Genomic DNA, 56,232 nt, shown 5'->3' with positions numbered 1-56,232 from the left:
GAGCCGATGTTCTGCATGATTTGCGAAGAATCGCGTTCGGAAGGGATTCATATTTGCGATCAATTCATATGTTTGGACTGCGAGATGGAGATGGTTCGTACCGACGTGCAGGACGAAAGATATCCTTTTTTTATCTCGCAGATGAAACGAGTTTGGTATAAGAAAGACGCGTAATCTCGGCCATGCGCCGAGCGTAGGAAGGCGAGAGAAGGGCATCCGGCGCGCCGCGGGCGAAGGTCGGGTGCCCTTTTCTTCCTGCGAGCGGCAGAGTATGATGAGGATAAGACGATCGACACCGGGGGGGAACGGTTCATGGAACGGAGCGACCGGCGGCCGCACGGGGCGGAGGCGCCGCTCGTAGAGGCTTTGTGGGAATATACAAGACGTAGACGAGCCGGTTTCCACGTTCCGGGGCATAAAGCGGGCGCGGCATACGCGAACGGCGATGCGCCGGATTGGCTTTCGGCCGTAGGCGTGGTCGACGCGACCGAGCTCCCGGGCTTGGACGACCTCCATGCCCCGATGGGCGCGATCGAAGCCGCGCAGACGCTCGCGGCGGCTTGCTTCGGGGCGGATCGGACCTTCTTCCTCGTAGGTGGCAGTACGGCTGGCAATTTAGCGGCGATCCAAGCGGCGGTCGCGCCGGGCGAGCTGGTCGTCATGCAGCGCGACGTCCACAAATCCGCGATCCATGCGCTGATGCTCCGAGGCGCCGGCGCCGTATTCGTCGCTCCGCGGACGGATGCCGCCACCGGGCTTCCGGGCGCCGTCGAGGCGGCGGCGATCGCCCGCGCGTTGGACGAGCATCCCGAAGCGCGCGCCGTGTTCGTTACCCGTCCGAACTATTACGGGATCGCCGGCGAGCTGCGGGAGATCGCGGACGTCGCGCACGCGCGTAACGTGCCGCTGATCGTGGACGAAGCCCACGGCGCCCACTTCGGGCGGCATCCGCGCTTCCCGGCGTCCGCGCTGGCCTGCGGAGCCGACGTCGTCGTGCAGTCGACGCATAAGATGCTTCCGGCGCTTACGATGGGCGCTATGCTGCATGTGCGCGGAAATCGTCTTCCCGCGGACCGGATCGGCGCGTTCCTGCATATGCTCCAAAGCTCCAGTCCGTCGTACCCGATCCTCGCCTCGCTCGATTGGGCGCGTCGCGAGCTGCAAGCGCGCGGTTCCGAGCTGTTCGACCCGGCGCTCCAGGCGATCGACCGCTGGAGAGCGGAGGGGCGGGAGGGGGCGTTCGCCCGCTTCGAAACGTCGGTCGCCGAAGACCCGCTGAAGCTGCTGCTGCGGGACCGCGAAGGGACGCTCAGCGGGTACGAGCTGCTGGCGCAGCTGGCCGAGAGGGGCGTGTACACCGAGATGGCGAACGAACGATACGCCCTGTTGGCTTGCTCCGCCGCTACGTCGTACGAGGAGCTGGAGCGGCTTCGCGCCGCCTTGTATGAAATTGCCTTACGATTTCCGGCGAAAAAGAAGGAAAATCCGCAAAATTTCGCGAATAGTATTGCATTAGGGACGAACTCCGTATCCAAACCCGTCTTTTTCTCCGCGTACGGCGCAAATGCGAACGCGGAATCGGAAGTGACGGCCGTTCCGCTGGAGCGGGCGGAGGGGGAGATCAGCGCGGAAATGATCGTGCCGTATCCCCCCGGAATTCCGGCGTTATACCCTGGCGAACGCGTGGAAGGGGAGACCGTCGCGGCGCTGCTGCAGCTTCGGGCGTACGGGGCGGCGGTGCAGGGCGCCAAAGATCGCGAGCTGCGCACGGTGCTCGTGCGGCGACGGAACCCTTCAAGCGGTTAGGCAATATATTATGTTAGGAGCCTATAGGTTGAGAGGCTTATTTATTACCTTCGAAGGGCCGGACGGTTCCGGCAAAACGACGCAGATGCGCCGGCTGTGCGAACGGCTTGCGGCGCAGGGCGCCGATATCGTGCGGACCCGCGAGCCCGGCGGCACGCCGATCGGCGATCGCGTTCGCGAGATCGTGTTGTCCCCGGAACATCCGGAGATGAAGGACGAGACGGAAATTTTGCTGTATGCGGCTTCGCGGGCGCAGCATGTGCGCGAAGTGATCGTACCCGCGGTCGCCGCGGGGAAAGTCGTCGTCTGCGATCGCTTCGTGGACGCCAGTATCGCGTACCAAGGCTACGGACTCGGCCGGCGTCCCGAAGAGGTGGCGGCCGTCAACCGATTTGCGACCGGCGGCTTGCTGCCGGACCGCACGTACTTGTTGGACGTACCCGTCGCCGTCAGCCGAGAGCGGCTGCTGGAACGGGCGAGAGAAACCGGCGGAGCCGGATTGGATCGGATCGAACAGAAAGCAAGCGAGTATCACGAACGGGTGAGAGAAGGATTCCTGCTGATTGCGAAAGCCGAGCCGCAACGCGTCGTGGTCATCGACGCGAACCGAGCCGTCGACGACATCGCCGCCGACATCGAAGCGGATTTCGACCGTATGTTTCGAAATAACATTCGCTCAGAGGAGGATTTCGAATGAAACTTGTGATCGCGGTAGTACAGGATAAGGACAGCAACCGCCTCTCCAACGCCTTGATTAAGGAAGGCATTCGCGCGACGAAGATGGCCAGCACGGGGGGCTTCCTTCGAGCCGGCAACACGACGTTCATGATCGGGATCGAGGATGATCGCGTCCAGGACGTGCTGGAAGTCATTAAGGCGAATTGTAAGGTGCGGGATCAACTCGTCACGCCGGTCACCCCGATGGGCGGCACGACGGATTCCTACATTCCGTTCCCGGTGGAAGTGCAGGTCGGCGGCGCCGCCGTCTTCATTATGCCGGTCGAGCGCTTCGAACACTTCTAAATAAATACATGAGGCAGGACGGAGGCGGAGCGTCATGAAAATCAATCCCGGCATCCGTTCGTTCGGGAAAGAGCCCCTTCGCAACGAAGGGGCCGCCGGCGCCTCCGCGTCTCAGCGGCCGTTCTCCGGCTTCTTAAAGCAAGAGCGGGAGGCGGTCACGCAGGACGAGCTGGCGCGGCGAATGGAACGCATCGCGCAACAAGGAGAGCGTCTCGCGAAATCGATGACGGTGCGCGAGTTAAGAGAATATAAACTGTTGGTCCAGCGGTTCCTCGAAGATACGGTGCGCAAAGGCGTCGGCCTCAAGGATACGCGCGGCTGGGATCGCCGAGGACGCACGAAGCGGTATCAATTGCTCGACGAGATCGACGCCACGCTGCTTTCGATGGCGGACGAGCTGCTCGCGACCGAAGTCGGGCGCATCGAGCTGCTGAACAAAGTCGGCGAAATTCGAGGAATGCTGATTAATTTGTTTTTTTAGGAGCGAGCGAGAGTATGCCTTTCCGGGACATCCCCGGCCAAGACCGGGTGAAAGCCCAGCTGCAGACGGCGCTCCGCACCGACGCGTTGTCGCACGCTTATATATTCGAAGGATTGCGCGGCACGGGACGCAGGGCGATGGCGCATGCGCTCGCGCAAGCGCTGCATTGCGTCGAGGGCGGGGAAGAGGCGTGCGGCCAATGCGCGGAATGCCGGAAGATCGACAACGGGAATCACCCCGACGTCATCCGCGTGGACCCGGACGGAGCGACCGTGAAAATCGACCAAGTGCGCGAATTGCAAAAGCAATTTTCTTATAAGGCTTCCGGGGCGAAGCCGAGAATTTATACGATCGATAGCGCCGAGCGGCTCACCCCGCAAGCTTCCAACGCGCTGCTTAAATTTCTTGAGGAGCCGGGCGCAGGGACGTTGGCGGTGCTCATTACGGAGAACGCGCAAGCGTTGCTGCCTACGATTCGATCGCGGGCCCAGCTCCTGAAGTTTCCGCCGCTCCCTCCGGACGCGATGGAAGCGACGCTGCTTGGGGAAGGACACCCGCCGGCATTGGTTCGATGCGCGGTGAGGCTTGCTCCCGGGCTTGATTCGGCGCGCGAGCTTATCCAATTAAATTGGTTTGCGGAAATCCGAAACGCAATGTTACAATTGGCTAAGGAGTCCGCCCGCGGCTTCGCCGCATCCATGCTGGCCGCGCAGGCGGTTGCGGGCAAGGGCGAGACGTCCGAGCATCTGGACATGCTGTTCGATCTTTTCGCGCTCTGGTGCAAAGATATGATCGCGCTGCAACGAAAACAGACCGATACGGTCGTGTGCATAGATCAATTGGAGTTTTATGCGAAGCAGGCGATGTCGAAGCCAACGCGGCATTGGGTGTCCGTGATGGACGAGGCGCTTCGGGCGAAGCGGCGGCTTCGCGGGCACGCGAACCCCCAGCTTGTCCTTGAACGGTTTTTATTCGCGTTGCAAGGAGGGACATGATTGCAAACGTATCAAGTCGTTGGCGTCCGCTTCAAGAAAGCGGGGAAAGTATATTATTTCGACCCGAGCGATTTGCCGGTCGACGATCACGAGAACGTCATCGTCGAGACGGCAAGGGGCGTCGAATACGGCAAAGTCGTTATCGGCCGCAAGACGGTGCGCGAGAACGACGTCGTGCTGCCGCTGAAGCGAGTTATCCGCATCGCGGACCAGAACGACGCGAAGGTCGTTGACGACAACAAGTCCGCGGCGCGGAACGCTTTCGATATTTGCGTGGAGAAAATCAAGGAACACGGCTTGAAAATGAAGCTGGTCGACGTGGAATACACGTTCGATCGCAATAAGGTCATCTTCTATTTCACCGCGGAAGGGCGCGTCGATTTCCGCGAGCTCGTGAAGGATTTGGCCGGCGTGTTCCGCACGCGGATCGAGCTTCGGCAAATCGGCGTTCGCGACGAGGCGAAGCTGCTCGGAGGCTTGGGGCCGTGCGGCAGAATTCTATGTTGCTCGTCGTGGCTCGGCGACTTCGAGCCGGTCTCGATCAAGATGGCCAAGGATCAGAATCTGTCGCTGAATCCGACGAAAATTTCGGGGCTTTGCGGCAGGTTAATGTGTTGCTTAAAGTTCGAGCACGACAATTACGAGAGCGTGAAGCAAGACCTGCCCTCGGTCGGCGCGAGAGTCGTCACGTCGCTGGGATCCGGCATTGTCGTCAGCATCAATCCGTCGACGCGCATGGTCAGCGTGCGGGTGACCGACAACGGCAACAAGGTGAGCGAATTTCCGCTCGACGACGTCGCCGAACAAGAGTAAAGGGTCGCTCTTTCCAGAGGTGGAATGGTGGAAGACAGAAAAGAGCTGTACAACCAAGTGATGCACATGGAGGAATCGTTTTCGAAGCTCGGCGCCGAGTTGACGGGCTTACGCAAGCAAATCGTGCTGCTTCTGGAAGAAAACAAGCGGCTGAGTATAGAAAACCAGCAACTGCGCAACATATTGCGCAAGGAGCATGGGACGGCGGAGACGCCGCCTGCCGCGGCGAAACGAACGTCGTCCGAGCGCGGGGAAGGCCCCGCCGAGCAGCGGGAGTCGGCCGAGACGCCGGGCATCGTCGGGGAAGGGTACGACAACTTGGCCCGCTTGTACCACGAAGGCTTTCATATATGTAACGTCTATTACGGTCATCTTCGTACCGAGGGCGATTGTCTGTTTTGTTTATCATTTTTCAATAAGTAACGACGGAAGAACCGTAGGACGCTTTTTCGGCCCTGCGGTTTTTTGCGATTTCGCCGGGCGTCTCCGGCGCTGCGGGAGTCGGGAGGAACGGATCGATGACGGGGCAAGAGGTGCGGTTGCAGCCGGGAGAACGAGTGGACGATTTATTGACGCAACAGTTGAAAATCATACAAAGCGACGAGGTGTTCAGCTTCTCGCTCGATGCCGTGCTGCTCGCCCGGTTCTGCTCGGTGCCGACGCGGGGCGCGATCGTCGATTTGTGCAGCGGGAACGGCGTCATCCCGTTGCTGCTGACGACGAGGACGAGCGCGAAGATTACCGGCGTGGAAATTCAGCCGCGCCTTGCGGATATGGCGCAGCGGAACGTTTCGCTTAACGGGCTCGAGGACCGGGTACGGATCGAGCTGGCGGATCTGAAGTCGTACCACGAGACGGCCGGCTACGGGGCGTTCGATCTGGTGACCGTCAATCCGCCGTATTTGCCGGCAGCTTCCGGGGACATCAAGGGCAACCCTTATATCGCGGCGGCGCGGCACGAGCTGTTCGCGACGTTGTCCGACGTGGCGGGCGCTTGCGCCAAGCTCGTTAAGTCGGGCGGGAAGGTTGCGATGGTGCACCGGCCGTCGCGGCTCGCCGAGATTATCTCCGAGCTCCGCGCCGTGAAGCTCGAGCCCAAGCGCATCCGCTTCGTGCACCCCAGGCTCGATCAAGAGGCGAATATCGTGCTGGTGGAAGCGATGAAGGACGGAAAGCCGGAGCTGCGCCTGCTGCCGCCGATCGTCGTACATGAGAAGGACGGCGCGTACACGGAGGAGCTTAAGGATATTTTCTATGGAAGGAGGTCGGAGCTGCAGGCATGACGGAACATGCGAAGGAAGAAGCCCGCGTACAGCGCAGCTTTCGGGAGACCGGGCGCATGCCGGCGGGTACGTTATATTTGGTCGGGACGCCGATCGGAAATTTAGAAGATATGACCTACAGAGCAATACATATTTTAAAGGAAGCAACGTGGATCGCGGCGGAGGATACGCGGCAAACCCGGAAGCTGCTGACGCATTTCGACATCCCCGGGAAGCTTGTATCCTATCATGAGCATAATAAACAAAAAAGCGGGGAAGCGTTACTGGACAAGCTGCTGGCGGGCGATTCGGTCGCGTTGGTGAGCGACGCCGGGCTGCCGGCGATCTCCGATCCCGGCGCGGATTTGGCCGCGGCCGCGATCGAACGGGGCGTGCCGGTCGTGCCGGTGCCGGGACCGAACGCGGCGCTCGCTGCATTGATCGCGTCGGGCCTTCCGACGGACGCGTTTACGTTCGTCGGCTTCTTGCCGCGGGAGAAGAAGAAGGCGATGGCGGAGCTGGACAAATGGCGCAGACAGACGTCTACGCTGCTGTTTTACGAAGCGCCGCACCGCGTCGAAGCGACGTTGCGGCTAATGGCGGAAGCGTGGGGCGATCGGCGCTGCACGCTGGCACGCGAGCTGACGAAGCGGTACGAAGAGTTTACGAGGGGCACGTTGTCGAGCTGTCTCGCTCACGTGCAGGCCCACGGTACGATGGGGGAATACGTCCTCGTGGTCGAGGGAGCGTCCGAGGGCGAAATCGCGGCGGACGAGGGAACGCCTTGGTGGACCGAGCTGTCACCCGCCGAGCACGTAGCCGGTTACGAGATGAGGGAAGGGCTCTCTCGCAAGGAAGCATTGAAGCGCGCCGCCGCGGACCGGCAAGTCCCGAAGCGTGAGCTGTACAATGCCATTCATCAGGAACACGGCGAATAAGGCAAAAAAAATTGCCTATGACTCCGGCAGCTTTCGCTGACGGCGTCATAGGCCAATAAGGAGATATAAAAAGGTTAGAATTAACAAGGTCGATAATGCTATTATATACTATCTTTCTTATTTTGTCACAGGGGTTGGCATTTCTTTTAAGCATTCGTTGCAAACAATTTTTCCCTTAAAGTAAGTAACATTGTCGGCGTTGCCGCAGAAGATGCAGGCAGGCTCGTACTTTTTCAACATAATTCTTTCGCCGTCGACATAAATTTCCAAAGCGTCCTTCTCGCCGATCCCAAGCGTACGGCGGAGCTCGATCGGAATCACGACGCGGCCCAGCTCGTCGACCTTGCGTACGATACCTGTTGATTTCATCATATGAATGATTCCTCCTAAGACGTTAATAATATAGTACATTAATAATCGCCATAATTCGACATTATTTTTACTAGTTTCTATGATACCAAGCATTCCCATAATAGTCAACGTAGAATGACGCGTTTATAAATTCCTTTTACATACAGGGTTTTTGGCTATAAAACGTCTTTAATGAACAGTCGGCAGCGAATTACGGAATTCGACAAAACGACATCACATTTGTCGAAGGATGTCGAAATAGTGTCGAAGGGCGGCTGCCCAACACGGAGGTCGAGCGCATATGGCGGTATGGCCGGAGGAGAAGGTATTTAAAGATCCGGTGCACAAGTACATTTATGTGCAGGAGCCGGCGATTTGGGACTTAATCAATACGAAGGAATTTCAGCGGCTGCGGCGCATTCGGCAGTTGGGCGCTTCCTTCTTCACGTTCCATGGCGCGGAGCATAGCCGGTTCTCGCACTCGCTGGGGGTTTATGAAATCGCTCGGAAAATCATTCATCAGTTCGAGCGCAACGGCTTCTCGGATTGGCCTCGAGAGGAGGGGCTGCTCTGCATGTGCGCGGCGCTGCTCCACGATATCGGCCACGGCCCGTTCTCCCACTCGATCGAGACCGTGTTCGGGGAGCACCATGAAGCATGGTCCTGCCGCATCGTGCAAGGCGATACGGAGGTCAACCGGGTGCTGCGGCGCATCGATCCGTCGTTCCCGGACCGCGTCGCGGCCGTCATTTGCAAGACGTATCCGCAGGAGATCGTGGTATCCCTCGTCTCGAGCCAGCTCGATGCCGACCGGATGGATTACTTGCTGCGGGATGCGTATTGCACCGGGGTCAATTACGGAATGTACGATCTCGAGCGCATCTTGAGGGTCATCCGGCCCCATCGGGGCGACATCGTCGTAAAGGAGAGCGGCATGCACGCCGTAGAGGATTACTTGACCTCCCGCTACCAAATGTACTGGCAAGTGTATTTTCACCCGGTCACGCGAAGCTCGGAGATCGTGCTCCGCAACATCTTCGCGAGGGCGAAGGCGATATATGACGCCGGAGACGGGGAGACGCTCCCGTTTCTCCCGGAGCCGCTGCGCCGGCTGTTCGAGGGCCGTCTTGACGTGGAGCATTACTTGGCGCTCGACGAGGCGCTCGTGCAAGCGGCGTTCTCGCTGTGGGCGAACGGCAAAGACGAAATTTTGTCCGACCTATGCAAGCGGTTTTTGCATCGCAAGCTGTTCCAATACGCGACGCCGACCCGGATGGACGAAGCGCTGCTGGAACGGCTGCGCGAGTCGATCCGCCGCGAAGGGTATGATCCGGATTACTACTTGCAGGTCGATTTTCCGAAGGATCTGTCGTACGATGTCTATCGGTCGGGGGCCGCATCCCGCAAAAAACCGATTTATTTGTTGAAGCATGACGGCGGCTTGACGGAAATCAGCGAAGTATCGGATATCGTCCGATCGATCAGCGGCACGCAGTACGGGAGACATCGCATTTACGTGCCCGAACGTATTTTGGAGCCGGGCAATCCGTATATTACTGCGGAAACGGCGGAATGGCTGAAGGGAGAATAAGCGGCATGTTTATTACGGATACGCATACGCATTTGGACCATAAATCGTTCGACGGGGAGCGGGACGACATCGTACGCCGGGCGAGAGAAGCGGGCGTCGAGCGCATCATCAATATCGGCTGCAATCGGGAATCGATACCGACGACGTTGGCGCTCGCGGACGCATACGATTGCGTCGAGGCGGTCGTCGGCTGGCATCCGCAGGACGCCATCGATTTTCGAGCGGAGGACCTCGATTATATCGAGGAGCTGGCGCGAACCCATCCCAAGGTGGTGGCCATCGGGGAGATGGGTCTGGACTATTACTGGGACACGTCCCCGAAAGACGTCCAGCATCGCGTGTTTCGCGAGCAAATTCGGCTGGCGCGCAAGCTCGGCATGCCGATCGTCATCCACAACCGGGACGCCCATGCCGACGTCGTCGCCATATTGCGCGAGGAGAAGGCATATGATGTAGGGGGCGTCATGCATTGTTTTTCCGGCAGCTGGGAAACCGCGAGGCTGTGTCTCGACATGAATTTCTATTTGTCGTTCGGAGGCCCGATCACATTCAAAAACGCGAAACAGCCGAAGGAGGTGTTGGCCAACGCGCCGATCGACCGCGTGCTCGTAGAAACCGACGCGCCTTATTTGACCCCGCATCCCTACCGGGGAAAGCGGAATGAAACCGGCTACGTCCGGTTGGTCGCGGAGGCCGCTGCCGAGATCAAGGGTATGTCTTTAGAGGATTTTGCGGCGCAAACGTCGGCGAACGCGGCGGCGTTATTTCGTTCGAAACAAGAAAGTCGGAGATAAAACGAAACAATGGGGGAAATTGCCGGTTGCGCGAAGGGTTCCTTCGGGTTCTCGGTTGATTTCCCTCCGATTTCGCCGATTTCCTCCGATTTCGGGGGTTCGATCCCTCTTTACAACGATGGCTTGCTCCCATTATGATACTTATCAGACACCGAATGAAATAAGATTTGCAACATATTTCCAGTATCGCTGAGTTTCCTGATACGCGCTCCTCTTGCTGCGCGTATCGCTCGGGGAAACGGGGGAACCGCAACGGACGCTTCCGCCAGGAATCGTCTAGGGGTGAATTTTCGGCAAGGGCGTCCATTGTACGTGCGCCTGCGACGAGATAGGGCCACTCTCCGGTCCGAATCCGACAGCTAACCTCGTAAGCGTTACGAGAGAGGTAATCGTCCGTGCTGCTGCCAGCACCTTTTCGACATTCGAGAAGCCGCGAACGAGCCCTCTTCGTCCGGCTTTTTTGCGTTTCGAAGACGGTTACCTCACACTACGAATATAGTCGCGTCGAACCTTTGCACCTGAGAAACAACTCACGTACAAGGCGGGACTATGTAAGGAGGACTATAGGCAATGGGACAAATTCCTGTTCAGGAAGCCCATGAGGAAAGTCTGTCCGACAAGTCTTACGCATGGCGATGGGCCCGTGCTCATAAGAAGTTACTATTGTCGGTCGTCGCAGCTACGGTTGCGGCGGTGGGTCTGTTTTCCACGATGGTGTACGGCACGCAGATGAAGCGCGTCGCCATTATCGCGGACGGGGCGACGATCGAGGTCGTTACGACGGCGTCGACCGTTGCGGATGTTTTGAAAGAACAAAGGGTTCAGGTCGGAACGCATGACGAGTTATCTCTGTCGCCGACGGCGGAGTTGAAGCACGGGGCCGCGATACAAATCGAAAGAGCGTTCCCGGTGCGCATTACGTCGGACGGTAAGACAGCAGAAGTATACACGACCGCCGCAGGCGTCGAAGACGTACTGAAGAAGGCGGGCATTCAGCTTGGACCGCTCGATAAGATCGAGCCTGCGCTCACCCAGCGCCTTACGGCGTCCGCGGACGTCAAGATCGTTCGCGTACAGCGCGTCGTCGAAGAGACGGAGCACGCCTTGCCGTTCGAAACGGTAAAGCAGGCGGATAAGACGTTGCCGAAGGGGAAAGAGAAAGTCGTTCAAGAAGGTCAAGAGGGCGTTTTGGTCAAGCAAATCGAGAAAATATACGAAGACGGCGTGCTCGTTTCCGAGCAGGTGCTGGCGCGTACGGTCGAGCAGGAGAGCTTGGCGAAGATCGTAGCGGTCGGCACGAAGGTCGAGCCGAAGCCGGTCTCGAACGCCGTCGCCGTCCTAGCGGCGGAGACGCAGCAAATCACGCTCGACGGGATGACGTTCGGCGTGAAGGGCGTGCTGAAGAACGTTACGTTAACCGCATATTCCGCAGATTTCGCGTCGACCGGCAAAAATAAGGGAGACAAGGGATATGGCATTACCGCTTCCGGCACGACCGTACAGGAAGGCCGTACGATCGCGGTCGATACGAGCGTCATCCCGATGGGATGGTGGGTTTATATCGACGGCATCGGCTTCCGTCGCGCGGAGGATAAGGGAAGCGCCGTGAAGGGCAAGAAGATCGACGTCTATTTCGACAGCGAGTCGTACGCCCAGAAGTTCGGCACGAAGAAAGGATACACAGTTTACGTGATCGGTCCGAAGAAGCCGGTCACGAACTGACGGAGAGCAACGAAATACGGCAGTCATTCGGTTATGGGTCGCTTCGGCGGCCCTTTTTCTTTTGCGCGAAGAAGGGTACAATACCAGTACATCGTACAAGGGGCGGGAGCATGATCAAAGAAGTGATCGTTGTAGAAGGGAAACACGATACGACGGCCGTGAAGCGCGCCGTGGAGGCCGACACGATCGAAACCGGGGGCTCGGCCGTCGGGAAGGACGTGCTGGCTCGCATCGAGCTGGCGCAGCGCAAGCGTGGCGTCATTATTTTAACGGATCCGGATCATGCGGGGGAACGCATTCGCGCGCTCGTATCGAGCCGGGTGCCGGGCTGCAAGCACGCGTTCCTGTCCCAGGAGGAGGCGACGCTCGCGGACGATATCGGGATCGAGAACGCAAAGCCGGAAGCGATTCGGCAAGCGCTCGCGTCCGTCCGGACGGAGGCGGCCGTCATGGGCACCGACTTCGGTTGGCCGGAGCTGTACGCCGCAGGGTTGGCCGGCACGGACGGATCCGCCCGTCGGCGGCTCCGGGTCGGACGCAAGCTGCGAATCGGGTATGCGAACGCCAAGACGTTCCTCAAGCGCTGCGCGATGTTCGGCATTACGCGCAGAGAGGTAGAGGCGGCGCTGGCGGCTTGCGATACGGCGGACGCCGCCGAAGGACGGCTCGGGCCGCGAGCGGGGGAGGTGCAGGGCGCATGACGGAGCGAACGTTGCCGCACGGACGGGAGCAGGCCGAGGGCATCGGCACGCCGCGGAAGACGAAGGAGCTGCTGCAAAAGCACGGATTCTCGTTCAAGAAGAGCTTGGGGCAAAACTTCCTGATCGACGCGAACATCTTGCGGAACATCGCGGAAGCGGCGGAGCTCGGTCCGAAGAAAGGCGCGCTCGAAATCGGGCCCGGCATCGGCGCGCTCACCGAGAAGCTGGCCGAACGAAGCGGCCGCGTCGTCGCGATCGAAATCGACCAACGGCTGCTGCCGATGCTGGAGGAGTCGCTGGCCGACTATCCGAATGTGTCGATCGTCCATGGAGACGTGCTGAAGGTAGATTTGCGGGCGTTGTTTCGGGAGCGCTTCGCGGGCCTCGAGGGCGTCTCCGTCGTGGCGAACCTGCCGTATTACATTACGACCCCGATCGTCATGCGGCTGCTGGAGGAGCGGCTGCCGGTCGAGTCGATCGTCGTGATGATCCAGAAGGAGGTCGCCGATCGGTTTTCCGCTGCGCCGGGCTCGAAGGATTACGGCAGCCTCTCGGTCGCCGTGCAATATTACGCCGTGCCCGATATCGTCGCGAAGGTGCCCCGCACGGTGTTCATTCCGCAGCCGAACGTCGATTCGTCCGTCGTGCGCCTCAAGATGCGGGAGAAGCCGCCCGTACAGGTCTACGACGAGGCGCGCTTCTTCGAGGTCGTGCAGGCGGCGTTCGTACAGCGCCGCAAGACGCTGCTCAACAACCTGCAGCAGCGGTTTTTTCCGACCGCGGGCGGCAAGGAAGAGTGCCGCGCGTTCCTCGAGGGGTGCGGCATCGCGCCGGAGCGGCGCGGGGAGACGCTGACGCTCGCGGAATTCGCGATAATCGCCAACGCGCTCGGCGCGCGGCCTCTTCCAAGCGCCTAAGCGCCTAAGATGACGAAGGCCCATGATCCCGCACACCATTCGCCTACGCGCGCCATAGGATAGCGTAGGAGGGATGGAACATGAAAATTGGCGACTACGTCGTCCGCAAATCGTACGGCGGGGACGTCTTGTTTTGCATCCAAGAGATTCGGGAGCGACAAGCGATCCTGAAGGGCGTGTGGTATCGGCTGTTGGCCGACGCGCCGCTGGACGATCTGGAAGCGGCGGCGGAGCCGATGGAGGAAGACACCAGGGGGGGATCCCTCTTCAAGCCGCATCGGCTGCGGATTGCCGGCATGAAACGGGCGGCCGAGCCGTACTTCGACGTGCCGGGCAAAATTTTGCACTTGGACGGAGACCGGGCGTATTTGAAAAAGAGCATCGCCGTATATAACGATCTGCATATTCCGGCGGAAGGATACCATATGCGCGAGGCGGACATGGCCGACGCGCTGCGGCAGCTGCTGCCGATGAGCCAGCCGGATATCGTCGTCATCACGGGACACGACGCGATTCTTAAGCACCGGTTCGACGGCGACAAACAAAATATTCGGAATTACAAAAACTCCATGCATTTCGTGCAGGCGGTGCGGGTCGCTCGCGCCTACGAGCGGAATCGGGACAGCTTGACGGTCGTGGCGGGCGCGTGCCAATCGCATTTCGAAGCGCTGCTGCAAGCGGGCGCGAATTTCGCGAGCTCGCCGTCCCGCATTTTGATTCACGCGCTGGACCCGGTGTACATCGCGGCGAAAGCGGCATACACGCCCGTCGCGGAAACCGTGAACATCTACGACGTCATTACCCATACCGTCAGCGGCCTCAAAGGGCTTGGCGGCATCGAGACGAAGGGCAATTTCCGGATGGGGTTGCCGCGCATCGGGACGGAAAATTAAATTTTTTTGCTTCTTTTCGTTGACAATTCGTAAATTCGATTGATATAATATTCGTCCATTTGACACGAGCCCCCTCTTTCGGTTATAATACCTAAGGAAAGAGGTGGTAGTTGACAATGGCCAAGAATGCGCTGTTGGAAATCAAGAAGAGCTTGGAAGCTCACGTCGGCCAACAAATCACGCTCCGCGCGAACGGCGGCCGCCGCAAAACGATCGAACGCACCGGTGTTTTGGACGAAACCTACCCTTCCGTGTTCATTGTCAAGCTAGACCAGGAGCAGCACGCTTTCAAACGAGTTTCGTACAGTTACGCCGATATATTGACGGAAACCGTCGAAGTCACCGTGCGAGGCGACAACGACGGACAAGTTCGAATCGCTCACATCCAAGCTTAACTTACCGCCTAGAATAGCGATAGTTCATATGGAACGGCAAGCCCGGATATCCGGCGCTTGCCGTTTTTTCGTTCCCGGAAATTGTCCCCACGCCGCGGGCCGCATGCGGCGTACCCCCCCGATACATACTATCCGTAACGCAGGCTCGGAAGGGTCAAATCATTCAAGGAGGTGTACAGGATGGCGCGCAAACGCAAAGGAGTCATGTCGGAAGAGCTGAAATACGAGCTGGCGAAAGACCTCGGGTTCTACGACACCGTACAGAAAGAAGGCTGGGGCGGCATTCGGGCGAAGGACGCCGGAAATATGGTCAAGCGGGCGCTTCAGATCGCAGAGAAGACATTGGCGGAGCAGGCGGGGCAAGCGCAGCCGACGCGGCCGGCCGGCGCGGCGGCGCCTGCGTCCGGTTACCGCGGGGCGCCGGTAAGCGCGGCGGCGGTCCCGGTCGGCGCGACGGCGGTCGCTGCGCCGGCGAGAGGCGCGGCGTTCGTCGGGGCGAGCGCCGTCCCGACGCAGGGACGTTATCGTTCGTAACCGCACAAGTTTGCAGAGGCGTCGGCAGAAGGAGCCGCGGCGAAAGCCGCGGCTCCTTTTTCGCATCCCTCGCAATGTGGTACACTATGGCAATGGATGCAGACGCGAAAGGCGGTGACGGTGCGAACGTGAAGGTATACGAGAAGGCGCCCGCCAAAATCAATTTATCTCTCGACGTGCTTCGTAAGCGCGAGGACGGCTACCACGAGGTCGAGATGATCATGACGATGGTCGACTTGGCCGATCGTTTGGAGATGGAGGAGCTGCCGCGGGATACGATCATCATTTCGAGCCAGGCGGGGTATATTCCGCTCGACGAGAAAAATTTGGCGTTCCAAGCCGCGAAGCTGATTAAAGAGCGATACGGCGTGAGGAAGGGCGTATATATCCACTTGGATAAGCGAATTCCGGTGTCGGCGGGACTCGCCGGGGGAAGCACCGACGCGGCCGCGACGCTGCGCGGGCTGAACCGGCTTTGGAAGCTGAACATCCCCGCGGAGGAGCTGAGAAAGCTAGGGGAAGAGCTCGGATCGGACGTGCCCTTCTGCGTCACGGGAGGCACGGCGATCGCCCGCGGTCGGGGCGAACGGTTGACGCCGATCGGATCCCCGCCGCCGTGCTGGGTCGTATTGGTCAAGCCGCCGATCAACGTGTCGACGGCAGACGTCTACGGGCGATTCCGGGTCGACCGGATTCGGCATCGGCCGCAGACGGACGCCATGCTGCGGGCGATCGAAGAGGGGGACTTCCCCAGGCTCTGCGGGGCGCTCGGGAACGTGCTGGAGGAAGTGACGATCCCGATGCATCCCGAAGTGCGGAACATCAAGGAGTCGATGCTTCGCTTGGGCGCGGACGGCGCGCTCATGTCGGGCAGCGGGCCGACCGTGTTCGCCCTCGTGCAGCGCGAATCGAAGCTGGCCCGCATTTACAACGGGCTGCGAGGCTTCTGTCGGGAAGTTCACGTGGTGCGTCTTCTCTCGACACCTCTTGTACAAACACGGACATAAGTGGTATATTTTCAGTATAATGTTCGGAAATGGAACGTTTTCTGGAAATGAAGAGGGGGCAATGGGGTGAAAAAGTTGAAAAGAAGCGCTCGTCTCGTCGAGATGACGCAGTATTTGCTGGCGAAGCCTCATGTCATCGTACCCCTGACCATGTTTGCGGATCGCTACGCGTCGGCCAAGTCGTCGATCAGCGAGGATCTCACGATCATTAAAGAGGTGTTCGAGTCGGAAGGCATCGGCGAGCTCCATACGCTCGCAGGCGCCGCCGGCGGGGTGAAATTCGTTCCGAAGATGTCGCGCGCCGGGGCGCTTCAGCTCGTCAACGGCGTTTGCCGTCTGTTAGAGCAACCGGAACGACTGTTGCCCGGCGGGTATTTGTATATGTCCGACATTTTGGGACAGCCCGCCATTATGAACGAGATCGGACGCACGTTCGCGTCCGTCTTCGCGGACAAGCCCATCGACGTCGTCATGACGGTCGAGACGAAGGGCATCCCGCTCGCGTACGCCACGGCGGCTCATCTGAATTTGCCCGTCGTCATCGTGCGGCGGGACCCGAAGGTGACGGAGGGCTCCTCCGTCAGCATCAACTACGTCTCGGGCTCCAATAAGCGCATTCATACGATGACGCTCGCGCGGCGCGCGCTCAAGTCGAAGGCGAACGTGCTGATCGTGGACGATTTCATGCGCGCGGGCGGCACGGCGAGAGGCATGATGGATTTGCTTCAAGAATTCGAAGCGACCGTGCAGGGGGTCGGCGTCTTGGTCGAAGCGGGCGGCGTCGACGAGGAAGAGCTGCTGGTGGAGGATTACGTTTCCTTGGCGCGGCTCGCGTACGTCGATCCGAAGACGCGCGAAATTCGCATGGCGCCAGGCAATTATTTCGAGGAGGATACGACACGATGAATCCAACCGTAATTTCGACGGACGGGGCGCCGGCGGCGATCGGCCCTTACGTGCAGGCGATGCGCGTCGGCGGTTTCGTCTTTACTTCCGGTCAAATTCCGCTGAAGCCCGACGGCACGATGGTCGAGGGCGGCGTAGCGGAACAGACGCGGCAGGTGATGGAAAACTTGAAGGCCGTCGCGGCCGCGGCCGGCGTCACGCTGGCGCAAACCGTCAAGGCGACCGTCTTTCTGAAGGACATGAACTCCTTCGCGGAATTCAACGCCGTCTTCGAAGAGATGTTCGAAGGTCATAAGCCGGCGCGGTCGACCGTGGAGGTGGCGCGGCTCCCGAAGGACGCGCAAGTCGAGATCGAGCTCATCCTCGCGGTCGATGCATAAGCTTTCTGAATATTTATAAAAAAAAGTGTGCGAGTCTCAAGAAATAGGAAGGAATTTGGAATTGTTTGTGGAATATTACACCAAGTCCTTGTTTTCGATACTGATAAGGTGGTGACCAAGCAGTGCAAATTACCGATGTGAGACTCCGCCGCGTGAATTCGGAAGGCCGTATGAAAGCGATCGCATCCATTACAATCGACAACGAATTCGTCGTTCACGACATCCGGGTCATTGACGGAAACAACGGCATGTTCGTAGCAATGCCGAGCAAGCGGACGCCCGACGGCGAGTTCCGCGACATCGCTCACCCGATCTCGTCGACCACTCGGGAGAAGATCCAAGCAGCCGTTCTGGCGGAATACGACCGCGCGGCGTCCGACGAAGAAGACGTAATCGAAGAAGGAGCGTAAATAATGGATGCGACGAGAGAGCCTGCGGGCTCTCTCTTTTCTTTTCGTCGAAAGTGAGATATGATTTCATGTGGGAAAAAGCGACCCTCGGCCAAGCGGAACGGCCGATTCGGAAGGGGGCTTCTGCATGAACGCGAACACGAACGTCATGGGAATCGTATTGGCGGCTGGTCTTGGCAAACGAATGAAGTCTAAATTACATAAAGTGCTGCACCCGGTCTGCGGCAAGCCGATGCTCGAGCACGTCCTCGACGCGCTCGACGCGGCGGGCGTCGGCCGCAAAGTCGTCGTCGTCGGCCACGGCGCCGACGCGGTGCGCGGCGCGCTCGGCGGCCGCGTCGAGTACGCGCTGCAAGCGGAGCAGCTCGGCACCGGGCATGCGGTGCGCGTCGCGGAGCCGCTGCTCGGCGCCGAAGACGGCGTGACGATCGTCGTCTACGGCGATACGCCGCTGCTGACGGCGCAGTCGCTCGAGGGCATGCTTCGCCTGCAGCGCGAGTCCGGCGCGGCGGCGACGCTGCTCACGGCCGCGTTCGACGATCCGACCGGCCTCGGCCGCATCGTGCGCGGCGCGGACGGCGGCATCGAGCGCATCGTCGAGGAGAAGGATTGCGACGCGAACGAGCGCGCCATTCGCGAGATCAACGCAGGCGCCTATTGCTTCGATAACAAGAAGCTGTTCGAGGCGCTCGCGCAGGTGAAGAACGACAACAAGCAGGGCGAATACTATTTAACGGACGTCATCGGCATCTTTCGCGCCGCAGGTCTCGCCGTACAAGGCTACTGCACCGCGGATGCGGACGAAGCGTTCGGCGTCAACGACCGCGTCGCGCTGGCGGAGGCGGAGCGGCTCATGCGCGCGCGCATCAACCGCGCGCATCTGCTGGGCGGCGTGACGATCGTCGATCCGGCCGCGACGTACATCGACGCGGGCGTAACGATCGGCGCCGATACGGTCGTCTATCCCGGCACGACGCTGCGGGGGGCGACGCATATCGGGGAAGGCTGCGCGATCGGGCCGAACACCGACATTTTGAACTCGACCGTCGCGGACGAGGCGGTCGTGAAGCACTCGGTGCTCGACAAGGCGGTCGTCGGCCCGCGCACGACGGTCGGGCCGTTCGCGAATCTGCGCCCGGGCACGCGCCTCGGCAGCGACGTGAAGATCGGCGATTTCGTCGAGATTAAGAGCGCTACGATCGACGACCGCTCCAAGGTGTCGCATCTCGCGTACGTCGGCGACGCCCGCGTCGGCAAAGACGTGAACATCGGCTGCGGCGTCATTACGGTCAACTACGACGGCTTCTCCAAATTCGAGACGGTCATCGAGGACGAGGCGTTCGTCGGCAGCAACGTGAATTTGGTCGCGCCGGTGAAGATCGGCAAGGGCGCGTTCGTCGTCGCCGGCTCCACGATCACGCAGGACGTCGGAGAAGACGACTTCGCCATCGCCCGCGAGCGGCAGACGACCAAGAAGGGCTACGCAAAGACGCTGAAGGCGCGCCTGAAGGCGCAAAAAAATAGATAGGTCGGTACGCGCCGCGCAGGCGGCGGGGAGGAACCATTTTCTGGAGGAGAATGTTTGCATGTCTTACCGGGATCCGAAGCTGAAGGTGTTCACGTGCAATTCGAACCCGCGGCTGGCGCAGGAAATCGCAGAATATATCGGCATACCGCTCGGCGTCTCGCAGACGATCCGCTTCAGCGACGGGGAGATCCAAACCCGGATCGACGAGAGCGTGCGCGGCAGCGACGTCTACGTCATTCAATCGACCTGCGCGCCGGTCAACGAGCATCTGATGGAGCTGCTCGTCATGGTGGACGCGCTGAAGCGGGCGTCCGCGAAGAGCATCAACGTCGTCATTCCGTATTACGGGTACGCTCGGCAGGACCGTAAAGCCCGCTCCCGCGATCCGATCACCGCGAAGCTCGTCGCGAATTTGATCGAGACGGCCGGCGCGCACCGCGTCATCTCGATGGATTTGCACGCGACGCAAATTCAAGGCTTCTTCGACATCCCGGTCGATCACCTGCTGGGGGTTCCGATCCTTGGCGCTTACTTCAAGGAGAAGAACCTGCAGGACATCGTCGTCGTCTCGCCCGACCACGGCGGCGTCGTGCGCGCCCGCAAGCTGGCGGATTACCTGAACGTGCCGCTCGCGATTATCGACAAGCGCCGTCCGGAGCCGAACGTCGCGGAGGTCATGAACATCATCGGCGAGGTGAAGGGCAAGACCGCGATCGTCATCGACGACATTATCGATACGGCGGGCACGATCATGCTCGGCGCGAACGCGCTCATTAAGGAAGGCGTCAAGGAAGTGTACGCCTGCTGCACGCACGCGGTGTTGTCGGGCCCGGCGATGGAGCGGCTCGAGCAATCGGCGATCCGGGAAGTCGTCATTACGAATACGATTCCGGTGACGCATCCGAAGCCGTGCACGAAGCTGAAGACGTTGTCCGTCGCGCCGCTGATGGGCGAGGCGATCATCCGCGTGCACGAGGAGCTGTCCATCAGCAAGCTGTTCGAAGACTAAGATTGAGCCGTTCGCGGTTAATTCCGGCCTCCGGCGGGAACATTAGGTACTAGGTATTCTAGTATCTAAGCGTCCACAGGAGGTTTTTTTCATGTTGAACGACACGTTGGTCTCCGTGCTGGCCCGCGCCGCCGAGACGAAGTCGGATCGCCGCACGAACCGCGAAAGCGGGAAAATTCCCGGGGTCGTCTACGGGAAGAAGGTGGCGCCGGAGTCGATTTATATCGAAGAGAAGTTGCTGCATACGTTGATTCGCTCCGGCGCGGCCGCGGGCGCGATCGTACGGCTGCAGGTGCCGAATCATGGCGAGCAGCCGGTCATGATCGGCGAAATTCAGCGGGATAAGGTGCTGGGCCGCATTCTGCACGTCGACTTCCACCAGATCGACATGAACGAGCCGGTGAAGGCGACGGTGCGCGTCGAGCTGACGGGCGACGCGCAGGGCGTGCGCGAGGGCGGCATTCTGCAGGTGATGAACGCGACGGTCGACGTCCGCTGCATCGCGAGCGCGATCCCGGCCGCGATCGAAGCGGACGTGAGCGGCTTGCAGGTCGGCGAGCACCTGTACGTGCGCGATTTACGCGTGCCGGCCGGCGTCGAAATTCGAAGCGACGAGAACGACATCGTCGCGACGGTGCTCGCGCCGCAGAAGGAGCTGCCGGAGGCGAGCGACGCCATTCGCGACGAGACGGTCGCCGAGCATACGGAGGAACGCGTCGAGGAAGCGCAGGCGGAACAGGCGCAACGATAGAGCTATTGGGCAACGACAGGCTGCCGTCCGAGGTCGAATTTCGACCGCGGGCGGCTTTTTCCTTTTCCCTAGAACGGGTATAATAGGCAACGGAAGCTGCAAGGCATACGGGAAGGCGGTGCGATACGGGCATGAAATGGTTTGTCGGGCTCGGCAATCCGGGCAGGGAATACGAAGATACGCGGCATAATATCGGTTGGATGGCGCTGGACGAGGTCGCCCGCCGGTGGGGCGTCGCGACGGCGAAGGCGCAATGCAAGGGCCTCGTCGCCGAAGCGCGGGTCGGCGGGGACAAGGCGTACCTCGTCAAGCCGATGACGTACATGAATTTATCCGGGGAATGCGTCCGGGCGTTCCTCGATTTTTATAAACCCGACCCGGCCGACTTGATCGTCGTCTACGACGATATGGACACGGAGCTCGGCGCGGTCCGGCTGCGCATGAAGGGCAGTCCGGGCGGGCACAACGGCATCAAGTCGATCATCGCGCACCTCGGCACCGATCAGTTCCATCGCATTCGAATGGGCATCTCCCGGCCGGCGCCGGGAACGAACATCTCCAATTACGTGCTGTCGACGTTCCGCAAGGAAGAGCGCGAGGCGCTCGCGGCGACGGTTCGGAAGGCCGCCGACGCGATGGAATATTGCTTGACCGAGCCGTTCGAGAAGGCGATGGCGAAATTTAACGGCGCCTAACGAATGGAACCGGTCCTCCCGTGGCGATACTAGGAAAGCAGGAACAGCCTGGGAGGTGGAGTAACGTGTCGATTCGATACGTCTGCAAACATTGCCGCATGCCGCTCGGAGAAATTTCCGGGGAGGGCGTCACGGAGGCTCGGCTCGGGTTCCATTTCTTGACCCCCGAGGAGCGCAACGATATAATTACGTATGATTCGAACGGCGGCGTGACCGTCAAATTGGTATGCGATTATTGCCGCGAGGCGCTCGAGTCTCATCCCGAGCTCTCGTTGGTATCCAGCCCGCTGCAATGACCGAAGCCGGTCGAGCGCGACGCGGAGCGGGAGGAACGGCCTTGGCTTGTCAGCCTAGGCTTCTTTTGGTTTGCGGAAACGAGGTGGCCTAATCTCGATATGAGACGATTATTAGAAACCCTAGCGACGGATCCGGACATCGTCTCGGTGACGGGCGGGATCCGCTCGGGGATGAAAGAACAATTGGTGTCCGGCCTTGCCGGATCGGCTAGAAGCGTATTTATCGCGGCGTTGCATGCGGAGCTGCAGCGCCCGATCGTCGTTATGACGCACAATATGTTTTCGGCCCAAAAGTTGATAGAGGATTTGGAAGAATGCTTGCCCCGCGGCGAGCTGTTATCGTACCCCGCCAACGAATCGATCGCGACGGAGGCGGCCGTCTCCAGCCCCGAGCTCGTTTCGCAGCGCATCGACGCGTTATCGCGCCTGGCGAACGGCTTCCGGGGCGTCTTAGTCGTGCCGTTCGCCGGCGTGCGGCGGCTTGTGCCGCCGAAGGAGACGTTCCGCGGGGCCGCGGTGACGGTCGCCGTCGGCGAGACGCTGCCGATGGACGGCTTCCTCGCCCGGCTCGCCGAGCTCGGGTACGAGCGGGTCGAGCGGGCGGAAAGCCGCGGCGACATGAGCGCGCGGGGCGGCATCGTCGACGTCTACCCGCCGAAGAACGTGCCGGAGGCGGCGGCGCTCGGCATCGAAGGCGATCTCGCCGTGCGGATCGAATGGTTCGACGACGAGATCGACTCGATTCGGCTGTTCGACCCGGTCGATCAACGGTCGAAGGAGAAGCTGGAGCGCGCGACGCTGCCGCCGAGCCGCGAGCTGTTCGCCGACGGGCGGCGGTTCGCGAACGCGGCGCAAACCGCGTCCGAGCTGCTCGAGAAGCAGCTGGAGCGGACGCAGGACCGCGCCGTCAAGGAGAAGCTGCGCGAGGAAATCGGCGGCGATCTCGTCAAGCTGCGGGAAGGCGCGTACTTTACGGGCATTTATAAATACGTAGCGCTGTTGTACCCCGAGCGGGAGACGCTGCTCGACTACTTGCCGAAGGACGCGGTGTTGTTCGTCGACGAGCCGAATCGGCTGCTCGAGACGGCGAAGCAGCTCGAACGCGACGAGGCGGAATGGACGACGCACCTGCTGCAGGAGGGAAAGACGATTCCGGCCTTCGCGCTGTCGAAGAGCTACGAGTCGCTGTTCTTCCACAAGCCGTTCCAAACCGTCTATTTGTCGTTGTTTCTGCGGCAAATTCCGAATACGCAGCCGCAAAACATCGTGAACGTCATCTGCCGCGCGATGCAGCAATTCCACGGCCAGATGAACGTGCTGAAGACGGAGGTCGAGCGGTGGACCAAGGCGAAATCGACCGTCATGATGCTGGCCGGCAGCAAGGAGCGGCTCGAGCGGATGCGGCGGGTGCTGGCGGACTACGGCATTCCGGAGCAGACGATGATCGAGGGCAACCTGCAGAGCGGCTTCGAGCTGCCGTCGATCCATCTCGTCGTCGTGACCGAAGGCGAGATGTTCAGCGCGAAGCAGCGGAAGGCGCGCAAGGTCGAACGCAAGCTCGAAAACGCGGAGCGGATCAAGAGCTATACGGAGCTCAAGGTCGGCGATTACGTCGTGCACGTCAACCACGGCATCGGCCAATACGTCGGCATCGGCACGATCGAGATCGACGGCGTCCACAAGGACTACCTGCACATCATGTACGCGGGCGGCGACAAGCTGTCCGTGCCGATCGAGCAGATCGACATGGTGCAGAAGTATATCGGCGCGGATGAAGGCAAGGAGCCGAAAATTTACAAACTGGGCGGCACCGATTGGACGAAGGCGAAGACGAAGGCGCGCTCCGCGGTCAAGGATATCGCCGACGAGCTGATCAAGCTGTACGCGGCGAGGCAGGCGGCGCCCGGGCATGCCTTCAACCCGGATACGCCGTACCAGCAAGAGTTCGAAGCGATGTTCCCGTACGACGAGACGACGGACCAGCTGCGGGCGATCCAAGAAATCAAAAGCGACATGGAGCGCCCGCAGCCGATGGACCGGCTGCTGTGCGGCGACGTCGGCTACGGGAAAACCGAGGTCGCGATTCGCGCGGCGTTCAAGGCGGCGATGGACGGCAAGCAGGTCGCCGTGCTCGTGCCGACCACCATTCTCGCGCAGCAGCATTACGAGACGTTCCGGGAGCGGTTCGGCGGCTTCCCGTTCAACATCGGCGTGCTCAGCCGCTTCCGCTCCAAGAAGGAGCAGACCGAGACGATCAAAGGGGTGGCGAACGGCACCGTCGACGTCGTCATCGGCACGCATCGGATCTTGTCGCAGGACGTAAAATTCAAAGACCTCGGCCTGCTCATCATCGACGAGGAGCAGCGGTTCGGCGTCACGCATAAGGAGAAGCTGAAGAAGCTGCGGCTGAACGTCGACGTGTTGACGCTGACGGCGACGCCGATCCCGCGCACGCTGCATATGTCGATGCTCGGCGTCCGCGACCTGTCCGTCATCGAAACGCCGCCGGAAAACCGCTTCCCGGTGCAGACGTACGTCGTGGAATACAGCGGGGCGCTCGTGCGGGACGCGATTGAGCGGGAGCTCGCCCGCGACGGGCAGGTGTACTACCTGTACAACCGGGTGCAGGGCATCCAGCAGATGGCGGAGCAAATTCACGCCCTCGTGCCGGAGGCGCGCGTCGCCGCGGCGCACGGGCAAATGTCGGAGCAGGAGCTGGAGAAGACGATTCTCGACTTCCTGGACGGCGAATACGACGTGCTCGTCAGCACGTCGATCATCGAGACCGGGGTCGATATCCCGAACGTCAACACGCTCATCGTGCATGACGCCGACAAAATGGGGCTGTCGCAGCTGTACCAGCTCCGCGGCCGCGTCGGACGCTCGAATCGGATCGCGTACGCGTACTTTACGTATCAGCGCGATAAGGTGCTCAACGAGGTGGCGGAGAAGCGGCTGCAGGCGATCAAAGAATTTACGGAGCTCGGCTCGGGCTTCAAAATCGCGATGCGCGACCTTGCCATCCGCGGCGCCGGGAACCTGCTCGGCGGCGAGCAGCACGGCTTCATCGCCTCGGTCGGCTTCGACCTGTACTCGCAAATGCTCGCCGAGGAAATCGAGCAGCGCAAGACGGCGCTCGACGCCGAAGCGGCCGGCGAAGGCGTCGACCCCGCGCAAGCGGCGGCGGCGCGGCGCCCGAAGCCGGTCAACACGCAAATCGATCTGACGCTGGACGCTTATTTGCCCGGCGAGTATATTTACGACAGCGCGCAGAAGATCGAAATTTACAAGAAGGTCGCCGCCCTGCGCAGCTTCGAGGAGGAGAACGAGCTCGCCGACGAGCTCACCGACCGATTCGGGGACATGCCCGAGCCGGTGCAGACGCTGCTCGCCGTGGCGCGGCTTAAAATTTACGGCGCCGCGTACGGCATCCAGACGATCTCCGCCAAGGGCGACGACCTCGTCCTGACGTTCGCCCCGGAACAGAACGAGCGGATCGACGGGCAGAAGCTGTTTGCCCTGAGCAACCGGTTCGAGCGCAAGCTGAAGCTCGTGCCGGGCAAACAAATCGTGATGCACCTCAATCGCAAAGGGCTGTCCATGGAGGAGTCGCTGCACGTTCTCGAGACGCTGCTGCAGCAATATCGAGAAGTGCTGAAGGACGGCGCGCAACGCTCTACAAACGTTGTATGACCTGGCAGGATGTTCCTTGGGGACATCCTGTGTTGCTTTCATTTGGTTGGTAACAATAATGGCGAACGGAACCAATCTCGTACCAAGATGTTGGACGCATTGTATAAGATCTGGTGAATAAGTGAATCGCTAGCTACAAATACTAAGGGCGAATATAACACACAACGTCATCACCCCCTCGAACCGTAACAGGACGACTTCCATGCAACCAAACTTCAAGAAAGCGAGGGCACAACATGAAAGCAACAGGCATCGTACGCAGAATCGACGATCTTGGACGGGTGGTCATTCCGAAGGAAATTCGCCGGACACTCCGTATCCGAGAAGGCGATCCACTGGAGATCTTCGTCGATCGCGACGGAGAAGTGATTTTGAAAAAATATTCCCCGATCGGGGAACTCGGCGACTTCGCGAAGGAATACGCAGAATCGCTCAGCGAAAGCACCGGCCACATTACGATGATTTCGGATCGCGACAACATCATCGCCGTATCCGGGGCGTCGAAGAAAGAATACATGGAAAAGCAGATCGGCGCGATCGTCGAAACGTCGATGGAAAACCGCAAGACGACGGCCGAGACGACCGCCGGCGAATACGAAATTTGCAAGGATATGCCGGAGGCGTACACCTCCTTCGTGTGCTCCCCGATCGTCGCGGGCGGCGACCCGATCGGCTCGGTCATCTTGGTTTCCAAGCAAGAAGGCATGAAGATGAGCCAGATGGAAGTGAAGATGGCGGAGACGGCGGCCGGCTTCTTGGCCAAGCAGATGGAGCAGTGAGAACGGCACGATTTCGAAAAGGTTACCGAAGGCGCGGCGTCGCGCCTTCCGACGAGGCTTTCGCTCCCGTGCAAGCGCGCGGGTTGCGGAAGCCTCTTCGTTTATGTTTAGATGGTGGAAAAAAGGAGTTGGGGCATGTTGGCAACGAAGGCGGGACGAATCGTCGTCGCGGGGCTCGGGCCCGGCGGACCGGACGGGCTGACGCTGGGCGCGTGGGACGCGATTCGCGGGGCGGAGCGGCTGCTGCTTCGGACCGGGCTGCACCCGGTCGTCGCATGGCTGCGTGAGCAAGGCATCGCGTTCGAGACGTACGACGAGACGTACGAGGCGAACGGCCGATTCGAAGACGTGTACGAGGCGATCGTCGCGGACGTGCTGCGCCGCGCGAAGGAGGGCGAACGGATCGTCTATGCGGTGCCGGGACATCCTTCGGTGGCCGAGACGACGGTGGCGCTGCTGCGGGCGCGGTGCCCCGAGGCGGGGGTGGAGCTGCGATTGGTCGGCGGGGAGAGCTTTCTCGACCGCGCGTTCGTCGAGCTCGGGTTCGACCCGGCGGACGGATTTCAGCTCGCCGACGCGACCGACTTCCATGCGGAGCGGCTCGATCCGTACAATCATATCGTGATTACCCAAGTGTACGATGCCCTGGTCGCGTCCGACGTGAAGCTGGGGCTGATGGACCGATATCCGGACGATTACGAGGTGGTAGTCGGGCATGCGCTAGGGGTCGCAGGCGAGCAGCGCATCGAGCGCGTGCCGCTGTACGAGCTCGACCGCATCGGCGGCTACGGCAATTTGTCGCTCGTGTACGTCCCCCCGACGGACCGGGACGACGTGCATTACCGCACGTTCGAGCGGTTGCACGCGATCATCGCGAAGCTGCGCAGCCCGGAGGGCTGCCCGTGGGACCGGGAGCAGACGCATCGATCGCTTCGGAAGTACTTCATCGAGGAGACGTTCGAAGCGGTCGAGACGATCGACGAGGACGACATGGACGCGCTGCGGGACGAGCTCGGCGACGTGCTCCTGCAAATCATGCTCCATGCGCAAATCGAGGAGGAAGCGGGCGCCTTCACGATATACGACGTCATCGCGGGCCTCGCGGAGAAGATGGTGCGGCGCCATCCGCACGTGTTCGGAGACGTTCGGGTAGGCGGGGTCGACGACGTGCTGGCCACATGGCAGGGCGTGAAAGCCAAGGAGCGGGAGGCGGCGGGCGAGCCGGCGCCGGCGTCCGTGCTGGACGGCGTGCCGAGCGGCTTGCCGGCGATGCTGCGGGCGGTCGCGCTCCAGAAGAAGGCGGCGAAGGTCGGCTTCGATTGGGACGAGCCGGCCAGCATCGCCGACAAAATCGTAGAAGAGCTCCGGGAATTTCAAGACGCGCTGGCGGACGGGGGCGAGCGCCGGGACGAACGGCTGCTCGACGAGATGGGAGACTTGCTTTTCGCGGTCGTGAATCTAGCGCGGTTTTTGAAGCTGGACCCCGAAGAAGCGTTGTCGGCGACGAATCGGAAATTTATGCAAAGATTTCGGTATATCGAGGAAAGGCTACGTTTAAGCGGGAAATCCTTTGACCAAACTGATATTGGGGAGATGGAACGCTACTGGCAAGAAGCCAAAAGGAGCTGAGTCGCCTTCCTACGCGCGAATATTTTGCTAAATTGTTGAAAATGTTCCGCCGCAAAGCAGGAATTTCCCGGCATCCGAGAGAATACATACTTGTGTCTTGTCATATTTTCACGTTGGACGAATTAGGAGGAATCGTAAGCATGAACAAGCAAGATTTGATCAACAGCATTTCCGAGAAAAGCGGCCTGACGAAGAAAGACGTCGAGTCCGTGTTGAACTCCTTCCTTGGCGAAGTTACGGACGCGCTGTCTTCCGGCGACAAGGTGCAATTGATCGGCTTCGGCACGTTCGAGACGCGCAAGCGCTCCGCGCGCACCGGCCGCAACCCGCAGACGGGCGCGACGCTTCAGATCTCCGAGTCCAAGGTCCCTGCATTCAAAGCAGGCAATAAGCTTAAAGAAGCCGTAAAGTAAGATGCGTCTCGATAAGTTCCTGAAGATCTCCCGGCTGATCAAGCGTCGTACCGTCGCGAAGGACGTGTCCGACCAAGGACGGGTCTGGATCAACGGGAAAGAGGCGAAGGCGAGCAGCACGGTGAAGCTCGGCGACGAGCTGACCGTTCGATTCGGTCAGAAGAGCGTGACCGTGCGCGTCGAGCGGCTTGCCGAGACGACGCGTAAGGACGAGGCGGCCGGCATGTATACGGTTTTGAAAGAAGAATCGCACGGCGGCGAGAGCGTGCTCTGACGCCGACGACCACAAGCCGTTCCCCCGCGAAGCTTTCGCGGGGGGGCGGCTTTTCCATACAAAACGACGTTCTAAAACCGTTGCCCCTTCCATATGGTTAAGGTATAAGGGAGGGGTACATGCCATGGTGGATCATGGGAAGGCCAAGCGCCAGGAAGTGAGACTGCTCAATCGCAGGCTGCTCGAAGTAACGGGCGTCTTGAACGTGGACAGCTTCGACAGCGAGGAGTTCCTGCTCGAGACGGAGCTCGGGTTCCTGAACGTGAAAGGCCAAAATTTACATATCAAGAACCTGAACCTAGAGCAGGGCTTGGTCACCATCGAGGGCACCGTGAATGCCTTCGCTTATTTGGACGGGGCGGGCCCGGACAAGTCGAAAGGCTTCCTCGGGAAGCTGTTCAAGTGACCTTAGACGTTCAATTCCTTACGATGGCCGCCATGATGGCTAGCGGGACGGCGCTCGGCCTGTTATTCGACGGGTACCGGGTGCTGTCGGGCGAGCTCCGGTTCCCGCGCTGGATCGTTCCGCCGCTGGACATCCTGTATTGGGCCGTCGGCACGGCCGCCGTCTTTCGCGTCTTGTATCTCAGCAACGGCGGCGAGGTCCGGTTGTACGTGTTTTTGGCGCTCCTCATCGGCGTCTCGTTCTACTTCGCGCTTCTAAGTCCGCTCTTCGTCAAGCTGTTCCGCCGGGCGATCGACTTGACCAGACGGTGCATCCGTTTCGGCATCCGCGTCGTGGATGCGCTCGTCGTTCGGCCTGCCATAGGCTTGTACCGGCTTTGTATCGTAATTTTGGGATTTTTGGCGGCCTTGTCTATTTTCCTTGGAAAACTTGTGTTACAATTGCTCTATCCTTTGTGGAAATTCGTCCTATGGATCGCGCGGCCGCTAGGGCGGCAAGCGCTCCGGCTCGTCAGGGCGGAGGCTTGGCTGCTGCCGGCGCTTCGCGCCGCGGCGAAGGCGCTGCAGAGGGTCGGCATATGGAGAAAGCGCAAGTAGGGGGAATCGGGGGCATATGGCGACGAGAACGACGGCGAAGCGAGCGGCGAAGCCGAGCAGCTCGCTCAGGAGAAGACGGTTGATCTATATGATCATCGGCGGCGTTTCTCTTTGGGCGGTATTTGCGTTCTTGGAGCAGTCCGGCGCGATGCAGGAGAAGAAGGCGGAGCTGAGGGCGCTCGAGCAGCGCCTGGAAGAAGTGCGCGCGGAACACGAGGCGTACCAATCGGAGGTCAACCGGCTTCAAGACCCTGAATATATCGAACAGAAAGTACGGAAGGACTTCGGCATGACGCGGCCCGGCGATAAAGTGTTCGGGACACCCGCGGAGTAGGAACGCATTGCCGAAACCATGCGTATTCTGTATAATGCAGCTAATCTATTCATGCATTCACCAAGGGAGGAACGGGTTCTTTTATGTCAACCATTGAAGTTGGCGCGAAGCTGGAAGGCAAGGTTACGGGAATCACCCATTTCGGCGCGTTCGTCGAATTGCCGGGAGGCGTTACCGGGCTGGTACACATTTCTGAAATCGCCGACAGCTACGTCAAAGACGTCAAGGATCATCTCAAGCTTGAGGACGTAGTGACGGTGAAGGTCATTAATGTGGACAAAGACGGGAAGATCGGCCTATCGATCAAGAAAGCCGTCGACCGTCCGCCGGAAGCGCCCAGGCCGAGTTTCGAACGCAGCGGGCCCCCTCGCGAAGGCGGGTACGGCGGCGGCCGAGGCGGCGGCTTCGGAGGCGGCCGGGGCGGCGACCGGAGATCGGGCGGCGGGTTCTCGGGCGGCGGCCGGTTGAGCTTCGAGGATAAGATGTCCCGTTTCCTCAAGGACAGCGAAGAACGCATGTCCTCCCTGAAGAAAAATACGGAAGGCAAGCGAGGCGGACGCGGCGCGAAGCGCGTGTAGCCGCGCGTCCTCCCTTCGAAAGTCTGTGCAGCTGACGCTGCGCAGGCTTTTTTGCTTTTTATACGTGCCGTGTCATATATTTCTCTCCCCAAAATACGCGCGGGACCATCGTTGTGACGGCATGCCGTGGGATTCGACATCACGATGCGACAGCATCGCGCGCGAATCGTCCCGAAGCGGCGCGCCGCCGCCGCCGCCCGATCCGGATAATCGCCATCGCCTCGGGCCGCGCGCCGTTTCGATTTCCTTGTCGGAAAAAATTTCAATTCTACCAACGCATTGCGACAAACTTTTTACTAGACTTGCTGATATGATGATTCCACTCATTACTACGGATTAGGGGTGGCAAACCGAACATGGAAAAACGGAACGTGTTGCAACGGCTTGGGTGGGACATCGGAGGCGCGACGGACAAATGGAAGCATACGTTCAAATCCAGGCTGCTGCAGCATCGCGCGGTGCAAGCCGCGGTAGGAAAGCGATGGGCGCTCGTGCTGATGGCCGTGGCGTTCTTGCTCGGCCGGGCGAACATTCTCGGCGAGCTGGCGCCGTTCGCGATCGCGTTCTTCGCGGCCGTCTCGTATTTAAGACCGGGCATGATGAAAGCGTCTGCGGTGGCGCTCGTCGCCGGAAGCCTCCTGTCGCCGCATCTGCAGGTCGGCTCGATCGCCGCGCAGATCGTCGTCTTCGCCTTGTTGCAGCGAGGACTCGCCCGATACGAGAAGTCGGAGGTGTCGCACGCGCCGGCGTTGGTGTTTCTCTCGACGTTCACCGTCGGGCTGTTCGCCGACATCGTGGCGACGAACCTGACGTGGTACGCCGTCATGATGACGTCCGTCGAGGCGGCGCTCAGCAGCGTGCTGACGCTCATTTTCCTCCAAGCCTTGCCGGTGCTGACGCTGACGCGCAAAAACTATCAGCTGCGGCACGAAGAAATTATTTGTTTAATCATTCTGCTCGCATCGGTGCTGACGGGGACGGTGCATTGGGAAATCGGCGCCATCTCGCTCGAGCACACGTTGTCCCGTTACTTGATTCTGTTGCTCGCCTTCGTCGGCGGCGCCCCGATCGGCGCTTCGGTCGGCGTCGTGACGGGATTGATCTTAAGCCTTGCGAACTTGTCGGCGATCCACCAAATCAGCCTGCTCGCGTTCGCGGGCATGCTGGCCGGCCTCTTGAAGGACGGCGGCAAGATGGCGGTAGGCTTCGGCATGCTGCTCGGCACGTCGATCCTGTCCCTCTACGTCGGCGACGCGTCGCACGTGCTCCAATCGACGTACGAGTCGGTCGCTGCGGTCGCGCTGTTTCTCTTGACGCCTAAAGGCATGATTCGAACGATCGCCAAATACGTTCCCGGAACGCAAGAGCACGCGAAATCCCAGCAGGACTACGTGCGCCGCGTACGGGACATTACCGCGAACCGGGTAAACCAGTTCTCCGAGGTGTTCAAGCAGCTGTCCAAGAGCTTCGGCCAGTTGACCGAGAAAAATCACGTCCTGCAGCACGAGGCGGAGGTCGGGCACTTCGTCAACGCCGTGACGAACGAGGCGTGCTCGACCTGCTTCAAGCGAAATACGTGCTGGGAGGGCGATTTCTATAAAACCTATAAGTTTATGACCGACATGATGACGGAGGTGGAGACGAAACCGGACTTCGGGAAAGACGACATTCGCACGGAATGGAGGGCCGCTTGTCACAAGACGGACCGGGTGCTGGGCATCCTGCAGAAGCAGTACGAGAAGTATCGATACGACCGGCATTGGATGAATCAGATTCATGAAAGCCGCAAGCTCGTCTCGGAGCAGTTATTCGGCGTCTCGCAGGTCATGGACGACCTCGTGAAGGAAATCCGGCGCGAAGGACAAGGGTTGTTCCTGCAGGAGGAGCAAATTTCGCAGGTGCTGGAAGAGATGGGGCTGTCCGTTCACCGGCTCGACATCATCTCGCTGGAGGAGGGCAACGTCGAAATCGAAATCGTCCACGGCTTCAAGAGAGGTTTCGACGAATGTCGGAAAATGATAGCGCCGCTCCTCTCCGACGTGCTGGGCGAGACGATCGCCGTTAAGCAGGAGCGGTGGGACGATCCGGGCGAGGGGCTGTCGACGGTACGGTTCTCGTCCGCCAAAGAATACGAGATCGAGACGGGTATCGCCTGCGCCGCGAAGGGCGGGGAGTGGCTGTCGGGGGACAGCTTCTCGACGGTGGAGCTCGGCAACGGGAAATTCGCGGTCGCGGTCAGCGACGGGATGGGCAACGGCGAACGGGCTCGCGTCGAAAGCAGCGCCGCGCTGTCGATCCTGCAGCAGCTGCTGCAGTCCGGCATGGACGAGCAGCTGGCCATCAAGTCGGTGAACTCGGTGCTCATGTTGCGATCCTCGGAGGAAATGTATGCGACGGTCGACCTCGCGATCATCGATTTATATAGCGGAAAGACGACGTTTATGAAAATCGGATCGACGCCGAGCTTTATTAAGCGGGGCGAGGAGGTGCTGCCGATTACCGCGAACAACTTGCCGATCGGCATTTTGAAAGACATCGAGGTCGATCTCGTCGTCCACCAGCTGCTGCCGGGCGATCTGCTCGTCATGATGACGGACGGCGTATACGACGCGCCGGGTCACGCGGTCAATAAGGAGCTCTGGATGAAACGGATCCTCTCCGAGATGGATACGGACGCCCCGCAGGAAGTGGCGGACAAGCTGCTCGAGACCGTCATCCGGCATCACGACGGGCAGGTGGTCGACGATATGACCGTCATCGCGGCGCGCATCGACAAATTCGCGCCGGAGTGGGCGACGTTCCGCTGGCGCGGCGACGCCACGATCGAGCGTCCGCGGACGGTCAGCTGATTTTCTAGTAAACTAGGTCTATTCGACTCCTCATCTGGCAATGCTAGGACTAGAAGATTTATTCGCTAGTCGCTAGAATCGCCGGAAGGGGAGTTTTTGCGTTGAAGCAAATCATCGTCATTACGGACGGGAATTCGAACGAGGGGATCAGCCCGATCGCCGCGGCCGCGCATGCGCGGGCGAGCGGCGTCGTCGTGAACGTCATCGGCGTCGTCGACCGCGAAGAAGCGGGTATGCGAGGAGAGCGGGAGATCGAAGCGATCGCCAAGGCCGGGGGAGGCATACACCGGATCGTGTCGCCGACGAAGCTGGCGTACACGATGCAAATGATGACGAGACACACGGTCGTGGCGACGATTCAGCAGGTCGTCAACGAGGAGCTTCGTTCGATTTTCAAAGACGAGACGACGACGATCGCGACGCTCCCGCCCGAGAAGCGAGCGGAGGTCGTTCGTTCCGTGGATGAATGGACGGAGTCGGCGCCGCTGCGCGTGGCGCTGGCGATCGACGTCAGCGCCAGCATGAAGCATAAGCTCGATGCCGTGAGAGAAGCGGCCTATGACTTAATGCTCAGTCTGCAAGCGCGAACGGGAAAAAGCGAACTTGCCGTGTTACATTTCCCGGGAAATCATGCGAACGCTGTCGAAATCGACGTTCGATGGACGGCGGAACTTGCAAAAGTAGAAAACATTCTATATAAATTAAACGTAAAAGGAACGACGCCTACGGGGCCTGCGATTTTGGATGCGTTAGCGTTGTTCGGGCTAGCCGCGCCGCCGGCGCCGACGTCCGCGCGGCGGGACGCCGACGCGGTTTGGGGCGATTACGTTGTCTGACGGGACGGAGGCGCCCCTTCGGCTTCAGCCCGGCGATCGAGTCGCCGCGAAGTGGAGCGGTCGGACGTTCTTGATCGACCGTCGGCTCGGGGAAGGCGCCAACGGAAGCGTCTACTTGGTTCGCGAGCCGGGAGGAGCGTCCGAAGCGGCAATGAAGCTCGGCAATGACGCCTATGCGCTGCAGTCGGAAATCAATGCGCTCCGCGCTGTGGGCGGCGAGGCTCCGAAGCTGCTGCTCGCCGACGACGGAACGTGCCGGGGGCGGGAGTTCCCGTTTTACGTGATGGCGTTCGTGCCCGGCTCGACGCTGTCCGCGTCCTCGCCCGTCGGCGGCGCGGATCGCGTCGCCGCGGTCGGCGCGAAGCTGCTGGTTCAGCTGCAGGCGCTGCATGCGGCCGGTTGGGCGTTCGGGGATTTGAAGCCGGACAATGTCATGATCGACCGGGCCGGCGAGCCGCGTCTGGTCGATTACGGCGGGGCGACGCGATTCGGGCAAGGGGTGAAGCAGTTTACCGAACTATATGACCGGGGGTTTTGGCGGCTCGGCGGACGGCAGGCGGAGCCGGCCTACGACTTGTTCGCTTTCGCGGTTTCGATGCTGGAGGCGGCCGGACTCGGCCGCCGGGTGCGCGCGACCGCGAATTCGCCGCGTCGCGACAAAGGAAAACAGCTGCTTGCGCTGCCGGACGAAGCCGCGCTGCCGCCGGCGATGAAGCGGGAGCTCCGGCGGCTGCTTCGGGGCGAGCACCGGGATTGCCGGCGCGCGGCGGAAGCCTGGAACGCCGCGGCGGCGAAGCGTGCGCCTCGGCCCGCGCCCGCCGCGGGGGAGCTTTGGCCTGCCGCTTGGTTCGCGGGGGCCTTCGCCGCGTTCGTCGGGGTCGTGTGGTGGATGAGCGGTTCGTAACAGATCATCGGGACGGAGGCGGGAGGCTTATGGAGACGGATGCATTGGCGCAGCGCGTGGAGCGGTTGATCGACGAGCGCGCGTTGTTTCCGGACGGCGCCCGCATCGTCGCCGCCGTCTCCGGCGGGGCGGATTCCGTCGCGCTGCTGGATTTGCTTCGCTCGATCGGGGAGCGTCGAGGCTATCGCATCGCGGTCGCCCACGTAAATCACGGCCTGCGCGGGGAGGAGTCCGATGCGGAAGAGGCGTACGTGCGCGCGTTGTCCGAGCGGCTCGGCGCGCCTTGCTACGCCGCGAGGGTCGACGTCCGCGCCGCGCTCGCCGCGCACGGGAACAATGTGCAAGCCGCCGCGAGAGCGCTGCGGCTGGAAGCGTTCCGGGCGGCGGCCGACGCATGGAACGCGGACGCGACGGCGCTGGCCCACCATGCGGACGATCAGGCCGAGACGGTGCTGATGCGTCTGCTTCGGGGCGCGGGAGCCGGCGGCCTCGCGGGCATTCGGTTCGTCTCCGAGGTGAACGGCTTGAAACTTGTGCGGCCGCTGCTCCGTATAAAGAAGGCCGAGCTCGAAGCGTACTGCGAGGCGCGCGGGTTGGAGCCGCGATTCGATTCCAGCAACGCCTCGCGAACGTATTTCCGCAATGTCGTCAGGCTCGACCTTCTTCCTTATATAATGAAGCTACGCGACGGGGCGGCGGACGCGATTCGCCGAACGGCCGAGCTTTCCGCCGACGAGGACGACTTGCTGGATCGTCTCGCCCGCGAGCGCGTGGAGGCGTCGGCCCGGAGCGAGGGAGGCGGAATTCGGCTGCCGCGCGGCGCGCTGCTCGAGGCGCATATCGCTTTACAAAGACGAATGATTAAAATAATATTAAATAGTCTTGCAACGGATGAAAGCGCAATCGACTTCGCGAAGATCGAGCGCATGCGGGAGGCGGCCGCCGCGAAGGCGCCGACGACGCTGGAGCTGCGGGTCGACGCCCGCACGGCGTTCCGGCGCTCTTACGACATGCTGGAGTGGGCGCCGTTCGAGCGGGCGGCCTTCGAGCCGTATTCGTTCGTCGTCGCGGCCGAACGGCCCGGCCGGCTGGCGCTGCCGGCCGTCGACGGCGAGCTCGAATGGCGGTTGTCTTCGGCGAAGCCGGAAGATTCGGAACCGGCGGACGACGCGTTATGCGTTCGGTACGACGCCGCGGCGGTCGAGGTTCCGTTGACGGTGCGTCCGCGGCGGCCGGGCGATCGAATCGCCGCTTTCGGTTTAAACGGGACCAAATCAGTAAAAGATATCTTCGTCGACGGGAAGCTTCCGCGCGCGCTTCGAGCGGCATGGCCGATCGTGACCGATCGGGCGGGGCGGGTGCTGTGGGTTCCCGGGTTTCGCCGATCGGACGCGGCGCCGGTGACGCCGGATACGGAGACGGTGCTCACGCTTCGGTGGACGGCGAAGGGGAGCATTTTCTAGGGCAAGGGTATGGTCCGGGAAGCACTTACATACGATTAGTTATACTATCATGGATCTGCGCCGACGGGAGGACGAACGTGCACAACGATATTCAAGAAATTTTATTCACCGAGCAAGAAGTTCAGGATAAGGTAGCCGAGCTCGGGCGCCAAATCACCGCCGACTACGCGGGGAAACAGAACCTTCTGGTGCTGTGCGTGCTCAAGGGCGCGTTCATCTTCATGGCCGACCTCGCGAAGCGAATCGACTTGAAGCTCGACATCGATTTCATGGCGGTATCCTCTTACGGGAACGCGACGAGATCTTCGGGAGTCGTGAAGATCGTCAAGGACTTGGACGCGCCCGTCGAAGGGCGGGATATCCTCATCGTGGAAGATATTATCGACAGCGGCCTGACGTTGTCCTACTTGATCGACGTGCTGGAGCGCCGCAACGCGCATTCGGTCAAGGTCGTCACGATGTTTGACAAGCCTCATCACCGGACGGTCGGACTCGAAGCCGATTACAAGGGCTTCTTGATTCCGGACGCCTTCATAGTCGGCTACGGCCTTGATTACGCGGAGAAGTATCGCAATCTTCCGTACGTCGGCATATTGAAGCCCGAGGTGTATTCCGGTCATGCGTGATCCTGCGCAAGGGAGCTGTCGGCGCGGGCCTGGGCTTTGTTGTGGTGCGGGATTCCGCTATGATACAATATATTCACGCCTGAGAGGAGGTAGGGAATGAACAAGATCGTCCGGAACACCGGATTTTATCTGATTATTTTCTTAGTGACCGTCGGTATCGTGCACTTCATCAGCAACCAAAACAACCAAGAAGATACGCTCAACTACAGCGAATTCCGTCAAGCGTTGGCCGACGGGGACATCGCCGAGGTGACTGTCCGGGCGGACCGGCTTTCCTATTTAATTACGGGGAAATACAAAGACGCTGCGCCGGAGGATCCTTCCTTCGAGACGCGCGCGCCGATGGACGAATACGTGCTGGAGATGCTGCGGAACAGCGGCGTCGTCGAGGTACATCTGCCGCAAGAGGGCGAGCCCTTGTGGATCGCGTTCCTTACGGGCATCGTGCCGTTCATCATCATTTTCATCTTGTTCTTCTTCCTGATGAATCAAGCGCAGGGCGGCGGCGGGAAGGTCATGAATTTCGGCAAGAGCCGCGCCCGTCTATATAACGAAGAGAAGAAGAAGGTCACGTTCGAGGACGTGGCGGGGGCGGACGAAGAGAAGCAGGAGCTTGTCGAAGTCGTCGAGTTCTTGAAGGATCCTCGGAAGTTTTCCGCCGTAGGCGCCCGCATTCCGAAGGGCGTCCTGCTTAACGGTCCTCCGGGGACCGGTAAGACGCTGCTCGCCCGCGCGGTCGCCGGCGAGGCCGGCGTGCCGTTCTTCAGCATCAGCGGCTCCGACTTCGTCGAGATGTTCGTCGGCGTCGGCGCCTCCCGCGTGCGGGACTTGTTCGAGAACGCGAAGAAGAACGCGCCATGCATCATCTTTATCGACGAGATCGACGCGGTCGGCCGCCAACGCGGCGCCGGGCTCGGCGGCGGTCACGACGAGCGGGAGCAGACGCTTAACCAGTTGCTCGTCGAGATGGACGGCTTCGGCGTGAACGAAGGCATCATCATTATCGCCGCGACGAACCGCCCGGATATTCTCGATCCGGCGCTCCTGCGACCGGGCCGCTTCGACCGGCAAATTACGGTCGACCGTCCGGACGTGAAGGGCCGCGAGGCGGTGCTGAAGGTCCATGCGCGGAACAAGCCGCTCGCGAAAGACGTGAAGCTCGAGTCCATCGCGAAATATACGACCGGGTTCACGGGGGCGGACCTCGAGAACCTGCTGAACGAAGCGGCGCTCATCGCGGCGCGGCGCAATAAGAAGGAAATCGGCATGGCCGAAATCGAGGAAGCGATCGATCGGGTCATCGTCGGCACGCAGAAGAAGAGCCGCGTCATCTCCGAGCGCGAGAAGAAGATCGTCGCGTACCACGAGGCGGGACATACGATCATCGGGTATCACCTCGAGAACGCGGATATGGTGCACAAGGTGACGATTATCCCGCGCGGGCGCGCGGGCGGATATCTGATGATGCTGCCGAAAGAAGACCGGTATATGATGACGAAGAGCGAACTGCTCGACAAAGTTACCGGCTTGCTCGGCGGTCGCATCTCCGAAGAGCTGTACATCGGGGAAATCGGCACGGGCGCTTCGAACGACTTCCAGCGCGCGACTGCCATTATCCGTTCGATGATTACGGAATACGGCATGAGCAGGCTCGGGCCGATGCAGTTCGGCACGACGCAGGGTCAGGTATTCCTCGGCCGGGATATCGGACACGAGCAAAATTATTCGGATCAGATCGCGTATCAGATCGACCAAGAGATGCAGCGCATGATCAACGAATGCTACGAGAAGGGCCGCGAAATTTTGAAGAAGCACGAGCGCGAGGTGCACCTCGTGGCGCAGACGCTTCTGGAGAAGGAAACGCTCGACCTCGAGCAGATCGAGGCGCTCATCAAGGAAGGCTCGCTCCCCTCGATCGAGGGCGGGGACGCAGCTTCCGCTGACGCCCCGGCGGCCAAGGACGACGTTCGCGTCAACATCGGCAAGCAGGATGACGGCGACAAGAACAAGCTGTCGCTCGAGAAAGAGGATAAGGAAGAGAAGTAAAGTTTGGCTGTCCGAAAACAACTGTCCGCTCGTCATGGCGAGGGACAGTTGTTTTTATTTCAATTTAGAAAGTATAAGTTTGTCGCTATGCGAGTACAAGATTCTTGATGTATTGGGCAAACGATGGGAAGGCGTGGGGCATACCGGAGCGGCGGCTTTTTGCAGGTGTGTTGTTACCTTGATCTAGTTCGATCGGACAACACACCTGCAATGGAGCAAGCCTGGTTAAGACGGTCCTCCGGGGGAGCCGGACGGAGCAATCGGGAGCATGCTCCCCGAACGGTCGGGGGCATGCGTTGCGACGCCATATTCCCGGGCGTATCGCCAATTGACACCCCATGAAAGATTCTGTATTCTTCATATAATCGTACTTTTTTTCACAAACTAATCCGGAACGAACCTAGCGAAGAAGGAGTGGGTCGCATGGGCGCGCCTACCATGGAAGCTTTAGCGCTGGAACGCAAACAAGAACAAAACCGGGAGCTGCGCGAACGGTTGCTGCAATTAAAGAAGGAACGGAACGCCATTATTTTAGCTCATTATTACCAACGCGACGAAATCCAGGAGGTTGCCGATTTCCGCGGCGATTCGTTCCTGCTGGCTCAGAAGGCAGCGGAGACGGACGCGGACACGATCGTCTTCTGCGGCGTTCATTTCATGGGCGAAAGCGCGAAAATTTTGGCGCCGAACAAGACGGTCATTATCCCCGACGAACGGGCCGGCTGCCCGATGGCCGACATGGTCAATGTGGAGGGGCTTCGCGAGCTGAAGCGCAAGCACCCGAACGCGAAGGTCGTGACGTACATTAACTCGTCGGCGGAAATCAAAGCGGAAACCGACATCGTCTGCACGTCGGCGAACGCGGTGAAGGTGATTCAATCCGTCGATTCGGACGAAATTATTTGGGTGCCGGACAAAAACCTTGGCGATTACGTATCGAAGTTCACGGACAAGAAGATGATCATTTGGGAAGGGTATTGCAATACGCACGATATGCTCACGGTCAAGGACGTCGTGGAGATGCGCGCGCAGTACCCGAACGCGCAATTCGTCGTTCATCCGGAATGCCGCCCGGAGGTCGTCAAGATGGCGGACTTCGTCGGCAGCACGACGGCGATCATCGATTATTGCAAGAAATCCGAGCATCAGGAGTTCATCGTCGGCACGGAGGACGGCACGGGCTATCAGCTCCGCAAGGACAGCCCGAACAAGACGTTCCACTTCGCTTCGAAGTACTTGGTGTGCCCGAATATGAAGGTAAACAATCTGAAAAAGCTTGTCCGCTGCTTGGAGACGATGCAGCCGGAGATTCATGTGCCGGAGGATGTCGCCGAGCGGGCGAGACAGTCGCTCGAGCGGATGCTCCAGGTGAAGTGACCGGGCGCCGCTCGGCGCCCGGCCCGATCGCGAGGAAAGAAGGACGCTGCTATGATTCCTAGAACATTAGTCGATTTAAATATCGCGGGCTTGCCCCGAGTCGAGACGGATGTCGTCGTCATCGGCTCGGGGATTGCCGGTTTATACACCGCTTTGAAGGCGGCGGACGCGGGTCAGCGCGTGACGATGATCGCGAAGAAGTCGTTGCTCGAGAGCAACACCCGGTACGCGCAAGGCGGCATCGCGGCGGTCATCTCCGACGAGGATTCGCCGTTGTACCATCGGCAGGATACGCTCATCGCCGGGGCAGGACTCTGCATGGCCGAGGCCGTCGACGTGCTCGTCCACGAAGGGCCCGACGGGGTGCAGGAACTAATCCGCTTCGGCACGAATTTCGACCGCGAGGCGGGGGGAGAGTACGCGCTTACGATGGAGGGCGCGCACAGCCAGCGGCGCATCCTCCATGCGCAAGGCGACGCGACCGGCGCGGAAATCGTGCGCGCGCTGGCGGAAGCGACCCGCAGCAGCGACCGGATCGAGGTGTGGGACGATCACTTCTGCCTCGACCTGGTCACGGAAAGCGGGGAGTGCTGCGGCGTCGTCGTGGAGCGTCCGAGCGGGGAGCGCGTGTTCGTCTCGGCGAAGGCGACGGTCCTCTGCACGGGCGGGGCGGGTCAGCTGTACCGGTATACGACGAACCCGGAGATCGCTACCGGCGACGGCATCGCCATGGCGTTCCGCGCGGGGGCTTACGTGCAGGACGTCGAGTTCGTTCAGTTCCACCCGACCGCGCTGACGTATCCGGGCGCGCCGCGCTTTCTCATCTCGGAGGCGGTCCGCGGCGAAGGCGCGGTGCTGCGCAATATTCGCGGCGAGCGGTTTATGGAGCATTATCATCCGCAGCTCGAGCTCGCGCCTCGGGACGTCGTCGCGCGGGCGATCGTCAGCGAAATCGACCGGACGAAGTCGACGTTCGTTTATTTGGATTTAACGCATGAATCGCAGGACGCGGTGAAGGCGCGTTTTCCGACGATTTACGAGTTTTGTCTTCGGTACGGGCTCGATTTGTCGAGCGATTGGATTCCGGTGGCGCCTGCGGCCCATTATATGATGGGCGGGGTGAAGACGGATTTGCACGGCGAGACGAACGTGAAGCGCTTGTTCGCGTGCGGCGAAGTGTCCTCGACGGGCGTGCACGGCGCGAACCGGCTGGCTAGCAATTCGCTTTCGGAAGCGATCGTGTTCGGGCGCCGCATCGTGGAGCGCATTCGGACGCTGCCGCCGCTTGGGGCGGAGCCGCAATTCCACGTCGAGCTCGGTCGGACGGAGCCGTCGACGCAGCCCGTCATCGAGAAGCGGCTGAAGCTGCAGAAGCTGATGCTGCGACACGCCGGTCTCGTGCGCAACGAGAAGGGGCTGAAGAAGGGGCTCGAGGAGCTGCGCAAGCAATCCTCGACCTTCTATGCGAAGCTGTCCGGCTGGGAACAGTATGAATACGCGAATTTATTGACGTTAGGGCTGTTGACGGTGCTGGCCGCGCTTCGGCGGGAGGAGAGCCGCGGCGCCCACTATCGGGAGGATTTCCCCGAGCGGGACGATGTCGTTTGGAAGAAGCATATCGTCCACCATCGGGAGTTCGGATTAGCGGAGGAGAGCTTGCAGCATGGTTGATACGGCGCCTGCATTAGACGCGGAATATATGAGAGAACGAATTAAAGCCTGGCTTCGGGAGGACCTCGGTCCCGGGGACGTCACGAGCTTATCGATCTTGCCGGACGGGCATCGCAGCCGTGCGGTCGTCCACGCGAAGCAGGCGGGCGTATTGGCGGGCTTGCCCGTCGCGGAAGCGGTGTTCGCGGAGGTCGATCCGGCGCTCGAGGTGCGCCGCGTCGCCGCGGAAGGGGGAGCGCTCGCCGTCGGCGACGTGCTGCTGGAGCTCGAAGGCAGCACGCTCTCGATTTTATCGGGGGAGCGGCTCGCCTTGAATTTGCTGCAGCGGTTGTCCGGCATCGCGACGGCGACGCGCGCGTACGTCGATGCGGTGCAGGGCGTGACGCCGCCGCCTCGCATCGTCGACACGCGCAAGACGACGCCGGGCCTCCGGGCGCTGGAGAAGTATGCGGTTCGCGTCGGCGGCGGTCACAATCATCGCTTCGGTTTGTTCGACGCCGTGCTGCTTAAGGATAATCACGTCAAGGCGGCCGGCGGCGTCCTCGAGGCCGTCGCCCGGGCGCGCGCGTATGCGCCGCACACGATGCGGGTGGAGATCGAGGTGGAAAGCCTCGAGCAAGTGGAGCAGGCGATCGAATCCGGCGCCGACATTATTATGCTCGACAATATGGCGCCCGCGACGATGCGGACGGCCGTGGAACGCATTCGGCAAGGGGCGCCGCGCGCGATCGTGGAAGCGTCCGGCGGCGTCACCTTGGCGACGGTCCGGGCGATCGCGGAAACCGGCGTCGACGTCATCTCCGTCGGGGGCTTGACCCACTCCGTGAAAGCTTTGGATATTTCCCTCGATCTTTTCGAAAAGAAGGGCGTCCGCGCATGATTCTCGTCGCGGACGTCGGCAATACGAACATCGTGCTCGGACTGTTCGACGGAGAGACGCTGCGGCGCCACTGGCGCGTCTCGACCAATCGTTCGTCGACGCCGGACGAGTACGGCATCCTGCTGGACAATTTGTTTCGCCACGCCGGCGTCCGCGCGGACGAGGTGGAAGGCGTCGCGATCGCCTCGGTCGTCCCCCCCGTCAACGCCACGCTGGATCAGATGTGCCGCGCTTACCTGGGCCGCGCGCCGATGTTCGTCGGGCCCGGCATCAAGACGGGGCTGAACATCCGCTACGAAAATCCGAGAGAGGTCGGCGCGGACCGCATCGTGAACGCCGTGGCGGGCATCGAGCGGTACGGCGGGCCGCTCATTATCGTGGATTTTGGAACGGCGACCACATTTTGTTATATTGATGAGAAGGATGAATATATCGGCGGCGCCATCGCCCCCGGCATCGGCATCTCGACGGAGGCGCTGTATCAACGAGCGGCCAAGCTGCCGAGGATCGAGCTCGCCCGGCCGAAAAGCACGGTCGGCCGGACGACCGTCGCGTCGATGCAAGCCGGCATTATTTTCGGCTTCGCCGGTCAAGTCGACGGCATCGTGGGCCGGATTCGGGAGGAGTTCGGAACCGCCCCTCGCGTCGTAGCGACGGGCGGGCTGGCCGAGCTGATCGCCGGGGAGTCGCGAACGATCGATACGATTCATCCGTTACTTACGTTGGAAGGCCTGCGCATCATTTATAACCGGAACGTCGGGAAGACGTAACGAAGACGCCGCTCGGGCGAAGGCAAGCAGGCGGAAGGAGAGAGCGATAACCGGTGAACGATTATTTGGCGCGGGCGACCGCGATGCAAGGGAAGGTGCGGCTGCTCGCCGCGAGAACGACCGGCATCGTCGAAGAGATTCGGCGCCGTCACGATATGTTCCCGACGGCGGCGGCCGCGGTCGGACGGACGGCAACGGCGGCGGCCATGATGGGCGCGATGCTGAAGGGCGAGGAGAAGGTCACGATTCAGGTGAAGGGCGACGGGCCGATCGGGCAGATCGTGGCGGACGCCAACGCGAAGGGCGACGTGCGCGCGTACGCGGACCATCCGCATGCGCATCTGCCGAGCAACCGGCTCGGGAAGCTGGACGTTGCCGGGGTCGTCGGGACGGAAGGGTTTATTTACGTCATCAAGGATCTTGGGCTGAAGGAGCCGTACCGGGGAAGCGTGCCGATCGTCTCGGGGGAGCTGGCCGAAGATTTTACGTATTATTTCGCGAAGTCGGAGCAGACGCCGTCCGCCGTCTCGCTCGGCGTACTGGTCGATATCGACTACTCGATCAAGACGGCCGGCGGCCTGATCTTGCAGCTGCTGCCCGGCCTTGCCGAAGAGGACGTTAACGAAATCGAGAAGCGAATTTCGCAAATGCCGCCGGTCACCTCCATGCTGGAGCGGGGACTGACGCCGGAGGATATGATGCGGGAGCTCGTCGACGATCTTTCCTCGCTGGAGACGATGGAGCTTCGGTTCCAGTGCTTCTGCTCGCGGGAGCGGGTCGAGAACACGCTCGTTTCGTTAGGCAAGGATGAGCTGGATGCCATTATCGAAGGGGACGGCGCCGCGGAAGTGGTATGCCACTTCTGCAACGAGAAATACGGCTTCGACCGAACGGAGCTGCAGACGCTGCGGGAGCGTCTGGACGAGGCCTAAACAAGAATCGGTGGGAGAGCGATGTCGAGAGAAAAATGGCTGTGGGGGCTTTGCGGGACGTTGACCGCGATCGCGGCCGTCTTGGCGTTCATGCTCGTCCAAGCGACGAAGCCGGCCGCGGACGCCCCGCCTGCGGGAGAGGTGCGTCCGGTCGACGGCGACGCAGGCCCCGGCGGCGGGGCCGGGGCGCCGGACGGCGGCGCGTCGGATGCCGGCTCGCCGGGCGGGCAGAACGGCCCCGACGACCCGAAGACGCGCAAGATCGCGCAAGCCGGCTCGGCGGTTCTGTACGAGGAAGCGTTCGTCCGGGGGCTTCGGGAGACGTTCGGCGCGGAGTACGCGCAGCAGTGGATGAAGCAAACGGTGGTGCGCTTGGAGGCGCAGGCGCTCGGCCTGAACGTATCCCGCGCCGACATCGACGAAGAGCTGGAACGGATGCAGGTCGGCTACGAGAGCGAAGCGGAGTTTTACCGGGTCATGCGGGAGCAGCTCGGGCTGACGGAGCAGGAGCTTCGAGAAGACGCGTTATATCGATTAATGCTGGAAGGCATCGCGACGGCGCAAGTGCAAGTGACGGAGGCGGACGTTGAAGCCTACATCGAGGCCCATCCCGAGGAATTCGCGCCGCTGCGGGATTTGCGGTACGCCCAAATCGTCGTCGGCTCGGAGGAGAGCGCCGCGGCCGTTCTTCGCCAGCTCGGCGAAGGCGTCGATTTCGAGCTGCTGGCGAAGGACGTTTCCTTGGATACCGCCACGGCGGCGGCCGGGGGGGATTCGGGCTGGATTCCGGAGGACGATCCGTTCATCCCGCCGGAAATCGCGCAAGCGCTGGAAGGCATGCGGGTCGGGGACGTCAGCCCCGCGATCCGTCTCGAGGAGGACGGCCGCTGGGCGGTCGTTACGCTGCTCGGCCGCCGTACGATCGATCCGCTCGACGATTCCAGCGTTCGGAAGGACTTGCGGCGGGAGCTGGCGCTGGCGGAGGCGCCGTCGTTGTTCGACGTCGAGACGATGCTGCTGCGAAAGTATAATGCAGTTGACTTTCTTGAAAGCGATTGATAAGATGGAGTCAAAACCTACCTATTTACTCGGATTAATAAGAATTGTGAGGAGGACTCATTCACATGGCTAAAATTGTCCAAAACATTACGCAATTGATCGGCGACACGCCTCTCGTCAAGCTGAACCGGGTCGTACCGGAGGACAGCGCGGAAATTTACGTGAAGCTCGAATACCAAAACCCGGGCGCGAGCGTCAAGGACCGGATCGCGATCAACATGATCGAAGCCGCGGAGCGCGAGGGCCGCATTCAACCCGGCGACACGATCATCGAGCCGACGAGCGGCAACACGGGCATCGGTCTGGCGATGGTCGCCGCGGCCAAAGGCTACAAAGCGATCCTTGTTATGCCGGAGACGATGAGCATCGAGCGGCGCAACCTGCTTCGCGCGTACGGCGCGCAGCTCGTCCTGACGCCGGGGCCGGAAGGCATGAAAGGCGCGATCAAGCGCGCGGAAGAGCTGCAAGCGGAAAACCCGAGCTACTTCATGCCGCAGCAGTTCAACAACCTGAACAACGTCGACATTCACCGCCGCACGACGGGACCGGAAATCGTCGAAGCGATCAACTCGCTCGACGGCAAGCTGGACGCGTTCGTCTCGGGCATCGGCACGGGCGGTACGATCACGGGCGCCGGCGAAGTGCTTCGCGAAAACTTCCCGGGCATCCACATCGTAGCCGTCGAGCCGGCGGCTTCGCCGGTGTTGTCCGGCGGCAAGCCGGGTCCGCATAAAATCCAAGGCATCGGCGCGGGCTTCGTCCCTTCGATCCTGAACACGGAAATTTACAACGAAGTCATCACGGTAGAAAACGACGACGCCTTCGCGACGTCCCGCCGCGTGGCGAAAGAAGAAGGCATCCTCGGCGGCATCTCGTCCGGCGCGGCGATTTACGCGGCGCTGCAAGTGGCGAAGAAGCTGGGCAAAGGCAAGCGCGTCGTCGCGATCGTGCCGAGCAACGGCGAGCGCTACCTGAGCACGCCGCTGTACAACTTCGAAGAAAACCAATAAGCATCGGCGCGGAAGCGCCGCCGCAACCGGGGTCCTCGGGAGCGGCGGCGCTTCTTCTCGTTCCCGCGCGGTCGAAGTGAAATTCGACGCGAAATGAAGTATACTGAGGCATAATTACGGACGAACGGCGGTTGCGGGCGATGGTACGGTATGAGGACTGGAAAGCATGGAACGGGCGGTACAACTGCCTCCCTTATATAGCGTCGCACGATTTGGCGGGGGCGCATATTCCCGGGTGGGACAAGCTTTGGAAGGAAGCCGGGGAGGCCGCAGTCGTGCTGGAAAGCGGGAAGGCCGGGCGATATACATTCGTAGGGGCGGAGCCCGTCGAATGGATGTCGGGCGGCTTGACGGGGGGCGAACGCCGGCGCGTCGCCGCCTCCCGTACGGGGGAGGATATCGTCGAACCGGTCGACGGCGCCCCGTTGGAAGTATTGCGGCGATGGATGGCCGAGTTTTCGGCGCCGCGCGCCGAAGCGCTGCCGAAGTTCGGCGGCGGGATCGCCGGATATTTGGCGTACGACGTCGCGCGAACGATCGAACGGCTGCCGGGAACGGCGGCGGACGATTCGCCGATCCCGGACTACTTCTTTTTCCGCTTGGAGAAACTATGGATTATCGATCATGTCGAGGAGAAGCTGCATTGCGTCGTCTACGACGTGCGTCCGGCCGAGGCGCCTCCTTACGGCGAAGAGGAGCTGCGCACGCATTACGCTTCGGCGCAGGCGAAGGCTGAGGACATGGCGGCCGCGTGGTCTCGATGGATGGAGGCGGCAGAGCCCGAGGAGAACGCGCTCGCGGCGGAACGCGTCGAGCTGGACATCGACGTCGAGCGGATGGACGGCCTCGCGCTGAGTTTGCCGAAGAAGGAATTCATGCGCGCGGTGGAGCGGGTCCGCGACTACATCGCCGCCGGCGACGTCTTCCAAGTGAATATCAGCGTGCGGCAGTCGAGGCCGCTCCGCGCCAGCCCCGAGCAGGTCTATGAAGCGCTGCGCCGGCTGAATCCGTCTCCGTATATGGCGTTCTTGCGGCTGCCGGGCGGGGCCCGCATCGCGTCCGCCTCTCCGGAGCTGCTCGTCCGCCTCGAAGGGCGGCGGCTGTCGACGCGGCCGATCGCCGGAACGCGTCCGCGGGGGCGGGACGAAGGGGAGGACGGCGCCCTGCGGGAAGAGCTGCTGCTCAGCGAGAAGGAGCGCGCCGAGCATATTATGCTCGTCGATCTCGAGCGGAACGATCTCGGCAAAATTTCGACGTTCGGCACGGTGCGCGTTAAAGAGCTTATGGCCGTGGAGCACTACTCCCACGTCATGCATATCGTCTCCGAAGTCGAAGGCGAGCTCGCTTCGGGGCGGGACGCGTTCGATTGCATCGCGGCCGTCTTCCCCGGGGGGACGATCACCGGCGCTCCGAAAATTCGCACGATGGAAATCATCGAGGAGCTCGAACCGACGCGGCGCGGGGCGTACACCGGCGCGATCGGGTGGATTGACTACGCCGGCAATATGGAATTAAATATTACTATACGCACGCTGGTCTACGCCGACGGAACGGCATACGTTCAGTCGGGCGCGGGCATCGTGATCGATTCCGATCCGGAGAAGGAGTTCGTCGAGTCGCTGAACAAGGCGAAGGCGCTGTGGAAAGCGGCGGAGCTCGCCGAACGGGCGGGATCGGAAGACCGGAGCGGAGCGAAGAAGAGCCGAGGAGAGAAGGAGGCGTTCGGAAAATGATTCTAGTCATCGACAATTACGATTCTTTCACGTACAACCTGGTCCAGTATTTGGGGGAGCTTGGCGAGGAGGTCGTCGTTCGCCGGAACGACGAGATCGATCTCGACGGCATCGCCGCCTTGAAGCCGGATCACATTTTGATTTCCCCGGGGCCGTGCACGCCGAACGAGGCGGGCGTATCGCTCGAGCTGATCGACCGGTTCAAGGGCGAAATTCCGATTCTCGGCGTCTGCCTCGGCCACCAGGCGATCGGCCAAGCGTTCGGCGGGGACGTCGTGCGCGCGGAGCGGCTCATGCACGGCAAGACGTCGCCGATCGAGCACGACGGCCGGACGATGTTCGAGGGACTGCCGAATCCGTTCACGGCGACGCGATACCACTCGTTGATCGTGAAGCGGGAGACGCTGCCGGACGAGCTGGAAGTTTCCGCTCAGACGGCCGAAGGCGAAATTATGGGACTGCGCCACAAGAAGTATCCGATCGAGGGCGTGCAATTTCATCCGGAGTCGATCATTACGGAGCACGGCTTAACGATGCTTCGGAATTTCATCGAGCGCACGCGGCGGACGGACGCCGAAGCATGAAGCTGTGGCGGAACGGAACGATATGCGATGAGAGCGAGGCCGTGATCCCGATAACCGATCACGGCTTTCTTTACGGCATGGGCTTGTTCGAGACGTTCCGAACGTACGGCGGGAAGCCGTTCCAGCTTCGGCGGCACATCGAACGGCTGCTCGCGGGCTGCGAAGAGCTGCGCATCGCGTACGCCCCCTCGGCGGAGGACGTCGCTCGCGCGGTGGACGAGACGATTCGCGCGAACGGGCTGCACGACGCCTACGTCCGCTGGTCCGTCTCGGCGGGATCGGCGCCGCTGGGCCTCCCGCCCGCCTCCGGCTACGAACGCCCGAACGTCGTCATTATGGCGAAGCCGCTCGGACCGCCGCCCGCGGCGCCGAAGGAGCTTCGTCTGCTCGCGCTTCGGCGCAGCGGGCCGGAAGGCATTGTGCGGCGCAAGTCGTTTCATTATATGAATAATGTGCTCGGCAAGTGGGAGCTGGCGTCGCGATTCGCTTCGCCGTCCGCGGAAGGCTTGTTCGCGGAAGCGTCCGGGAGCCTCGTCGAAGGCGTCGTCAGCAACGTCTTCTGGGCAACGGGCGGAACGCTGTATACGCCTTCCGTCGATACGGGCTGCTTGCCGGGGGTGACGCGGGACGTCGTGCTCGAGCTGGCCCGGGCGGCTGGCATCCCCGTCGAGGAAGGCTGGTACGGCTTCGAGGCGCTGGCCGAAGCGGACGAAGCGTTCGTAACGAATTCGGTGCAGGAGCTTGTGCCGGTCGGCTCGCTGTTCGACGACGCGGACGCGGTTCGAAGACGATGGGACGAGGCGCCGGGACCGATGACGAAGCGGCTGCAGTCGGCGTATCGAAGTTTAGCGGATCGAGGCGAATGGCTATGACGTGGCATCCCGACTTGGGTCGGCGCACCTTGATTATGGGCATCCTGAATGTAACGCCGGATTCGTTCTCGGACGGCGGCAAATACGCGACGGTGGACAAGGCGGTCGCGCACGCGCGACGGTTGGTGGAGGAAGGCGCCGACCTGCTGGACGTCGGCGGCGAATCGACCCGGCCCGGCTTCGAGCCGGTGTCCGCGGCGGAGGAGCTCCGCCGGGTCGTTCCCGTGCTCGAGGCGCTCCGCGAAGACGGCTGTCCCGTCCCGATCTCGATCGATACGTACAAGGGCGTCGTCGCCGAGGCCGCGCTGGACGCCGGCGCATCCATCGTTAACGACGTCTGGGGCGGAAGGAAGGATCCGTCGCTGCTCCGCGTCGCCGCGGAGCGGGAAGCCCCGGTTATTCTGATGCATAATCGGGAAAACATGGACTACGGGCCGGATTTCGTGAAGGATGTCATCGCGGACCTTCGCGCCTGCGTCGCCCGGGCGCTGGAGGCGGGCATCGCGGAGGGCCGCATCGCGCTCGACCCCGGCATCGGCTTCGCGAAGACCGCGGCGCATAATTTGGAGCTGATGGGCCGCCTCGACGAAATCGTCGAGCTGGGCTACCCGGTGTTGCTCGGCACGTCCCGCAAACGGTTCATCCGCGGAGTGCTGGACGCGGGGCCGGACGACGTCGTCGAAGGCACGATCGCGACGACGGTGCTCGGCATTCGCCAAGGAATCTCGATCGTGCGCGTGCATGACGTGCTCGCGAACGCGAAGGCGGCGCGCATGACGGACGCGATCGTCCGCGCGGCGACGCCGCGATGAAGGAGGATGGATCGTCTATGGATACGATGAAGCTGGAACGGATACAACTGTATGGAAAGCATGGCGTCTATCCGGAGGAAAACAGACTCGGACAACGGTTCTACGTGAGCCTTGAATTGAAGCTCGACTTGTCCGAGGCGGGGCGAACGGACGAGCTCGAGCGCACCGTCAACTACGCCGAGGTCTACGCGCTCGCGAAATCGGTCGTCGAGGGCGAGCCGTTCAAATTAATAGAAGCATTGGCAGAGACGCTCGCTACCCGCGTGCTTGACGCGTATGCTAAAATACAGGAGGTAACGGTTCGCGTCGTGAAGCCGCATCCGCCGTTCGATATCGTATTCGACGGCGTGACGGTGGAGCTGACGCGGCGCCGGACCGCAAGCTCATGAATACGGAAACGGCCGCGTATTTAGGACTGGGCTCCAACATCGGGGCAAGGGAATCGTCGCTCGCGGAGGCCGTTCGACGGTTGAACGCGCTGGAAGGGGTGCGCGTCACGGACGCGTCGCCGCTGTACGAGACGGATCCGGTCGGGTATACGGATCAGCCTCCTTTTCTGAATATGGTTTGCAGAATCGTAACGGCTTACTCCCCGGAGGCTTTGCTGGAGGCAACGCTGGGCATTGAACGAGAGCTTGGAAGAACGCGAGACGTCCGCTGGGGACCGCGGACGATCGATATCGATATATTGCTGTACGGCGACGCGACGATCGAGACGCCGGACTTGACCGTTCCGCACCCCCGGCTGGCGGAGCGGTCGTTCGTCTTGGTGCCGCTGATGGACGTCCTTCGCGAGGAAGAGCGCGACTGGCGGCCCGGCTTCCGGGAGCGCGTCGTCGACGGTGCGGGAGTGAGAATATGGAACAGCAGCAGTTGGCGGGCCGCATTCGGGCATTCCGAAAGCTGAAGGGCCTGACGCAGAACGAACTGGCGGAGAAGATTGGCGTATCGGTTGCGATCCTTGGCGCCGTCGAGCGGGGCACGCGCAAGGCGGAGCCTCGCTTGGTGCGGGAGATCGCCGCGACGCTGGGCATCGATAAGGATGAATTAAACGGAACGACAGGAGGGTATTAAGCAATGACGCAACAAGCGAGAACGCTGAAGATCGGCAACGTGGAAACGAAAAACAACGTCGTGCTCGCGCCGATGGCGGGCGTATGCAACCCGGCGTTCCGGTTGATCGCGAAGGAATTCGGCACGGGGCTCGTCTGCGCGGAGATGGTCAGCGACAAGGCGATCCTGCACGGCAACGCGCGGACGATGGAGATGCTGTTCGTCGACGAGCGCGAGAAGCCGCTGAGCCTGCAAATTTTCGGCGGCGACCGGCATTCGCTCGTGGAAGCGGCGAAGCATGTCGATAAGCATACGAACGCCGATATCATCGACATAAACATGGGGTGCCCGGTGCCGAAAATCGTAAGCTGCGACGCGGGCGCGCGGTGGCTCCTCGATCCGAATAAAATTTACGAGATGGTTTCCTCGGTGGTCGACGCCGTCGAGAAGCCGGTCACCGTCAAGATGCGGATCGGCTGGGACGCCGAGCATATCTACGCGGTGGAGAACGCGCAGGCGGTCGAACGCGCCGGCGGCAAAGCCGTCGCCGTGCACGGCCGGACCCGAGAGCAGCTATATACCGGCAAAGCCGACTGGGATATGATTCGGCAGGTGAAGGAAGCCGTGAGCATTCCGGTTATCGGCAACGGCGACGTGGCGACTCCCGAGGACGCGAAGCGCATGCTCGATACGACCGGCTGCGACGGCGTCATGATCGGCCGAGGGGCGCTGGGTAATCCATGGATGCTGTATCGGACCGTGCAATATTTGACGAACGGCGAGCTTCCGCCGGATCCCGACGCCGCGGAGAAGATGCGCATCGCGATGCTGCACCTCGACCGCTTAATCGCGCTCAAGGGCGAAGCCGTCGCCGTGAAGGACATGCGCAAGCACTTCGCTTGGTACTTGAAGGGGCTCCGCGGCGCCGCCGAAGTGAAAAACCGCATTATGGAAGTAACGACCCGCGAGCAGGTCGTCTCGATTTTGGACGACTACGTGGCGCGGCTTACCGACGGCTCGCTCGAAGCGGGTGCAGTTTCCGTTGTTTGACATTTGCTCCCCCTTGAAATATAATCGTCAATAAATTTAACGCCTGCTTGTGTTGATGCGGCCCCGCTGTTCATATAGTAACAACAAGTCCGGTAAGCGGCTAAGGGAGTACGGCCTTGCTATCATCTTTCGGATGACGCCGTTCCCCGGGGCGATTCAGTGCTTCTTCGCAGGTTACGCACAGAATCGCGAACAAATTTTTAGACGACGGGAGCTACTTGCAATGACGGAGAAAGAGGTCATTTTAACCCAAGAGGGGTTAAAGAAGCTGGAGGAGGAGCTGGAGCATCTAAAATCCGTGAAGCGGCGCGAGGTCGCGGAACGGATTAAGATCGCGATCGGCTATGGCGATATCAGCGAAAACTCCGAGTACGAGGATGCCAAGAACGAGCAAGCCTTCATCGAGGGGCGCATTATCACGCTCGAGAAGATGCTTCGCAACGCGCGCATCATCAATGACGAGGACGTCGATACGAATACGGTGAGCGTCGGCTCGATCGTCATCCTGGAGGATCTCGAATTTAAGGACACGGTCGAGTATTCGATCGTCGGGTCCGCGGAATCGGATCCGCTGCAAAACAAAATTTCGAACGAGAGTCCGGTAGGCAAGGCGATTCTCGGCAAATCGAAGGGCTCGATCGTCGATGTGAACGTTCCTGCCGGCGTCATTCAGTATAAAATTATCGATATTAAGAAGAAGTAATATAGCCCGACGAACCTTGAAAGCTTCCTCCGGAGGCTTTTTTGGTTCCTTGGGCTTGTCCTTCATTAATAGGAGTGAGAATTCATGAGCGATGTGGTTGGGCAACAAGAAACAGAGGTCAGCGAATTGCTGCAAATTCGGCGGGACAAGCTGGAGGCGCTGCGCGGTCTGGGCGTCGATCCGTTCGGGAAGCGCTACGAGCGTACGCACTATGCCGGCGACCTGTTGAAAGCGTATGGAGACGTATCGAAAGAGGGGCTGGAGGCTGCGCCGGTGGAGGTCAGCTTGGCGGGCCGCATCATGCAGAAGCGGGGCATGGGGAAGGCGTCGTTCGCGCACGTCCAGGATTTGACGGGCCGGATTCAAATTTACGCGCGGGAGGACGAGCTCGGCGGGACGCGGTACGAGGCGTTCGACCTGCTCGACCTCGGCGATATCGTCGGCGTAAGCGGCACTTTGTTCAAGACGAAAACGGGCGAGCTGTCCGTTCGGGCGAAATCGCTCGAGGTGCTTACGAAGTCGCTGTATCCGTTGCCGGACAAGTTTCACGGCTTGACCGACGTCGAGCTTCGGTATCGCCAGCGTTACGTCGATCTTATTACGAACCCCGACGTGCAGCAGACGTTCATTACGCGCTCCCGCATCATTCAGTCGATGCGCCGTTATTTCGACGGGCTGGGGTTCCTCGAAGTGGAGACGCCGACGCTGCATTCGATCGCGGGCGGCGCGGCGGCGCGTCCGTTCGTGACGCATCACAACGCGCTCGATATGCAAATGTATATGCGGATCGCGATCGAGCTTCATCTGAAGCGGTTGATCGTCGGCGGCCTCGAGAAGGTGTACGAAATCGGACGAGTATATCGGAACGAGGGCGTGTCGACGCGGCATAACCCGGAGTTTACGATGCTCGAGCTGTATGAAGCGTACGCCGATTACCAAGACATTATGAAACTGACGGAAAACGTCATCGCCCACATCGCGCAAGAGGTGCACGGCACGACGACGATCCAATACCAAGGCGTCGAGGTCAATTTGGCGCCCCCGTTCCGCCGCGCGCATATGGTGGATCTCATCAAAGAAGCGGTCGGCGTGGATTTCTGGGCGCACATGACCGACGACGAAGCCCGCGCGCTCGCGAAGGCGCATAAGGTGCCGGTCGAGCCGTCGCATTCGTTCGGCCATATCGTGAATTCCTTCTACGAGCAATTCGTGGAGGAGACGTTGATTCAGCCGACGTTCGTCTACGGGCATCCGACGGCCATTTCGCCGCTCGCGAAGAAGAATGAGGAAGACCCGCGATTCACGGATCGGTTCGAGCTGTTCATCGTCGGACGGGAGCATGCGAACGCGTTTACGGAGCTGAACGACCCGATCGATCAGCGGCAGCGTTTCGAAGCGCAGCTCGTCGAGCGGGAGCAAGGCAACGACGAAGCGCATGAGATGGACCATGACTTCATCCGAGCGCTGGAATACGGCATGCCGCCGACAGGCGGTCTCGGCATCGGCGTGGACCGTCTCGTCATGCTGCTTACGGACGCGCCTTCGATTCGGGACGTGCTGTTATTCCCCCATATGCGGGCCCGAGCAAGCGAATGACGGACGACGACGGTCTCCTGCGGGAGGCCGTTTTTCGTTTCGAAAAACAAAATTAAAAAAACACTTGCATTCATCTAGGCGCTTGTGATATATTATTGCTTGTCGCCGCGAGAACGGCGGTGCCGAAAGGCGAAGGATGCGGACGGAACGTAAAACCTTACCGCTTGCATCGCGCCGGACGGTATGATATATTAGTCTTCCGGCTTTGAGCCGGGGAGCTTGTTCCTTGAAAACCGAACATGAGCGAAATATGCTTTAGCTAGCTTGTAATGAGCGCAGTTGAACTACCCTTTTTGGAGAGTTTGATCCTGGCTCAGGACGAACGCTGGCGGCGTGCCTAATACATGCAAGTCGAGCGGATCTTATCCTTCGGGACAAGGTTAGCGGCGGACGGGTGAGTAACACGTAGGCAACCTGCCCTGAGGACCGGGATAACTGGCGGAAACGCCTGCTAATACCGGATAATCGATGGACCCGCATGGGTCGGTCGTAAAAGACGCTTCGGC

At 60.9% G+C, this 56,232-nt stretch carries 59 protein-coding genes, 1 rRNA gene, 2 pseudogenes and 1 riboswitch (1 of these 63 only partly in view); of the genes and pseudogenes, 61 read left to right on the top strand and 1 reads right to left on the bottom strand.

Annotation, left to right across the window (positions count from 1 at the left end):
* The 10 genes from VEZ38_RS04965 to rsmI all read left to right on the top strand — a co-directional run.
* Window positions 1-174, top strand: partial view of a sigma factor G inhibitor Gin gene (locus tag VEZ38_RS04965; RefSeq protein WP_414694659.1) — the 3' portion only. It extends 24 nt beyond the left edge of the window; only the last 174 of its 198 coding nucleotides appear in the window; the start codon falls outside the window, past its left edge; it ends in the stop codon at window positions 172-174.
* A gap of 138 nt (window positions 175-312) precedes the next feature.
* Window positions 313-1,806: an aminotransferase class I/II-fold pyridoxal phosphate-dependent enzyme gene (locus VEZ38_RS04960; protein ID WP_324892238.1), complete on the top strand. Its 1,494-nt coding sequence runs from the start codon at window positions 313-315 to the stop codon at window positions 1,804-1,806.
* Between the two features lie 28 nt (window positions 1,807-1,834).
* The gene (tmk, locus tag VEZ38_RS04955) at window positions 1,835-2,503 is read left to right on the top strand and encodes a dTMP kinase (protein ID WP_324892237.1); all 669 of its coding nucleotides are present in this window, start codon (window positions 1,835-1,837) and stop codon (window positions 2,501-2,503) included.
* Entirely contained in the window at window positions 2,500-2,829 is a 330-nt protein-coding gene (locus VEZ38_RS04950) for a cyclic-di-AMP receptor (protein WP_324892236.1), read from the top strand. The genes tmk and VEZ38_RS04950 overlap by 4 nt, the downstream gene beginning before the upstream one ends.
* A gap of 34 nt (window positions 2,830-2,863) precedes the next feature.
* On the top strand, window positions 2,864-3,310 hold the full coding sequence (locus VEZ38_RS04945; protein WP_324892235.1) for a YaaR family protein: 447 nt from the start codon (window positions 2,864-2,866) through the stop codon (window positions 3,308-3,310).
* A gap of 14 nt (window positions 3,311-3,324) precedes the next feature.
* Window positions 3,325-4,305 carry a DNA polymerase III subunit delta' gene (holB, locus tag VEZ38_RS04940; protein ID WP_324892234.1) on the top strand — a complete coding sequence of 327 codons (981 nt, stop codon included), beginning with the start codon at window positions 3,325-3,327 and terminating at the stop codon, window positions 4,303-4,305.
* The gene (locus VEZ38_RS04935) at window positions 4,306-5,118 is read left to right on the top strand and encodes a stage 0 sporulation family protein (protein WP_324892233.1); all 813 of its coding nucleotides are present in this window, start codon (window positions 4,306-4,308) and stop codon (window positions 5,116-5,118) included.
* Between the two features lie 60 nt (window positions 5,119-5,178).
* Entirely contained in the window at window positions 5,179-5,541 is a 363-nt protein-coding gene (locus VEZ38_RS04930) for an initiation-control protein YabA (RefSeq protein WP_414694662.1), read from the top strand.
* Between the two features lie 95 nt (window positions 5,542-5,636).
* Entirely contained in the window at window positions 5,637-6,401 is a 765-nt protein-coding gene (locus tag VEZ38_RS04925; protein WP_324892231.1) for a tRNA1(Val) (adenine(37)-N6)-methyltransferase, read from the top strand.
* Window positions 6,398-7,318 (top strand): 16S rRNA (cytidine(1402)-2'-O)-methyltransferase, encoded by a 921-nt coding sequence (gene rsmI, locus VEZ38_RS04920; RefSeq protein WP_324892230.1) that lies wholly within the window; start codon window positions 6,398-6,400, stop codon window positions 7,316-7,318. Before VEZ38_RS04925 ends, rsmI begins: the two co-directional genes overlap by 4 nt.
* A 117-nt stretch (window positions 7,319-7,435) precedes the next feature.
* On the opposite strand, the gene VEZ38_RS04915 is transcribed toward rsmI, so the two are convergent.
* Complete coding sequence (locus tag VEZ38_RS04915; RefSeq protein ID WP_138197968.1) at window positions 7,436-7,690, bottom strand: AbrB/MazE/SpoVT family DNA-binding domain-containing protein; 255 nt, start codon at window positions 7,688-7,690, stop codon at window positions 7,436-7,438.
* 280 nt (window positions 7,691-7,970) lie between these two features.
* Between VEZ38_RS04915 and VEZ38_RS04910 the strand changes: the two genes are divergently transcribed.
* From VEZ38_RS04910 to VEZ38_RS04665, 51 genes and pseudogenes are all read left to right on the top strand, one after another.
* Window positions 7,971-9,260 (top strand): HD domain-containing protein, encoded by a 1,290-nt coding sequence (locus VEZ38_RS04910; RefSeq protein ID WP_324892229.1) that lies wholly within the window; start codon window positions 7,971-7,973, stop codon window positions 9,258-9,260.
* Window positions 9,261-9,265: 5 nt separating this feature from the next.
* Window positions 9,266-10,054 (top strand): TatD family hydrolase, encoded by a 789-nt coding sequence (locus VEZ38_RS04905; protein WP_324892228.1) that lies wholly within the window; start codon window positions 9,266-9,268, stop codon window positions 10,052-10,054.
* A gap of 177 nt (window positions 10,055-10,231) precedes the next feature.
* A riboswitch (cyclic di-AMP (ydaO/yuaA leader) is annotated at window positions 10,232-10,444 on the top strand.
* A 180-nt stretch (window positions 10,445-10,624) separates the two neighbouring features.
* A pseudogene (locus VEZ38_RS20600) lies at window positions 10,625-10,900 on the top strand (ubiquitin-like domain-containing protein); the annotation flags it as partial.
* Window positions 10,901-10,963: 63 nt separating this feature from the next.
* On the top strand, window positions 10,964-11,776 hold the full coding sequence (locus VEZ38_RS04900) for a G5 domain-containing protein (RefSeq protein ID WP_414694661.1): 813 nt from the start codon (window positions 10,964-10,966) through the stop codon (window positions 11,774-11,776).
* A 110-nt stretch (window positions 11,777-11,886) separates the two neighbouring features.
* Window positions 11,887-12,477, top strand: a complete 591-nt coding sequence (rnmV, locus tag VEZ38_RS04895) for a ribonuclease M5 (protein WP_324892226.1) — start codon at window positions 11,887-11,889, stop codon at window positions 12,475-12,477.
* The gene (gene rsmA, locus VEZ38_RS04890; protein ID WP_324892225.1) at window positions 12,474-13,394 is read left to right on the top strand and encodes a 16S rRNA (adenine(1518)-N(6)/adenine(1519)-N(6))-dimethyltransferase RsmA; all 921 of its coding nucleotides are present in this window, start codon (window positions 12,474-12,476) and stop codon (window positions 13,392-13,394) included. Before rnmV ends, rsmA begins: the two co-directional genes overlap by 4 nt.
* An 80-nt stretch (window positions 13,395-13,474) precedes the next feature.
* Window positions 13,475-14,287 (top strand): sporulation peptidase YabG, encoded by an 813-nt coding sequence (locus VEZ38_RS04885; protein ID WP_324892224.1) that lies wholly within the window; start codon window positions 13,475-13,477, stop codon window positions 14,285-14,287.
* Window positions 14,288-14,403: 116 nt separating this feature from the next.
* Complete coding sequence (gene veg, locus VEZ38_RS04880; RefSeq protein WP_324892223.1) at window positions 14,404-14,682, top strand: biofilm formation stimulator Veg; 279 nt, start codon at window positions 14,404-14,406, stop codon at window positions 14,680-14,682.
* A gap of 180 nt (window positions 14,683-14,862) precedes the next feature.
* A pseudogene (locus tag VEZ38_RS04875) lies at window positions 14,863-15,036 on the top strand (small, acid-soluble spore protein, alpha/beta type); the annotation flags it as partial.
* A gap of 308 nt (window positions 15,037-15,344) precedes the next feature.
* A complete protein-coding gene (gene ispE, locus VEZ38_RS04870; protein ID WP_324892242.1) occupies window positions 15,345-16,223 on the top strand; it encodes a 4-(cytidine 5'-diphospho)-2-C-methyl-D-erythritol kinase in 879 nt (292 codons plus the stop codon).
* Between the two features lie 66 nt (window positions 16,224-16,289).
* Window positions 16,290-17,129 carry a pur operon repressor gene (gene purR / locus VEZ38_RS04865; RefSeq protein WP_324892222.1) on the top strand — a complete coding sequence of 280 codons (840 nt, stop codon included), beginning with the start codon at window positions 16,290-16,292 and terminating at the stop codon, window positions 17,127-17,129.
* Window positions 17,126-17,509, top strand: coding sequence for a RidA family protein (locus VEZ38_RS04860; RefSeq protein WP_324892221.1), 384 nt, complete (start codon window positions 17,126-17,128; stop codon window positions 17,507-17,509). The genes purR and VEZ38_RS04860 overlap by 4 nt, the downstream gene beginning before the upstream one ends.
* 122 nt (window positions 17,510-17,631) lie before the next feature.
* Window positions 17,632-17,919 carry a septation regulator SpoVG gene (gene spoVG / locus VEZ38_RS04855; protein WP_242736660.1) on the top strand — a complete coding sequence of 96 codons (288 nt, stop codon included), beginning with the start codon at window positions 17,632-17,634 and terminating at the stop codon, window positions 17,917-17,919.
* Window positions 17,920-18,046: 127 nt separating this feature from the next.
* Entirely contained in the window at window positions 18,047-19,447 is a 1,401-nt protein-coding gene (gene glmU, locus VEZ38_RS04850; protein ID WP_324892220.1) for a bifunctional UDP-N-acetylglucosamine diphosphorylase/glucosamine-1-phosphate N-acetyltransferase GlmU, read from the top strand.
* 58 nt (window positions 19,448-19,505) lie between these two features.
* Window positions 19,506-20,456 carry a ribose-phosphate diphosphokinase gene (locus tag VEZ38_RS04845; protein ID WP_324892219.1) on the top strand — a complete coding sequence of 317 codons (951 nt, stop codon included), beginning with the start codon at window positions 19,506-19,508 and terminating at the stop codon, window positions 20,454-20,456.
* Between the two features lie 91 nt (window positions 20,457-20,547).
* Window positions 20,548-21,207, top strand: a complete 660-nt coding sequence (locus VEZ38_RS04840; protein WP_324892218.1) for a 50S ribosomal protein L25 — start codon at window positions 20,548-20,550, stop codon at window positions 21,205-21,207.
* Window positions 21,208-21,338: 131 nt separating this feature from the next.
* Window positions 21,339-21,902 (top strand): aminoacyl-tRNA hydrolase, encoded by a 564-nt coding sequence (pth, locus tag VEZ38_RS04835; protein WP_324892217.1) that lies wholly within the window; start codon window positions 21,339-21,341, stop codon window positions 21,900-21,902.
* A 65-nt stretch (window positions 21,903-21,967) separates the two neighbouring features.
* Window positions 21,968-22,198 carry an anti-sigma-F factor Fin family protein gene (locus VEZ38_RS04830; RefSeq protein ID WP_324892216.1) on the top strand — a complete coding sequence of 77 codons (231 nt, stop codon included), beginning with the start codon at window positions 21,968-21,970 and terminating at the stop codon, window positions 22,196-22,198.
* 99 nt (window positions 22,199-22,297) lie between these two features.
* Window positions 22,298-25,891, top strand: a complete 3,594-nt coding sequence (gene mfd / locus VEZ38_RS04825; RefSeq protein ID WP_324892215.1) for a transcription-repair coupling factor — start codon at window positions 22,298-22,300, stop codon at window positions 25,889-25,891.
* Window positions 25,892-26,127: 236 nt separating this feature from the next.
* Window positions 26,128-26,670, top strand: a complete 543-nt coding sequence (gene spoVT / locus VEZ38_RS04820) for a stage V sporulation protein T (RefSeq protein ID WP_324892214.1) — start codon at window positions 26,128-26,130, stop codon at window positions 26,668-26,670.
* Window positions 26,671-26,805: 135 nt separating this feature from the next.
* Window positions 26,806-28,299: a nucleoside triphosphate pyrophosphohydrolase gene (gene mazG, locus VEZ38_RS04815; protein ID WP_324892213.1), complete on the top strand. Its 1,494-nt coding sequence runs from the start codon at window positions 26,806-26,808 to the stop codon at window positions 28,297-28,299.
* Window positions 28,300-28,439: 140 nt separating this feature from the next.
* Window positions 28,440-28,712: an HU family DNA-binding protein gene (locus VEZ38_RS04810; protein WP_324892212.1), complete on the top strand. Its 273-nt coding sequence runs from the start codon at window positions 28,440-28,442 to the stop codon at window positions 28,710-28,712.
* Window position 28,713: 1 nt separating this feature from the next.
* Window positions 28,714-28,986: an RNA-binding S4 domain-containing protein gene (locus tag VEZ38_RS04805; protein ID WP_324892211.1), complete on the top strand. Its 273-nt coding sequence runs from the start codon at window positions 28,714-28,716 to the stop codon at window positions 28,984-28,986.
* 124 nt (window positions 28,987-29,110) lie between these two features.
* Window positions 29,111-29,392 carry a sporulation protein YabP gene (gene yabP / locus VEZ38_RS04800; RefSeq protein ID WP_324892210.1) on the top strand — a complete coding sequence of 94 codons (282 nt, stop codon included), beginning with the start codon at window positions 29,111-29,113 and terminating at the stop codon, window positions 29,390-29,392.
* A complete protein-coding gene (gene yabQ / locus VEZ38_RS04795; RefSeq protein WP_324892209.1) occupies window positions 29,389-29,988 on the top strand; it encodes a spore cortex biosynthesis protein YabQ in 600 nt (199 codons plus the stop codon). Before yabP ends, yabQ begins: the two co-directional genes overlap by 4 nt.
* A gap of 16 nt (window positions 29,989-30,004) precedes the next feature.
* Window positions 30,005-30,322 carry a septum formation initiator family protein gene (locus VEZ38_RS04790; protein ID WP_324892208.1) on the top strand — a complete coding sequence of 106 codons (318 nt, stop codon included), beginning with the start codon at window positions 30,005-30,007 and terminating at the stop codon, window positions 30,320-30,322.
* An 83-nt stretch (window positions 30,323-30,405) separates the two neighbouring features.
* Window positions 30,406-30,900, top strand: a complete 495-nt coding sequence (locus VEZ38_RS04785) for a S1 domain-containing RNA-binding protein (protein ID WP_324892207.1) — start codon at window positions 30,406-30,408, stop codon at window positions 30,898-30,900.
* A 356-nt stretch (window positions 30,901-31,256) separates the two neighbouring features.
* A complete protein-coding gene (spoIIE, locus tag VEZ38_RS04780) occupies window positions 31,257-33,749 on the top strand; it encodes a stage II sporulation protein E (RefSeq protein ID WP_324892206.1) in 2,493 nt (830 codons plus the stop codon).
* Window positions 33,750-33,850: 101 nt separating this feature from the next.
* Window positions 33,851-34,585 (top strand): vWA domain-containing protein, encoded by a 735-nt coding sequence (locus tag VEZ38_RS04775; protein WP_324892205.1) that lies wholly within the window; start codon window positions 33,851-33,853, stop codon window positions 34,583-34,585.
* Complete coding sequence (locus tag VEZ38_RS04770; RefSeq protein ID WP_324892204.1) at window positions 34,578-35,489, top strand: protein kinase domain-containing protein; 912 nt, start codon at window positions 34,578-34,580, stop codon at window positions 35,487-35,489. Before VEZ38_RS04775 ends, VEZ38_RS04770 begins: the two co-directional genes overlap by 8 nt.
* Window positions 35,490-35,518: 29 nt before the next feature.
* A complete protein-coding gene (gene tilS, locus VEZ38_RS04765) occupies window positions 35,519-36,952 on the top strand; it encodes a tRNA lysidine(34) synthetase TilS (protein ID WP_324892203.1) in 1,434 nt (477 codons plus the stop codon).
* Window positions 36,953-37,029: 77 nt separating this feature from the next.
* The gene (hpt, locus tag VEZ38_RS04760; protein WP_324892202.1) at window positions 37,030-37,578 is read left to right on the top strand and encodes a hypoxanthine phosphoribosyltransferase; all 549 of its coding nucleotides are present in this window, start codon (window positions 37,030-37,032) and stop codon (window positions 37,576-37,578) included.
* A 96-nt stretch (window positions 37,579-37,674) separates the two neighbouring features.
* The gene (gene ftsH, locus VEZ38_RS04755) at window positions 37,675-39,624 is read left to right on the top strand and encodes an ATP-dependent zinc metalloprotease FtsH (protein ID WP_324892201.1); all 1,950 of its coding nucleotides are present in this window, start codon (window positions 37,675-37,677) and stop codon (window positions 39,622-39,624) included.
* Between the two features lie 438 nt (window positions 39,625-40,062).
* Entirely contained in the window at window positions 40,063-41,001 is a 939-nt protein-coding gene (nadA, locus tag VEZ38_RS04750; protein ID WP_324892241.1) for a quinolinate synthase NadA, read from the top strand.
* A 51-nt stretch (window positions 41,002-41,052) separates the two neighbouring features.
* Window positions 41,053-42,672 (top strand): L-aspartate oxidase, encoded by a 1,620-nt coding sequence (nadB, locus tag VEZ38_RS04745; RefSeq protein ID WP_324892200.1) that lies wholly within the window; start codon window positions 41,053-41,055, stop codon window positions 42,670-42,672.
* Window positions 42,665-43,552: a carboxylating nicotinate-nucleotide diphosphorylase gene (gene nadC / locus VEZ38_RS04740; protein ID WP_324892199.1), complete on the top strand. Its 888-nt coding sequence runs from the start codon at window positions 42,665-42,667 to the stop codon at window positions 43,550-43,552. Before nadB ends, nadC begins: the two co-directional genes overlap by 8 nt.
* Entirely contained in the window at window positions 43,549-44,322 is a 774-nt protein-coding gene (locus tag VEZ38_RS04735; protein ID WP_324892198.1) for a type III pantothenate kinase, read from the top strand. The genes nadC and VEZ38_RS04735 overlap by 4 nt, the downstream gene beginning before the upstream one ends.
* Before the next feature lie 83 nt (window positions 44,323-44,405).
* Window positions 44,406-45,254 (top strand): Hsp33 family molecular chaperone HslO, encoded by an 849-nt coding sequence (hslO, locus tag VEZ38_RS04730; RefSeq protein WP_414694660.1) that lies wholly within the window; start codon window positions 44,406-44,408, stop codon window positions 45,252-45,254.
* A gap of 21 nt (window positions 45,255-45,275) precedes the next feature.
* Entirely contained in the window at window positions 45,276-46,313 is a 1,038-nt protein-coding gene (locus tag VEZ38_RS04725) for a peptidylprolyl isomerase (protein WP_324892196.1), read from the top strand.
* Between the two features lie 65 nt (window positions 46,314-46,378).
* Complete coding sequence (gene cysK / locus VEZ38_RS04720) at window positions 46,379-47,323, top strand: cysteine synthase A (protein WP_324892195.1); 945 nt, start codon at window positions 46,379-46,381, stop codon at window positions 47,321-47,323.
* A 140-nt stretch (window positions 47,324-47,463) separates the two neighbouring features.
* Window positions 47,464-49,056: an anthranilate synthase component I family protein gene (locus VEZ38_RS04715; protein WP_324892194.1), complete on the top strand. Its 1,593-nt coding sequence runs from the start codon at window positions 47,464-47,466 to the stop codon at window positions 49,054-49,056.
* Complete coding sequence (gene pabA, locus VEZ38_RS04710) at window positions 49,053-49,640, top strand: aminodeoxychorismate/anthranilate synthase component II (RefSeq protein ID WP_324892193.1); 588 nt, start codon at window positions 49,053-49,055, stop codon at window positions 49,638-49,640. The genes VEZ38_RS04715 and pabA overlap by 4 nt, the downstream gene beginning before the upstream one ends.
* A complete protein-coding gene (locus tag VEZ38_RS04705) occupies window positions 49,637-50,512 on the top strand; it encodes an aminotransferase class IV (protein ID WP_324892192.1) in 876 nt (291 codons plus the stop codon). The genes pabA and VEZ38_RS04705 overlap by 4 nt, the downstream gene beginning before the upstream one ends.
* Window positions 50,503-51,324, top strand: coding sequence for a dihydropteroate synthase (gene folP / locus VEZ38_RS04700; protein WP_324892191.1), 822 nt, complete (start codon window positions 50,503-50,505; stop codon window positions 51,322-51,324). The genes VEZ38_RS04705 and folP overlap by 10 nt, the downstream gene beginning before the upstream one ends.
* 17 nt (window positions 51,325-51,341) lie before the next feature.
* Window positions 51,342-51,713 (top strand): dihydroneopterin aldolase, encoded by a 372-nt coding sequence (folB, locus tag VEZ38_RS04695; RefSeq protein ID WP_324892190.1) that lies wholly within the window; start codon window positions 51,342-51,344, stop codon window positions 51,711-51,713.
* Complete coding sequence (folK, locus tag VEZ38_RS04690) at window positions 51,710-52,231, top strand: 2-amino-4-hydroxy-6-hydroxymethyldihydropteridine diphosphokinase (RefSeq protein ID WP_324892189.1); 522 nt, start codon at window positions 51,710-51,712, stop codon at window positions 52,229-52,231. The genes folB and folK overlap by 4 nt, the downstream gene beginning before the upstream one ends.
* The gene (locus tag VEZ38_RS04685; RefSeq protein WP_324892188.1) at window positions 52,183-52,398 is read left to right on the top strand and encodes a helix-turn-helix transcriptional regulator; all 216 of its coding nucleotides are present in this window, start codon (window positions 52,183-52,185) and stop codon (window positions 52,396-52,398) included. Before folK ends, VEZ38_RS04685 begins: the two co-directional genes overlap by 49 nt.
* 3 nt (window positions 52,399-52,401) lie before the next feature.
* On the top strand, window positions 52,402-53,427 hold the full coding sequence (gene dusB / locus VEZ38_RS04680) for a tRNA dihydrouridine synthase DusB (protein WP_324892187.1): 1,026 nt from the start codon (window positions 52,402-52,404) through the stop codon (window positions 53,425-53,427).
* Between the two features lie 223 nt (window positions 53,428-53,650).
* The gene (gene greA / locus VEZ38_RS04675; RefSeq protein WP_324892186.1) at window positions 53,651-54,130 is read left to right on the top strand and encodes a transcription elongation factor GreA; all 480 of its coding nucleotides are present in this window, start codon (window positions 53,651-53,653) and stop codon (window positions 54,128-54,130) included.
* An 84-nt stretch (window positions 54,131-54,214) separates the two neighbouring features.
* Window positions 54,215-55,726, top strand: coding sequence for a lysine--tRNA ligase (gene lysS, locus VEZ38_RS04670; protein WP_324892185.1), 1,512 nt, complete (start codon window positions 54,215-54,217; stop codon window positions 55,724-55,726).
* A 290-nt stretch (window positions 55,727-56,016) separates the two neighbouring features.
* Window positions 56,017-56,232, top strand: a 16S ribosomal RNA gene (locus VEZ38_RS04665); the annotation flags it as partial.

The sequence above is a fragment of the Paenibacillus sp. genome (assembly GCF_035645235.1).
Classification (GTDB): Bacteria; Bacillota; Bacilli; order Paenibacillales; family YIM-B00363; genus Paenibacillus_AE.
Note: the sequence above shows the minus strand (reverse complement) of the source record. Positions and strands in the feature narration are given on the sequence as shown.

What these genes read in the sequence shown, in the direction of transcription:
- VEZ38_RS04960 (WP_324892238.1), top strand. Translation starts at nt 313, where the DNA reads ATGGAACGGAGCGACCGGCGGCCGCACGGGGCGGAGGCGCCGCTCGTA.
- VEZ38_RS04950 (WP_324892236.1), top strand. Translation starts at nt 2,500, where the DNA reads ATGAAACTTGTGATCGCGGTAGTACAGGATAAGGACAGCAACCGCCTC.
- VEZ38_RS04945 (WP_324892235.1), top strand. Translation starts at nt 2,864, where the DNA reads ATGAAAATCAATCCCGGCATCCGTTCGTTCGGGAAAGAGCCCCTTCGC.
- holB (WP_324892234.1), top strand. Translation starts at nt 3,325, where the DNA reads ATGCCTTTCCGGGACATCCCCGGCCAAGACCGGGTGAAAGCCCAGCTG.
- VEZ38_RS04930 (WP_414694662.1), top strand. Translation starts at nt 5,179, where the DNA reads ATGCACATGGAGGAATCGTTTTCGAAGCTCGGCGCCGAGTTGACGGGC.
- VEZ38_RS04925 (WP_324892231.1), top strand. Translation starts at nt 5,637, where the DNA reads ATGACGGGGCAAGAGGTGCGGTTGCAGCCGGGAGAACGAGTGGACGAT.
- rsmI (WP_324892230.1), top strand. Translation starts at nt 6,398, where the DNA reads ATGACGGAACATGCGAAGGAAGAAGCCCGCGTACAGCGCAGCTTTCGG.
- VEZ38_RS04915 (WP_138197968.1), bottom strand. Translation starts at nt 7,690, where the DNA reads ATGATGAAATCAACAGGTATCGTACGCAAGGTCGACGAGCTGGGCCGC.
- VEZ38_RS04910 (WP_324892229.1), top strand. Translation starts at nt 7,971, where the DNA reads ATGGCGGTATGGCCGGAGGAGAAGGTATTTAAAGATCCGGTGCACAAG.
- VEZ38_RS04905 (WP_324892228.1), top strand. Translation starts at nt 9,266, where the DNA reads ATGTTTATTACGGATACGCATACGCATTTGGACCATAAATCGTTCGAC.
- rnmV (WP_324892226.1), top strand. Translation starts at nt 11,887, where the DNA reads ATGATCAAAGAAGTGATCGTTGTAGAAGGGAAACACGATACGACGGCC.
- rsmA (WP_324892225.1), top strand. Translation starts at nt 12,474, where the DNA reads ATGACGGAGCGAACGTTGCCGCACGGACGGGAGCAGGCCGAGGGCATC.
- VEZ38_RS04885 (WP_324892224.1), top strand. Translation starts at nt 13,475, where the DNA reads ATGAAAATTGGCGACTACGTCGTCCGCAAATCGTACGGCGGGGACGTC.
- veg (WP_324892223.1), top strand. Translation starts at nt 14,404, where the DNA reads ATGGCCAAGAATGCGCTGTTGGAAATCAAGAAGAGCTTGGAAGCTCAC.
- VEZ38_RS04860 (WP_324892221.1), top strand. Translation starts at nt 17,126, where the DNA reads ATGAATCCAACCGTAATTTCGACGGACGGGGCGCCGGCGGCGATCGGC.
- glmU (WP_324892220.1), top strand. Translation starts at nt 18,047, where the DNA reads ATGAACGCGAACACGAACGTCATGGGAATCGTATTGGCGGCTGGTCTT.
- VEZ38_RS04845 (WP_324892219.1), top strand. Translation starts at nt 19,506, where the DNA reads ATGTCTTACCGGGATCCGAAGCTGAAGGTGTTCACGTGCAATTCGAAC.
- VEZ38_RS04840 (WP_324892218.1), top strand. Translation starts at nt 20,548, where the DNA reads ATGTTGAACGACACGTTGGTCTCCGTGCTGGCCCGCGCCGCCGAGACG.
- pth (WP_324892217.1), top strand. Translation starts at nt 21,339, where the DNA reads ATGAAATGGTTTGTCGGGCTCGGCAATCCGGGCAGGGAATACGAAGAT.
- mfd (WP_324892215.1), top strand. Translation starts at nt 22,298, where the DNA reads ATGAGACGATTATTAGAAACCCTAGCGACGGATCCGGACATCGTCTCG.
- spoVT (WP_324892214.1), top strand. Translation starts at nt 26,128, where the DNA reads ATGAAAGCAACAGGCATCGTACGCAGAATCGACGATCTTGGACGGGTG.
- mazG (WP_324892213.1), top strand. Translation starts at nt 26,806, where the DNA reads ATGTTGGCAACGAAGGCGGGACGAATCGTCGTCGCGGGGCTCGGGCCC.
- VEZ38_RS04810 (WP_324892212.1), top strand. Translation starts at nt 28,440, where the DNA reads ATGAACAAGCAAGATTTGATCAACAGCATTTCCGAGAAAAGCGGCCTG.
- VEZ38_RS04805 (WP_324892211.1), top strand. Translation starts at nt 28,714, where the DNA reads ATGCGTCTCGATAAGTTCCTGAAGATCTCCCGGCTGATCAAGCGTCGT.
- yabP (WP_324892210.1), top strand. Translation starts at nt 29,111, where the DNA reads ATGGTGGATCATGGGAAGGCCAAGCGCCAGGAAGTGAGACTGCTCAAT.
- VEZ38_RS04790 (WP_324892208.1), top strand. Translation starts at nt 30,005, where the DNA reads ATGGCGACGAGAACGACGGCGAAGCGAGCGGCGAAGCCGAGCAGCTCG.
- VEZ38_RS04785 (WP_324892207.1), top strand. Translation starts at nt 30,406, where the DNA reads ATGTCAACCATTGAAGTTGGCGCGAAGCTGGAAGGCAAGGTTACGGGA.
- spoIIE (WP_324892206.1), top strand. Translation starts at nt 31,257, where the DNA reads ATGGAAAAACGGAACGTGTTGCAACGGCTTGGGTGGGACATCGGAGGC.
- tilS (WP_324892203.1), top strand. Translation starts at nt 35,519, where the DNA reads ATGGAGACGGATGCATTGGCGCAGCGCGTGGAGCGGTTGATCGACGAG.
- ftsH (WP_324892201.1), top strand. Translation starts at nt 37,675, where the DNA reads ATGAACAAGATCGTCCGGAACACCGGATTTTATCTGATTATTTTCTTA.
- nadA (WP_324892241.1), top strand. Translation starts at nt 40,063, where the DNA reads ATGGAAGCTTTAGCGCTGGAACGCAAACAAGAACAAAACCGGGAGCTG.
- nadB (WP_324892200.1), top strand. Translation starts at nt 41,053, where the DNA reads ATGATTCCTAGAACATTAGTCGATTTAAATATCGCGGGCTTGCCCCGA.
- nadC (WP_324892199.1), top strand. Translation starts at nt 42,665, where the DNA reads ATGGTTGATACGGCGCCTGCATTAGACGCGGAATATATGAGAGAACGA.
- VEZ38_RS04735 (WP_324892198.1), top strand. Translation starts at nt 43,549, where the DNA reads ATGATTCTCGTCGCGGACGTCGGCAATACGAACATCGTGCTCGGACTG.
- hslO (WP_414694660.1), top strand. Translation starts at nt 44,406, where the DNA reads ATGCAAGGGAAGGTGCGGCTGCTCGCCGCGAGAACGACCGGCATCGTC.
- VEZ38_RS04725 (WP_324892196.1), top strand. Translation starts at nt 45,276, where the DNA reads ATGTCGAGAGAAAAATGGCTGTGGGGGCTTTGCGGGACGTTGACCGCG.
- cysK (WP_324892195.1), top strand. Translation starts at nt 46,379, where the DNA reads ATGGCTAAAATTGTCCAAAACATTACGCAATTGATCGGCGACACGCCT.
- VEZ38_RS04715 (WP_324892194.1), top strand. Translation starts at nt 47,464, where the DNA reads ATGGTACGGTATGAGGACTGGAAAGCATGGAACGGGCGGTACAACTGC.
- pabA (WP_324892193.1), top strand. Translation starts at nt 49,053, where the DNA reads ATGATTCTAGTCATCGACAATTACGATTCTTTCACGTACAACCTGGTC.
- VEZ38_RS04705 (WP_324892192.1), top strand. Translation starts at nt 49,637, where the DNA reads ATGAAGCTGTGGCGGAACGGAACGATATGCGATGAGAGCGAGGCCGTG.
- folP (WP_324892191.1), top strand. Translation starts at nt 50,503, where the DNA reads ATGGCTATGACGTGGCATCCCGACTTGGGTCGGCGCACCTTGATTATG.
- folB (WP_324892190.1), top strand. Translation starts at nt 51,342, where the DNA reads ATGGATACGATGAAGCTGGAACGGATACAACTGTATGGAAAGCATGGC.
- folK (WP_324892189.1), top strand. Translation starts at nt 51,710, where the DNA reads ATGAATACGGAAACGGCCGCGTATTTAGGACTGGGCTCCAACATCGGG.
- VEZ38_RS04685 (WP_324892188.1), top strand. Translation starts at nt 52,183, where the DNA reads ATGGAACAGCAGCAGTTGGCGGGCCGCATTCGGGCATTCCGAAAGCTG.
- dusB (WP_324892187.1), top strand. Translation starts at nt 52,402, where the DNA reads ATGACGCAACAAGCGAGAACGCTGAAGATCGGCAACGTGGAAACGAAA.
- greA (WP_324892186.1), top strand. Translation starts at nt 53,651, where the DNA reads ATGACGGAGAAAGAGGTCATTTTAACCCAAGAGGGGTTAAAGAAGCTG.
- lysS (WP_324892185.1), top strand. Translation starts at nt 54,215, where the DNA reads ATGAGCGATGTGGTTGGGCAACAAGAAACAGAGGTCAGCGAATTGCTG.